The following is a 57,081-nucleotide window of genomic DNA, read 5'->3' on the forward strand; positions in this document are numbered from 1 at the left end:
CTGATGCGCTATGGCATTCCCGACTTCAAGATGGAGAAGGAACACATCGACTTCCGCGTCGGGCAGATGGAAGCCGAGGGCGTGACCTTCCACTATGGCGAGAACATCGGGGTCACCCGTCCGCTGTCCGAACTGCAGGCGCAATATGATGCCGTGCTGCTTTCGGGTGGAGCCGAGAAGCCGCGCGATGTGGATAGCGAGGGCACCGAGCTAAACGGCGTCCATTTCGCCATGCCGTTCCTCGTGCAGCAGAACCGCCGGCTGGGTGGAGAAGACGTCAGTGAACAGGTGCAACTGACCGCTGCAGGCAAGCATGTCGTCGTGGTCGGTGGTGGCGACACCGCATCGGACTGCGTCGGCACTAGCTTCCGCCAGGGTGCAATTGCCGTGACCCAACTGGACGTGCGGCCAATGCCGCCGGAGCTGGAAAACAAGCTGACCAACTGGCCCAACTGGGCGGTCAAGATGCGGACTTCCTCCTCGCAGGCCGAGGGCGCCATCCGCGAATTCGCCGCCGGCACGATGAAGATCATCGGCAATGCCAAGGGCCATGTCACGGGTGTCGAATGTGCTCGTGTCGACCGCAAGCGCCAGCCGATTCCGGGCACCGAGTTCGTCATCAAGGCCGACCTGGTGCTGCTGGCCATCGGCTTTGCCTCGCCGGTGCATGAAGGCATGTTGACCGAACTGGGGGCGCAGCTGGACAAGCGCGGCAATCTCTTTGCCGATACGCTCAGCTACAAGACCACCGTGCCCAAGGTCTATGCGGCCGGCGACATGCGCCGGGGCCAGTCGCTCGTCGTCTGGGCTATCCGCGAGGGCCGCCAGGCGGCTCGCTCGATCGACTTCGATCTGATGGGCAAGACTGATTTGCCGCGATAGTCGCGTGTTGCTGCGACAAACACGGTGCGAATGGCGAGGGGTCCTCGGGTCAAGCCCGAGGACAGCCCGGTGGCCGGTGTGATGAGTTGCCGCCCAACGGCAAACTGGCTAGAAAGCCTTGCACCAACACGCGAAATCTCATGACCAAACCCTATTTCGTTGAAGAACTGATCTCCGCCAAGGCCATCGCCGCCCGTGTGGAGTCCCTCGCCAAGGAAATCTCGGCGCACTACTCGGACACCGACAAGCTTGTCGTGGTCGGGCTGTTGCGCGGCTCTTTTATCTTCATCGCCGATCTGGTGCGCGAGATTGATCTGCCGGTGGAAGTCGACTTCCTGGAAGCCTCATCCTATGGCAACTCCACGGAATCGAGCCGCGAAGTGCGCATCCTCAAGGATCTGCGCGGGGAAATCGCGGGCCGCGACGTGCTGGTGGTCGAGGACATCGTGGACACCGGCTACACCCTCAAGCATGTGCTGGAAATCCTCGAAACGCGCCACCCGCGCCGTATCGAAGTATGTGCCCTGCTGAACAAGCCGTCCCGGCGCGAGACGGACGTGCAGGCCAAATGGGTCGGCTTCGATATCCCCGACGAGTTCGTCGTCGGCTACGGCATCGACTACGCCCAGCGCAACCGCAACCTGCCCCATATCGGGGCCGTGCGGTTTACGGATAACTAGCTACAGCACTCGGCGTCATTCCCGCGAAAGCGGGAACCTCACTTTGCGCTGAAGTGGGATTCCCGCCTTCGCGGGAATGACGCTGTGGGTCGGGAATGATGTAGTGGTAAGACGCCGGCTAGCGCGCGCCGTTGCGGGCTGCGGCGGCGTTGGGATCAATCCCGACACCGAAGGCGTCGACGCGGCCGATCGGCGCGGCGACCAGTTGTTCCAGCGTGAATGGCGGCGCAGGCGGCTGGACATTTCTGGCGCTCAACAGTTCACCCGCGCGCGGCGGCGTGCGGCTCAGGGGCACGACGGCTCCGGCAACTTCGAGCAGCCTGATCTGACCAAGCCCCTGATAGGGCGGCCGCAACATCGCCGCTGCGTCAGTGCCGGAAAGCGGGTCGGCGACGGCGATCGAAACGCCGCCACCACCGCGATAGAAGGTGCTGATGGATTGGCTGAGATAGAACGCCAGCTTGTCGGCCCCGGCAGAGGTAAAATGAATGCCATCATCCTTGCGCACCTGCGCGTTCTGCCCGTTCAGGTCTGGCCCGTATGACGAGTACTTGCCATCCTGCCCGAGGAACCGTTCATAGATATCGAGGAATTCGGCACCGCCGGAAAAACTCGCCAACCGCTGGATATTGCTGATCTGGCTTATCGCTGCCGAATACTGGCTCTTGGCCATGGGCGGCAGGCCAAGCCAGATGACCGGCTTTCGCGCCGCTCGCAGCTTGCTGAGAAATTCGGCGATGCGCGCCTGGTAGGCGGCATTCCACTGATCGGTCAGCGGTTCAAGGGTTTGTCCATCGACCGATAGTTCCTGCCGGTCATTGATGCCGATGATGACGACCGCCAGATCGAAGCTGTTCGCGGCGATTTGCTCGTCGACGGCGTTGCCCCAGTCGAAGAAGTCTTCGCGCACGAACCCCGAGGAACTGACGGCCTCGTTGAGTACGACCAGATTGGGATCTTCCGCATAGAAGCGTTCGAGCGCCTTGCTCAGATCATTGGCCAGCGAGTCCCCGAACACGGCCAGCCGGGTGGCATCCTCGGCCTTTTCGATCTCGGGCTTGGGCGGCGGTGTTGGAGCCGGCGCCGCTTGTTGGCGCGGTTGGGTGCGCCGGGGCTGGCGTTGTTGCTGCTGGGCGGGTGGCGGTTGCCGCGCGGCCTCTTCCTCACCAAACAGGATATCGAACAGCGTGCGGCGCCTCTGCTGCTGGGCCAGATGGATGCGCTCATCGGGCTGGGCAAAGGCCGGCGCCACGTCCACCAGGACGAGCAGGGCGACCAGAACTGTCAGAACCCAACGCCTCACCGCAGCCTCACCTATTTATCGCCTGTCTTTTAGCAAGAGCTACAAGGCAACGCCAATCGCGTCGCCGCAAGTTTACCGCGCCGCCGCGAGTGCCTCATAGGCAGCGCGTGTTACGAAGCCATCGGCCACTTCGCCGCGGGCCGCCTGGAACCTGGCATAGGCCTCCTGCGTGATCGGGCCCAGCCGCCCATCGACCGCTCCCTGATAAAGCCCCAGCCGGATCAGTGCCTCCTGGATGCCCTTGCGCTGCGCCAAATTGGGGAAGGCCGTGTTGCGCGGCCAGTCATCGACGAAGCCACCGCCACCCTTGAGGCGATCCGCCATATGGGCAACGCTCATCGCGTAGCTGTCGGAGAAATTGTAACCCTTGAGCACCAGATAATTCTGGGTCATCAGGAATTTCGGGCCGTCCTTCCCCGCCGGCACATAAAGAAACACCGGCAGGTTTGGATCGGCAAACTGCCGGCCGGCGACACGAGTAATGCCGCGCTCGGCAAAGAACGACACCGGCCGCATCTGCGTTCGGCTTGCCAGCAGATAATCGAAACCCTGCGGCACAACCACTTCCATGCCCCAATCGACGCCGGGCTGATAGCCCAGCGCCCGCAGGAAGCGGGCACTGGTCGCCAGGGCATCTGCCAGCGAATGGTGCAAATCGACGCGGCCGTCCCCGTCACCATCGGTGCCATGGGCGACCACATTGGAAGGATTGACCTGCAAATGCCCGATCGCGCCGGCCCATGAGCCGACCAGCGACTGCGCGTCGAGTGGACCGCGCTGCACCAGTTGCAGCGCTCCGATCAGGTCTGCCTCGTCTTCCACAAGGCGCGTGCGGCGCTGGTGCACCAGGGTTGCCAGGGAGCGCACGATTGGCCGGATCAACTCCGCATTGCCAAGCACCGCGCCATAGTCGGTTTCCATGCCCCAGATGGCGCCAAGAATATAGGGATCGACGCCATAGGCTTGGCCCACCGAGGCAAACAACTGGCTGTTGCGCGCCATCGCCGCCTTGCCCCGCTCGATGCGGCCACCTGTCACGCGCCCTTCGATATAGTCCCACATGGTCGTGGTGAACTCGGGCTGGCTGGACACCAGATTGGGCACGCGAGGATCAGGCGTGATCCCCGCCATGGCCGCGTCGTAGGTTTGGGCGCTGACGCCTGCCGCCAGAGCCTTGCTGCGGAAATTGGCGATGAAACTGCCAAAGTCTTCAACCGGCTGCGCCCATGCAGGCGTCGTCATCAACAGCAGGAGCAAGGCGAGACAGCGCATCATCCTGCCCCTCCGATCAGCGGTTGCGGGTCATCAAATGCCGTTCCCAGGCATAGGCGGATTCCACGATCTCGTTGAGGTTGTCGTGCTGGGGAACCCAGCCGAGCAGTTCGCGCGCCTTTTGTCCCGTTGCGGTCACGGAAGCCGGATCACCGGGGCGGCGTGGGCCCTCATCGACGCGGAAGGGAATGCCCGAAACCTTGCGCACCGTCTCGACCACCTGGCGCACGGAATAGCCCTGCCCATAAGCGCAGTTGATAGTCGTGCTTTCTCCGCCCGCCCGCAAGTGCTTGAGCAGCAGCGCATGGGCGGCGATCAGGTCGGTGACGTGGATATAGTCCCGCACGCAGGTGCCGTCGGGGGTTTCATAGTCGGTGCCGAAGATATCCATCTTTTCGCGCTGGCCCAGTGCCGTCTGGCAGGCGACCTTGATCAGGTGCGTGGCAAAGGGCGTGGATTGGCCACTGCGCTTGGCCGGATCGGCACCGGCCACATTGAAATAACGCAGCACGCCAAAGGTCAGCGGATGGGCGGCCGCAACATCGGCCAGCATCATTTCGGTCATCAGCTTGGAGCGCCCATAGGGCGACATCGGGCTGAGCGGCGTGGTTTCGACCACCGGATCAAGACCGGTCATGCCGTAGACCGCAGCTGTCGAGGAAAAGATGAAGCTCTTGACGCCGCCCAGCACTGCGGCCTCGATCAAATTGCGCGAAGTGGCGGTGTTGTTGCCGTAGTATTTGAGCGGATTGGAGACCGACTCGGGCACCACGATGGACCCGGCGAAATGGATGATCTCGGTGATGCCGTGCTTGTCGATTAGGCCGCGCACGAAATCAATGTCGCCGGCATTGCCCTGTTCGAAAATCGCGCGGCCATCGATTGCCCAATCGAAGCCGGTCGACAGATTGTCCAGGACGACTACGGTTTCGCCCGCATCTGTCAGGTTAAGCACCATATGGCTGCCGATATAGCCCGCGCCGCCGGTAACCAGTACTGCCATCCATTAACCCCTAATGTGCAAACGCTATTTTGCCGTGATGTTATCGCAGAGAAGTTGCGATAGCTTTACGCCCAAATCGAGATGGAGTGCTTACATTGCCTAAACGCGTCAGAACAGCCGTCTTTCCCGTGGCTGGCCTTGGGACACGGTTTCTCCCAGCCACCAAGGCACTGCCCAAGGAAATGCTGACGGTCGTCGATCGCCCGCTGATCCAATACGCGGTGGAGGAAGCGCGCGAAGCCGGCATCGAGCACTTCGTGTTTGTGACCGGGCGCAACAAGGGCGTGATCGAAGACCATTTCGACCGGCAGTTCGAGCTGGAAACCACGCTGGAAGTGCGCGGCAAGACCGCAGCATTGAACGAGTTGCGCAAGGACCTGCCCTCCGCCGGACGGACCAGCTTTACCCGCCAGCAGGAGCCGCTGGGTCTCGGCCACGCGGTCTGGTGCGCACGCGACATCGTCGGCGATAACCCGTTCGCGCTGCTGCTGCCGGACATGCTGTTCAAGGGCGAGCCGGGCGTGCTGCGCCAGATGATGGACGCCTATGAGGAAACCGGCGGCAATGTGATTGCCGTTGAAGAAGTGCCAGAACAGGACGTCTCCGCCTATGGCGTCATCGCGCGTGGCGATGGTCCCGATAGCGGTTTCAAGATTACCGGCATGGTGGAAAAGCCCAAGCGGGAGGACGCGCCGTCCAACCTCATCATCTCGGGCCGCTATATTCTGCAACCGGAAGTCTTCACCCTGCTGGCGGATCAGCCGCGCGGCGCCGGCGGCGAAATCCAGATCACCGACGCCATGCAGACGTTGATGCAGACGCAGAATTTCACCGGCGTGAAGTACCAGGGGCAGAGTTTCGACTGCGGCTCCAAGATCGGCTTCCTGACCGCCAATGTCGTTTATGCGCTGGACCGCGACGATATCCGCGATGGCTTCGTCAAGGAATTGCGCAAGCTCGATCTGGGCGACCAGCTCTAGGTTGCGTGGACCTTTTCAATTTCGCCGCGTCATTCCCGCGAAGGCGGGAATTCCACTTCCCTTCGGCACAAAAGTGGGATTCCCGCGTTCGCGGGAATGACGACGTGGGGATTCATGCCTGCTGTTAGCAAAATCGCTAGATTGCCCACACGCTCTAGCGCGAAACGGTGACGCCCATGGTGACCCTGTGGGCGTCTTCAACGCCATCGACCGAGCTATCTGTGCGGTCATAGCCATAGTCGGCCGTCACGGCGGTATGGGCGTTTACAGCGTAGTCGGCGCCCACGCCCCAGCCATAGGCGCGCTCGGTTTCATCGCTTCCGTCGAACCGCGTTGAGCTTATGCCCGCCAGTGCACGCAGCTCCAGCCAGCGATTGACGGTGTAGCCAAGGTCCAGATCCGCCGCATATTCGATCCGGGTGGTGCCGCTGCTATCCGGCTCCGGCGGAGCCACGATCGTGCTGAAGCCGGCGGCAATGCGCCAGGTGGGATCGGGCCGATAGGTGATGCTGACATCATAGAGCTGGGTGGTGAATTCGCCCAGGCTTGCCTCATCGAAGCGGCGCAGATTGAGGCCCGTCGATAGGCTCGCCTCAAGCGTTTCGCCCCATCGTCCGGTGACGCCGCCTTCGATCGTTCCATCCGTGGCGTCGGTCTTGATCAGGAGGGCCGACGAGGGCTGGTCGAACACGTCGCGGCCCAGGCCTGCCTGCCCGAACACCTCGAAGATCGGCGTCACCTGGAAGCCGACGCGCAAGCCGGTGTCGAGCGACCACACGTCACTGTCGCTATTGTCCTCGGTGCTGCCATCGTTGCGTAGTGTTTCGCCATAGACCGTGCGCTGCGCCGCCCCGGTGAGGCCCACATTGAACTTGCCGAACCGGCGGGTGACGCCCAGATCGAAGCCGCCAGTGCGCGTTTCGGGTGCCACGGCAATATCGCTGCCGACGCCGGGCGTGCCCGCAATATCCTGGGTCAGGGAGAAATTGGCGCCGGCGGAAAGGGATGTGTCACGATCGAGCTCATAACCACCCGATAGATCGAGCCGCAGGTCGGTGACGTCGATATGTTCTTCCTGCGGACGCACGATCTCGGCGCTGGTCGTGATGTTGATCGCCGAACGGCTGCCCTGGTGATCGAAACTGATGGTGGGGACCAGCCGCACATCGAACCGTTCGCCGGCGGTCGCCTTGGTGTAGGTACCACGGAGGGCGGTCGACCAATCGATGTCGAAAAATGGATCATAGGGTTCGCTCAGCTCGTCGCCGCTGGCCAAAACAGGCTCCGCGGGGTAGAGCCCCGGCTGCAGGCGCTCGCTATCTGCCTCGGAGCCGTCGCCACTTGCATGGTCCGGCGCGGCCAACGCGGGCGTGGCAAGGCAGACAGCGCACAGCATGCCCCACCGCCATGTCCAATGCCGCAACGCCAGGGCCAAGGTCTGCTCCGCTAGCCTGAATGAGGAGGATGAGCCTCCATGGCTCGCGCACACCCAAGACAATCGCGGCCGAGGTCACAGTTTCATTGTATGGTTAAGGAACCGTTGCGCAGCGGCTAGCTTTTGGGCTCCACCGCCAACACGCTGCCATTGCTGCCGACGATCCTGACGCGCGTGCCGGCCGGCAGATCATCACCGGAAACCCGCCAGATCGTGTCGCCGAGCACCACCCGACCAAAGCCCTGCTCGATAGGTTCGGCTAGCACCGCCTCCTGCCCGATCAACTGGTCGGCACGGCGGTTGAGGTAGGGGCTGTCGGTTTTTTGTGGCCGATTGCGGCTATAGCGGAGCCAGACTACGATGGAACCCAGCGACAGTACGCCGAAGATCAGCCATTGCAGCGGCCACCCGATCGGCTGAAACAGCAGCATGAGCCCGGTTATGATCCCCGCGACACCCATCCAGACCAGGATGCCGCCGGGCAGGACCAGCTCCAGCGCCAGCAATATCAAGCCGGCGATGATCCAGGACCAGGGGCCGTTGGCTGCGATGAAATCCACGATCTGCATGGCGCCTCGCGTTATTGGCCGGCTGAAGGGGGACGGGCCGATCGCACCGGATTGGGTGCAGCCCCGCCAAAGACTTCCCTGGCGATCTCGGCAATGCCGCCGATCGAGCCGATGACGCTGGCAGCCTCGACGGGCAACATCAGCACCTTCTGGTTGGGCGATGTCGCAATGCTTTCGAGCGCCTTGATGTAATTGTTGGCGACGAAATAGTTGATCGCCTGAACATTGCCGGACGCGATGGCGTCGCTCACCATCTGAGTCGCCTTGGCTTCGGCTTCCGCCGAGCGTTCGCGGGCTTCGGCGTCACGGAACGCGGCCTCGCGCCGGCCTTCGGCTTCCAGTACCTGGGCCTGCTTGGCGCCTTCCGCCTGCAGGATCGCCGACTGACGGCGCCCTTCTGCTTCCAGGATTGCCGCACGCTTTTCGCGCTCGGCCTTCATCTGCCGGCCCATGGATTCGACCAGGTCCTTGGGCGGATCGATGTCCTTGATCTCGATGCGCGTGATCTTGATCCCCCAGGGCGAAACGGCCGTATCCACGACCCGCAGCAGCCGCTCGTTGATTTCGTCGCGGTGGCTGAGCAGTTCGTCGAGATCCATCGATCCCATGACGGTACGGATATTGGTCATGGTGAGGTTCAGGATGGCGTTCTCGAGCCCCGAGATTTCGTAGGCCGCCGCAGCCGCATCGAGGATCTGGTAGAACGTTACGCCATTGGCCGTGATCGAAGCGTTGTCGCGGGTGATGACTTCCTGATGGGGAACGTCGAGTACCTGTTCCATGACGTTGATCTTCTTGCCCACGCCGTCGATGAACGGGACAATGAGATTGAGACCGGGCTTGAGGGTGCGGGTATATTTGCCAAACCGCTCGATGGTATAATTGTAGCCCTGCGGCACCTGCTTGGCCCCTGCGAACAATACGAGCAGCGCCAGAACACCGAGAGCGATCAGGGTTATGCTGAGCCCGTCAAGTGCAAAGCCGTCCAGCAAGTCCATGCCGATTCTCCCTCGGATATTTGTTGCACGACCTTATGGACGGCAAGGTTGCGGCGCAACGGCTTCGCGACGCGGAACAAAGCTGAGGAGAGACTCGTTGGAACGGCAGGATAGTTCCGTGACCAGAGTGTACCATGATGGCCAGCAAAGCTGACACCTTGCTCAAGGAATACCAGGCCAAGCGGGACTTCACCAAGACGCAGGAACCCTCCGGCTCGCGCGAGAGCAGCTCCGGCAAGCAAGGCAATAGCTTCGTCGTGCAGAAACACGACGCGACGCGCCTACATTACGATTTTCGCATCGAGCTGGACGGCGTGCTCAAGAGCTGGGCGGTAACCAAGGGCCCCTCCGACAATCCCACCGACAAACGGCTCGCCGTGAGGGTTGAGGATCACCCGGTGGAGTACGGCAGTTTCGAGGGAACCATCCCCGAGAACGAATATGGCGGGGGCACCGTGATGCTCTGGGACGAGGGCACCTGGGAGCCCATCGGCGATCCGCATGAAGGGCTGGAAAACGGCGACCTCAAGATGCGCATCAATGGGCATCGGATGAAGGGCGAGTGGGTTCTGGTCCACATGAAGGGCCGCGACACCAAGCGCAAATCAGGTCCGGCACGCGAGAACTGGCTGCTGATCAAGCACAAGGACGATCACGCCACCGACGGCAAAATCCTGACGGAGAAGTTCACCACCTCCATTTCCACCGGACGCGATCTGGACGGCATCGCCAAGGGGCTCAAGCCCAAGAAGAAGACCGCCACCAAGCCAGACGCCGTGTGGCACTCCGATGCGGCCAAGGCCGTAGACAATCCCGTGCCGGCCAAGCGCGGCGCAACCGCCAAGCCGTTCCCGAAATATCGCAGCCCGCAATTGGCGACCCTCGCAACAGAGGTGCCCGAGAGCAGCGGCTGGCTGTTCGAGATGAAATATGACGGCTATCGCTGCCTGGCTGCGATTTCCGGCGATCAGGTGAAGCTCTATACCCGCACTGGCAAGGACTGGACCGACAAATTCGCGGCAATCGTGCCGCCCCTGACGCGCATTACCAAGGGAACCGCGCTGATAGACGGCGAACTCTGCGCCTTCGACAGCAAGGGACGCGCGGATTTCTCGACGCTCAAGGACCATCTCTCCAACGGTGGTCCCCTCACCTATTTCGCTTTCGATCTGATCGAGCAGGACGGGGCCGATCTGGTCAGGCTGCCTCTGGTGGAGCGCAAGGCACGGCTCGAAAAATTGCTCGGAAAGATCGAGCAATCCTCGCTGGTGCAATTTTCGGCTCACGTCACCGGCAATGGCCAGAAGGTGTTCGATGCCGTCTGCCGCGAAGGCCATGAGGGCATCATTGCCAAGAACGCCAATGCGCCCTATCGCAACGAGCGAACGCGTGACTGGCTCAAGATCAAATGCGCCAAGCGGCAGGAGTTTGTCATTGCCGGCTGGACGCCGTCGACCAAACGAAAGCACTTTGCTTCCCTGCTGCTGGGTACCTGGGAAGACGGCAAGCTGGTCTATCGCGGCAGGGTCGGCACCGGCTTCAACCAGAAAAGCGCGGAGGACCTGCAGGAGCGGCTGGATGACCTCGCTCGCAAGACCAGTCCTTTTTCAGCGGTACCAAGACCCGTTGCGCGGACCTCCAAATGGGTCTCGCCCGAGCTGGTCGCGGAGATTGGTTTCACTGAATTTACGCCTGATGGTGTGTTGCGACATCCATCCTTTTTGGCGTTGCGTGAGGACAAGCCTGCGCCGGAGGTGAAGCTCGAGGAACCGGTGGCACCTTCGAAAGCATCCCCTGCCCTCAGTTCCGAAGCCGGGATCAATGCGGCCGAGGCCGCCGGCGTCAAGCTGACCAGCCCTGATCGCGTGGTCTATCCCGGCCAGGGCGTCACCAAGGCGCATCTCGTCGCTTATTACGCAGCCGTCGCCGAACGCATGTTGCCCTTTATCGAGAACCGGCCACTCAGCCTGCTACGGTGCCCGCAGGGACGGGCGAAGTACTGCTTTTTCCAGAAGCACGATACGGGCGGGTTTCCAGACGAGATGAAGTCCGTGTTGATTACGGAGAAGGACGGCGCCAAGGAAGATTACTTCTATATCGACGATCTGGGCGGGCTTATTGCCGGAACCCAGATGAATGTTCTGGAATGGCATCTCTGGGGCGCCCGGACCAAAAATGTCGAGCGCCCCGAGCGCATCATCTTCGATATCGACCCCGATGAAGGGCTGGGCTTTGAACATGTGCGCAGCGCCGCAACCGATATTCGCGCGGCACTGGACGATGTGGGCCTGCAGAGCTTTGCCCTTATCAGTGGCGGCAAGGGCATTCACGTCATCGCACCGCTTGAGCCCGGTCTCGAATGGCCGGAGATCAAGGCATTCTGCAAGGCCTTCGCGCAGAACCTGGCCGAGCAATACCCCGACCGTTTCACCGCGAACATGAGCAAGGCCAAGCGCAAGGGCAAGCTGTTCATCGACTATCTGCGCAATGAGCGGGGCTCGACCGCCGTCGCGCCGTGGTCGAGCCGTTCGCGCGAAGGTGCCCCCGCAGCAGTGCCCGTAAGCTGGGACGAACTCAAGACCATCAAGGCCGCGAACCAGTTCAACCTTGCCGCCGCTGCCGAGCGCGCCAAACAGCCCGACCCGTGGAAGGACTATTTCTCCCTCAACCAGACGATCACCAAGACGATGCTGAAAAAAGCCGGGGCAACGTCATAAAAAACTCGGCGTCATTCCCGCGAAAGCGGGAATGACACTGTGGGAGGACACCTAAGGCAGCGGCACGTTCAGGCGCCGGTCGAGAGCGAGGGTCAGTGCGATCACGAGGAACGCGAAGAGGACCATGCCCGCGGCGATCACATGCGCTTCGCCCCATTGCAGGCGTTCGACATAGTCATAGAGCGCGATGGCGATGACCTTGGTCTGGCCCGGAATATTGCCGCCGATCATCAGGACGACGCCGAATTCGCCGATCGTGTGCGCGAAGGTCATCAGCGCTCCGGTGATATAGCCGGAGCGCGCGGAAGGCAGTGCGACGCGCCAGAACCGCTGCCAGTTCGAGGCGCCCAGGCTCGACGCCGCCTCTAGAGGATCGTTGCCGATGGCGAGGAACGCATTGCGCAGCGGCTGCACCATGAAGGGCATGGAGTAGAAGACCGAGCCGATCACCAGCCCGGTGAACGAGAACGCCAGCGTGCGCCCGCCCCAGAGCCCCGCGATCCAGCCACCCGGCCCATTCGGTCCCAAGGCGATCAGCAGGTAAAATCCCAAAACTGTCGGCGGCAGGACCAGGGGCATCGAGACAATGGCCCCGACGATCTCCCGGAAGCGGCTGCCGCTGCGCGCGAGCCACCAGGCGATGGGCGTGCCGATGACCAGAAGGATCAGCGTGTTGATGGCGGCCAGGGCCAGGGTCAGGCCAACTGGGGCCCAGATGTCATCAAGGCTCACCGCGCGACCTCATTCCTCGGCAAGGTATCCGGCAGCTTCTATCACCCCGCGGGCGGCGCTGCCCTTGAGGAAGTCGAGATAGGCCCTGGCGGCAGGATTACCCGCTCCGGTTGTGAGCAGCACGGCATCCTGGCGGATCGATTGATGGTAGTCGCCGGGAACGATCCAGACATTGGACTTGCCGAGCACCTGACTTGCGGCGACGAAGCCTAGCTCAGCATTGCCCGTTTCAATGAATTGCAGGGTCTGCGTGATGTTTTCGCCCATCACCAGCTTTGGGCCGATGGCGTCAACAAGGCCAAACGCCTCGAGAACTTCGAGCGCGGCCGCACCATAGGGGGCGGTCCGCGGATCGGCTATGGCGAGTTTGTCGAATTCACCGTTGGCCAGTGACGCCGCACCGTCGGCGATATCCAGCGAGGTGCTGTAGAGCGCCAGTCTTCCAACGGCATAGGTGAACACGCTGCCTTCAACGCCCAGGCCCTCGGCCACCGCCTTGGCGGGACGCTCATCGTCGGCAGCAAGGAAGATTTCGAACGGCGCGCCCTGGCTGATCTGGGTGAAAAGCTGGCCGGTGGCGCCGAAGCTATAGGTGACCTGATGGCCGCTCGCCGCTTCGAACAGCGGCGCAAGCTCCTCGGCCACTTGGGTGAAATTAGCCGCAACAGCAACATGCACCTTGTCGGCATAAGCGGCTGGTGTCAGCAACAGCCCGGCCAAGAGCGTTCGGCTGAGCGCCCAGATCATCGGAAGCTGCCGGTTGCGTCAGACACGCAGGGCCGACGCTTCGCGGGCGAGCGCTTCGATCCGCGACCAGTCATTGGCGGCGACTGCATCCGCCGGCATGATCCAGCTTCCGCCCACGCAAATGACATTGGGCAGGCCGAGGTAAACCTTGGCCTTGGCCGCATCGATACCGCCGGTAGGGCAGAAGGTGACGTCTGGAATTGGGGATGCAAAGGCCTTGAGCACCGGTGCGCCGCCATTGGCTTCCGCCGGGAAGAATTTGAGGAACGAATAGCCCCGCTCGGCCGCAGTCATGGCCTCGCTCGGCGTTGCAATGCCGGGCAGCAGGGGAATGCCGATATCGTCGGCCGCATCCAGGATGCGTGGCGAGATGCCGGGCGACACCATGAAACGGCACCCTGCATCGACCGATTGCTGCATGTGCAGCGCCGTACGCACGGTGCCCGACCCGACGATGGCGCCTTCTACCTTGCCCATCTCTTCCATCACCTTGAGCGCATTCGGCGTGCGCAGCGTGACTTCCAGAATGGGCAAGCCGCCCGCGACCAGCGCTTCGGCCAAAGGCCGCGCCTGGGACACATCGTCAAGGATGATGACCGGCACCACGGGAGCAAGGGAAAGGATGGAGCGGATGGCAACAGCGTCTTGCGGCATGATCGGCCTCGTTTTTTGGTGTTGAGGAACGGTTAGGAGCTTGGCCGGCTTCCCGCAACCCCGTTGATGGAAACCGCGGCAAAAATCATGTCCTGGTGCTCAGCGGCAAGGCTACCAATTCCCTCTGGGGCGCTATACGTGTTGTTACGTAAGTACAGCCTGGGGACGCCGTGCCGAAGCTGGTTGTCAATGTCGGCCATATGCCGTCCGGCCGTGAACGAGGCCCGCTCGAGGTTGCCTGCAGTTTGCAGGACCGTATCCGCTTCGCTGACCATATCGGAGAGGATGTGTTCGTGGCCGCACGAAGCGGCAGCGGCGATCTTATGATCAAGGCAACAGCCACGCTTGAACGTTTTGCCTCCAGTGGCACCTCCTCCTCCGCTGTCCTCGTCAACATGCGCGCTCTGCCTGTCGAGAAAAAAGTGGCGGAAGGGCCCGAAAAGGCCGTATTCTCATTGTGGGAAGACGCGGAAATGGATTTTACGCAAACCAACGCCAGCTTGCCATACCCACGCCTTGACGAGGCAGCCACCGCTTTTGTCTCTCTCGACATCTATGGCGAGATCGCCCGGCAGGTACGCGAAGACCGCGACAGCCGGTGCAGTTTTTCCGGCGTGGAGGTCTCGATAGGCGAGGGCACGGCCACGCCTATCGTTCCGCTCGATAGCGGCGGCAAGGTTCATGCCCGCAATTTCATCTTCCTCCATGATGAACCAGCGCAATTGTTCACCCAGTTCGGCTGGACCATCGGGCCCGATCTCGAGATCATAGCCGATGCCTGGGCGACGGGAACAAGTGTCCTGTCGACCATCAATCCCACCGGCAAGCTGCTGGTCGGTGAAGACCAGCGCCAATGGCCGGACGAGCGGGCGCTGGCCTGGCACCGCCAGCAATTCCTCGATCGCCTGCGCTGAGACTATTGGTAGCGCGCTTTTTAGCGTCCCAGCACCGCGTCCACTTCGGCGCGGGTGGGCGGCTTGCAGCCTTTGCGGCCGCAGTTGATGCCGGCAACGACTGCACCAAAGCGCAACATATCGCTTAGTGCGCCGCTGCCCAAGGTGGAGAGCTTGCCGGGCTTGAGAAGTCCGCGCTCGTTGAGCCAGGACAAAATCCCCGCCATCAGACTGTCCCCCGCTCCCACCGTGTCGCCGAATTGGGGCGGGGCGTAGATGCTGGCATCGGCGTGCCCTGCAGTCGTGAAGGCACGTGAACCTTTTTCGCCCAGGGTGACTACGACAAGCTCGCAATTGGCGCGCGCCAGCAGATCTGCCGCATGCTGCTCGATGCTCTTGCTGCGGTCGAGCGCTTCAAGGTCTTCTTCGGATACTTTGACCAGATGGGAGAGGTCGAGAAACTGCGACAGGCGCGTCCGATAGCCCTCGAAATCATCGACAAGGCTGGGGCGCACATTGGGGTCAATGGAAATGGTGGCGCCCCGGGCAATCGCTGCCTGCACGATTTCGAGCCAGATAGCAGCCTCGTCCGGCTTGATGGGGCAGAAGCCGCCAATCTGGTAGAGGCTGAGGTCTTTCGGCAAGGCAGCGATGGCCTTGGCAGCATCGATGGCGCCATCGGCCGAGCGGTAGAAGCCATAGCGGGCATTGTGGTTGGCGTCGAAATTAACCACGGCGAGCGTCGTGTATTCCGCCACCCGTTCCGGCAATAGCGTGGTGACGCCCGCTTCGGTGAGCGGCCCCAGCAGGTAGTCGCCAAAAGCATCGGCGGAAATCGGGCACAGGAAGCCTGTAGCATTGCCCAGCTTGGCCAGTGCTATGGCGCAATTATAGGGTGAGCCGCCCTGATGGGCCGTCATCACGATCTGCCCCTCGCCATCACGGCCGATAAGCTTGCCATCGGGCAACGCCACTTCGGCCTTCAGATCGATCAGACTTTCCCCACCGACAACAAACATAGGCTGCTCTCCCCACTATGGCCGCTGCCAGATAGCATTTTTGATGGGCTTGTCACCATCGGCTGCGTGCTTGGTCTTGTTGCCATTTTGGCGCGCTTCGACTGGTTGCAGCGTGTATTTGCGCGGGAAACCCTTGCACAAGTCCGTTGACGGGACGGCTTGATGCTGTTCAATCGCCACCCAAATGCTGGCACTCGGCAACGCTGGGCCCCGGCACAAACAATGGGGGACGGCCATTTGCAATTCTTGGCTCTAATTATTCGCGCGATCAGCGCTCTCAACAGGGCAGTAGGGGAAGTCCTTTCCTGGCTTGCTCTGGTCTGCGTTCTAGTGTGCTTCGCTGTCGTGGTTCAGCGCTACTTCTTCAATGTCAGCACGCTGTGGATGCAGGACCTTTATGTGTGGGTCGGTGGCGCCATGTTTACCGGCGTAGCGGGCTTTGCCTTGCTACGCGATGACCATGTTCGGGTGGATATTTTTTACCGGCCTGCCTCGATCAAGCGCAAAGCCGCAGCGGACCTGTTCGGTGTCCTCGTGTTCCTGCTGCCGTTCATGTATGTCGTGCTTTATTATGGCTGGCCCTCGGTGCGGCGGTCCTGGGGCTTCTACGAAGCCTCCGGCAATATTGGCGGCATGCCGGGCCTGTTCATCCTCAAGAGCTTCATCATTCTGTTCGCCGTCCTTGTGGGGCTGCAGGGCATAGCCATGGCGTTGCGCGCCATCCTTGTCCTGACCGACCGTGAGAGCCTCTTGCCCGACCATCTGCGCTATGGCGCCAACGACGCCAAGGAAGTGCATTGATGGATCCAGTTCTGATCGGAGAAATTCTCGCCGGGCTGATGTTCGTCGGCGTTATCGGCGTGCTCATGCTCGGCTTCCCGGTGGCGTTCTCGCTCGCGGGCACGGCACTGATCTTTGGCCTCGTGGGCTGGTGGCTGGGCGTTTATGACCCCTCCAATTACGGCTCGCTCTTTGGCCGCTATATCGGCCTGATGACCAATGAGGTGCTGGTCGCAGTGCCGCTGTTCGTGTTCATGGGCGTGATGCTGGAACGCTCCGGCATTGCCGAGCAATTGCTGCTGACCATGGGCAAGCTGTTCGGCAATCTGCGCGGCGGACTTGGCTTGTCGGTCATTCTCGTGGGTGCACTGCTCGCTGCGTCCACCGGCGTGGTCGGCGCCACCGTCGTCACCATGGGCCTGATCTCCCTGCCGGCCATGCTGCGGGCTGGATACGATCCCAAGCTCGCAACCGGCGTCATCTGCGCCTCCGGCACGCTGGGGCAGATCATTCCACCCTCGACGGTGCTGATCTTCATGGCGGACATGCTCTCGGGCATCAACGCCCAGGTGCAGATGGAGAAGGGCAATTTCGCGCCCGAGCCGGTTTCGGTGGGCACCCTGTTCGCCGGAGCTATCATTCCCGGCCTGCTTCTGGTGGGACTCTATGCCAGCTGGATGATCTTCAAGGCCATCACCGACCCCAAATCCTGCCCCGCAACCCCGGTTCCCGCTGAAGAGAAGGGTGCCCTGCTGCGTGAAGTCGTCGTGGCCCTTCTCCCACCCTTGCTGCTGATCCTGGCGGTTCTGGGATCGATCCTGGCGGGTATCGCCACCCCGACCGAAGCGGCCTCGGTTGGCTCCGTGGGCGCGATGCTGCTTGCCGCCCTCCGCTGGCGGCTGAGCCTGTCGATCCTGCGCCAGGCGGTGATCTCGACCGCGACCATCACATCGATGGTGTTCATCATCCTCTTCGGTGCGGCGGTGTTTTCCATCGTCTTCCGCATGATGGGCGGCGACAATCTGGTGCACGAGTTCCTGTCGTCCATGCCGGGCGGCGCGATCGGCGCCACGATCATCGTCTTGTTCATCATGTTCCTGCTCGGGTTCATCCTGGACACGTTCGAGATCATCTTCATCGTGATCCCGATCACCGCGCCTGTGCTGCTGGCGCTTGGCGTGGACCCGATCTGGCTGGGCGTGATGGTGGGCGTGAACCTGCAGACCAGCTTCCTGACGCCGCCGTTCGGGTTCGCCCTGTTCTATCTTCGCGGGGTGGCGCCGCCGCGAGTGACCACCGGCATGATCTACAGGGGCGTCGTTCCCTTCGTCATCCTGCAACTGATCGGGCTGGGTATCCTCTTCATCTTCCCCGATCTGATCACCTGGTTGCCCGGGCTGATCTACAACTGAAAGCAAAAGGCCCGGGACGCGTCCCGGGCCTTTCTCTTTTGGACTCTCAGGTCGGACTATTCGAACTTGATGTACTTCTCGCGAGCGACGAGATAGGGCATGTCCGTGCCCTCGGTGCGCTGGCGCAGCAGGTTGAATGCCGACACGAAGCTCTCAACCGTCTCCTTGGTCAGGGCATCGCCGCTCTCGCGGATTTCGGCGATCAATTCCATCGAGGCCTTGGCGCCGGCCTCCACGATATCTTCGGGGAAGCGGCGAACCTGCACGCCATGCTCGGCCACCAGCGCGTTGAGGGCGCGCGGATCGTTGGCGTACATGTCGGAGGCGACCTGGTCATATGACGACTGGGCGCAAACGCGTACGATCTCCTGCAGGTCTTCCGGCAGTTCGGCGAACTTGGCCTTGTCGACCACCAGTTCGGTGGCCAGCCCCGGTTCGACGAAGCTTGGGAAATAGTAGTTCTTGGCAATCTGGTAGAAGCCCAGCGCCAGATCGTTATAGGGGCCGACGAATTCGGCCGCATCCAGGGTACCGGACTGCAACGCCGCGAAGATATCGCCTGCCGCAAGATTGGTCACCGAAGCGCCAAGCTTGGCCCAAACCTGTCCACCCAGGCCCGGCGTGCGGAAGCGCAAGCCCTGCACGTCTGCGACGCCTGTCAGTTCATTGCGGAACCAGCCGCCGGCCTGCGTTCCGGTATCCCCCGACATGAAGCCCTGCACGCCGAACTGGTCGTAGATCTTGTCCCAGATCTCCTGACCGCCGAGGTAACGCACCCAGGCCGTGAGCTCGCGGTTGGTCATGCCGAAGGGCACGCCGGTGAAGAAGCTGAGCGCCTGGCTCTTGTTCTGCCAGTAATAGGGCGTGCCATGGCTCATCTCGGCCGAGCCATCGATCACCGCATCCAGAGCCTGCAGCCCCGGCACCATCTCGCCTGCGGCAAAGACCTGGACGGTCAGCCGGCCACCGGACGCCTTGGTAATCCGGTCTGCCAGCGTCTGGGCGCCGACGCCGAGTCCTGGAAAGTTCTTGGGCCAGGTGGTGACCATGCGCCAGGTGATGTTGCCCTGGGCAATGGCCGGCGCCGCAAGGGTCGTGGCAGCAGCCGCGCCGATCGTAGCGACCGAAGCGGTTCTAAAGAATTCGCGTCTCTTCATTAACGTCCTCCCATGACCGCGCGCCCTGTTGCGCGCGGGACCGATGCCACGCATGCCAGGGCAGCGGATGCATCGATTGCCGCAACAAAAGCAATCTCGCGGCTTTCTGTCCAGTATGTTGTTCGCAATGTTGAGGAATTTACGCTGACAAAAAATACGATGGTGCGGGGATTAAACACGGGCGAGCGGTGTTGACGTTGACGAGGGCCGCAAGAGCATGGCTCTCGCAATCAGGAGGAAATTCCCATGCGACTTCGTTCGATTCTGGCTGGTGCTGCGGCTCTGGCAATGCTTGCGGCGCCATCCCTGGCGGAAGAATATCTGGGTGGCGCGGTCAAGACCGTCGATATCGGCGGCCAGCAGGTGCTGACCGACGCCGACGGCATGACGCTTTATATCTTCGACAAGGACACCGCCGGCGACGGCAAAAGCGTGTGCAATGGCGACTGCGCCGTCAAATGGCCACCGCTGATGGCTGCCGAGGACGCGCAGGACGAGGGCGACTTCACGGTGGTGACTCGCGATGACGGCTCCAAGATGTGGGCTCATGAAGGCATGCCGCTCTACTATTGGTACGAAGACACCGAACCCGGCGACACCAGTGGTGACGGCGTTGGCGGTGTCTGGCATCTTGCAGTGGATTGATCCCCACGGGCATTAATTTTTGAGCGATTTCCTCGACCAGGTCGAAACTTGCGTGCCAGCCCTTCGGCGCTATGCCCGGGCGCTGACGCGCAATGCCGACCTGGCCGATGATCTGGTGCAGGATTGCCTGGAGCGGGCGATATCACGACAGGGATTGTTCAGACCTCGCGGTCCGTTGCGGGCCTGGCTCTTCACCATCCTGCTCAATCTCCACCGCAATGCCCTGCGCTCGTCTCGGCGGCGCGGGCAGGAGGTGGATATCGAAGCAATCGAGGAACCCTCGACGCCAGCGCCACAGCCCGGCCATATCGCCCTGGCCGAAATGGCGCGCGCCATCGAGACCTTGCCGGCTGAGCAGAAGGAAGCGCTGCTGCTGATCGCCCTTGAAGGTCTGTCATATCAGGAGGCCGCTGACATCTTGAAGATTCCACTGGGCACGCTGATGAGCCGGCTGGGCCGGGCCCGCGCCGCCCTGCGAGCGGCGACCGGCACGCCCTCCGAGCCGCATTTGAGGACCGTCAAATGAGCGAGATCAACCGCGACACGCTGATGGCCTATGCCGACGGACAGCTCGACAACGCCGGCCGCCAGCACGTTGACGCCTATCTGACCGCCAACCCCGATACGGCTGCTGAAATTGCGCTGATGCAGCGCCAGTCCGACGCGATCCGCACGCTGTTTGCGCCCGCGGGAGCCGAGCCGGTGCCAGCACGTTTGAAGCCGCGCCGCATAGCGGCCGAGCAATCGCGCCACCGCAGGGGTGCTGTCGGGTGGGCTGCGGCAGCGGTCATCCTGCTCGGCGTGGGTCTTGGTGCCGGCTGGTTCTTGCGGCCGGTGCTGGATAGCCGACCGCCCAGCGCGACGCTGATTGCCGATGCGATCAACGCCCACACCGTCTACGTCGCCGAGAACCGCCATGCGGTGGAAGTTGGCGGCGAGGACAGCGAGCATTTGACGAGCTGGCTGTCCAACCGCCTCGAAACCCAGCTGGGCATGCCGAACCTCGATGCCGAAGGCTTTAGCCTCGTCGGTGGGCGGCTCCTGCCGGGGGAGCCCGAACTGGGCGGAAGGGCAGCGCAGCTGATGTATGAGAGCGCCGACAAGGAACGCGTCACGATCTATGTCACCGCTGCCCTGCCGGACGGACAACCCGCCTATGAATTCACCCGCTATGACGGCGCCGAGGCATTCTATTGGGCCAATGAGCGGATCACCTGCACGGTCGTCGGCACCCTTCCCGAGGAGCGCATGAAGGCGCTGTCGCGGGCCGTTTATACGCAGTTGACCGAGGGCGACGACGGCAGGGAACGCTATCGCAGCTAGCGATTGGTCGCTGGCGCGTTGCGCGGCGGCAGGTCGTTGGAATAGATATTGTGCAGGCCGACATTGAGGATATCCCGCTCGCCGCACAGGGCCATGGTGATGTCGAGTTCCTTGGCGATGATGTCGAGCACGCGGGTGACCCCTGCCTCTCCGCCGGCGCCGAGGCCATAGAGCATCGGCCGGCCGATGAAGGTGCCCTTGGCGCCATAGGCAAGCGCCTTGAGCACGTCCTGGCCGGAGCGGATGCCGCTATCAAGGAAGACTTCGGTGCGGTGGCCGATGGCGTCGATGATCTCGGGCAGTACGCGGATGGTGGACGGCGCGCCGTCGAGCTGGCGGCCGCCGTGATTGGACACGATCACCGCATCGGCGCCGTTGTCGACTGCAGCGATGGCGTCGTCGGGATCGAGCACGCCCTTCACGATCACCGGACCACCGAAGCGCTCCTTGACCCATTTCACGTCGGCCCAGTTCAGGGTCGGATCGAACTGTGAGGCGGTCCATTCCGATAGCGACGCCAGATCGTGCCCACGCCCATCCACATGGCCCACGATATTGCGGAAGCTATGGCGCTTCGTCTGCAGCATTTGCAGGCACCACAGCGGGTGCTGGATCATTTGCCAGACGGAATAGGCGTCGAATTTGGGCGGAGTGGACAGGCCATTGTGAATGTCCTTGTGCCGCTGGCCCAGGATCTGCAGGTCCATGGTCAGCACCAGCGCCGAAACCTTGGCGGCCTTGGCGCGATCGATCAGCCGCTCGATGAAGGCGCGGTCGCGCATGACATAGAGCTGGAACCAGAACGGGGCCGTGGTGTTCTCGGCGATATCCTCGATGGAACAGACGCTCATGGTCGAGAGGGTAAAGGGAATGCCGTATTTTTCGGCGGCCCTGGCGGCCTTGATCTCACCATCGGCGATCTGCATGCCGCCTGTAGCCGCCGGCGCGATGGCAACCGGCATGGTGACCGGCTTGCCCAGCATGGTCGATTTTAGGTTGCGGCCTTCAAGGTTTACCGCGACCTTCTGGCGGAGCTTGATCTTGCCGAAATCGCTCTCGTTCTCGCGATAGGTGCTTTCGGTGTAGCTGCCGGTGTCGGCATATTCGAAGAACATCTTGGGCACGCGGCGGCGGGCAGCCGTCTTCATCTCGTCGACGGTCAGGATCTTGTCGAGTGCGGCCATGCTGATGCTCCGGTTTCGCTTGCCCTAGCAACTAACATGTTAGCCGTCAATCAGCCGCGCCAAAGCGCCGCCCTCGACGCGGTTTCTTGTCAGCGTGCACGTGGCGAGGCCCTGCCTCGGTAAGTTTTAGTGTGTGAGACAGAGCCTCGCCACATGCGATGGGATTTTCTGGCGCGCGCGACTCTGGCTCCGGGCCACCATAGACCCGGTAACACTTCCGCTTGCCTGCAGGGATCACGACATCCCTGCCCCATCTGACAACAACACTAGCCGGTTCGCGCGACCCGCTGGGCGTGAAGTTGGTAGGGGCAGGATAGCGCGTGGGAGATGGAGGGGGAGAAGATGGATAGGTTTGGGGTGGGACAGGTGGGGTGAGTAGGGTGCAGGGAGTGGGGTGTCTGCCCCGGAACTTCCACACCCACCGTTGCTTCCCTCGGGCCTGACCCGAGGGTCTCTCTTCGCTTGTGCCGTGGGGAGAGTGGCCCTCGGGTCGAGCCCGAGGGTGACGATCCGGAGATAATCCAACATTAAGGTTCAGCGGTTGGATATCCCCGTTCTTGGTCTCACGCCCTGCGCCTCACCGAATAAATCCAGCACCCCCTTGCCGCACGCTCTGCCATCGATTCATATGCGGAAAACAGGAGGAACCGGCATGGCTCAGGGTGGCGCGGCGCTGGAAATCATCGATCAGAAGTTCAAGCGGCTGACCATTGGGTCGGCGGTGCTTGAGGTGCTGCATGAGGATTGCCGTTGGGCGGAGGGGCCGGTGTGGTTCGGCGATGGCGGGTATCTGGTGTGGAGCGACATCCCCAATAACCGGCTGCTGCGCTATATTCCGGAGGTGGGGGTTTCCACCTTCCGGGCGCCATCGAACTACATCAACGGCAATACGCGCGACCGCGAGGGGCGGCTGGTGTCGTGCTCGCATGGGGCGCGGGCGGTGTTGCGCACCGAACTCGATGGCACCATCACCACGCTGGTCGACAGCTACAACGGCAAGCGGCTCAATTCGCCCAATGATGTCGTGGTCAAATCCGACGGCACGATCTGGTTCACCGATCCGACCTACGGCATTTTGTCAGACTATGAGGGCTATAAATCCGAGCCCGAGCAGCCCGGATGCCATGTCTACCGCTTCGATCCGGCAGATGGTTCGTTGACCGTGGTGGCCGACGATTTTGCCAAGCCGAACGGGCTGGCTTTTTCGCCCGACGAAAGCATCCTTTATGTGTCTGATACCGGACGCAGCCACGATCCCGATGTGCCCACCCATATCCGCCAGTTCAGTGTGAATGGTGCGAAGCTGGGCAATCCCGGGGTGTTCACCGTGCTCGACAATGGTTCGTCGGACGGCTTCAGGCTCGACACCGATGGCAATATCTGGACCAGCGCCGGGCCGGGGGTGAATGTTTATGATCCGGGCGGGAATTTGCTGGGCCGCATCAAGACGGGGCACGCGACATCCAATGTCGCCTTTGGCGGGGCGCGGCGCAATCGGCTGTTCATCACAGCCAGCCAGCATTTGATGTCGATCTATGTGACGGCGACTGGCCTGCAGCGCCCTTGAGCGATGCTGCCGCGTTCATAAAGGCCAACCTGCGATTGGAGCCGGTGCCGGGACTATCCGGCATTCGGCTTTACACCGCACATTCGGGTAGCCGGCTCTCGCGGTTGGCGGACGACGAGGACGCTCCGCCACCTTATTGGGCGTATCAGTGGGCCGGCGGGCTGGCGTTGGCGCAGCATTTTCGGCGTGAGCCGGGGGTGGTGCGGGGCAAACGCGTGCTGGATCTGGGTGCTGGATCGGGGCTGGTGGCCATTGCGGCGGCGCAGGTGGGCGCGACGGCGTTCGCGGCCGAGATCGATCCGCATGGGCGGGCGGCGATAGGGCTCAATGCGGAGGCCAATGGGGTGGCGGTGGAACTGATCGATGTTGATCTGGCGGGGGAGCCGCCAGGCGGGATCGACGTGATTGCGGCGGGGGACGTGTTTTATAATGCCGAGGTCGCGGTGCAGATGCTGCCGTTTCTGGAGCGATGTGCGAGGGCGGGACTGAGCGTGTTGGTCGGCGACCCGGATCGGCGGGATTTGCCCTTGGACTGGCTAACCGAGATTGCAGCCTATCCGGTCGGCGATGTGGGAGACACGCGGACAAATACGGAGCGGGTCGGACGGGTTTACGCTTTGACCCACCAACAGACCTCATCCTGAGGTTGTCGAACCACGAGGTCTCAAGGCGCAGCTCAGGATGGCCCCCGGCCTGCGCCGGGGTGACATCGAGTGTGTGGTGGACAGGTAGCAGACCCGCCAACCTACATCGTCGCCCCGACCTGCCAGGGCACGAACTCGTTGTCGCCATAGCCCAGATCTTCAGACTTGGTGTGCTTACCCGAGGCGATTTCGATCAGCATGTCGAAGATCTGCTGGCCCTTGTCTTCGATGGAGACGCCTTCGACGATGTCGCCGCAATTGATGTCCATGTCGTCGGTCATGCGGGCATACATGTCCGAATTGGTGGCCAGCTTCATCGATGGCACGGGCTTGCAGCCATAGGCGGAGCCCCGGCCGGTGGTGAAGGCCAGGATATTGGCGCCGCCAGCCACCTGGCCCGTTGCCGAAACCGGATCAAAGCCGGGGGTGTCCATGAAGACGAAGCCCTTTTCGGTCACTGGCTCGGCATATTCGTAGACGGCGGTGAGCGGGGTGGTGCCGCCCTTGGCCGCGGCGCCAAGGGACTTTTCAAGGATTGTCGTCAGCCCGCCCAGCTTGTTGCCGGGTGAGGGATTGTTGTTCATCTCGCCATGGTTGCGCTGGGTGTAATCTTCCCACCAATGGATGCGGGAGATGAGCTTTTCGCCCACTTCGCGGGACACGGCGCGGCGGGTCAGCAGGTGTTCGGCGCCGTAGATTTCGGGTGTTTCCGACAGGATGGCGGTGCCGCCATTGCGCACGAGAATATCGGCGGCATAACCGAGCGCCGGATTGGCGGTGATGCCGGAATAGCCATCGGAGCCACCGCATTGCAGCGCCAGCGTCAGGTGGGACGCGTCAACCGTTTCGCGCCGCGCCGCAGCGGCGATGGGGAGCATCTCCTTGACCTTCTCGACACCCCACTCGATCATCTTGCGCGTGCCGCCACGCTCCTGGATGGTCATTGACTGGAAGGTTTCGCCTTCGGAAATGCCGTAGATTTCCTTCATGCGGCCGATCTGGAACACTTCGCAGCCCAGGCCCACCAAGAGCGCTGCGCCCAGATTGGGGTTGGACGTATAGCCCCATTGGGTGCGCTTGAGGATATCGAAGCCCTCGCCGCGCGATTCCATGCCGCAGCCCGTGCCATGCACGAACGGCACGACGCCATCGATCTCGGGATAGTCGTCGAGAATGCCGGAACGGTTCACCGCGTCGGCAACGAATTTGGCGACGGTGGCCGAGCAGTTCACCGAGGTCAGGATGCCGATATAATTGCGGGTGCCCACCTTGCCATTGGCGCGGCGATAGCCCTGGAAGGTTGCGCGCTGCTCGAGCGGGATCATGTCGGGCGGAATGGCGCCTTCGGTGAAGGCATAGTCGTGCTTGAGCGTGCCGTCGGCGCCACCCATGCCGCAATTGTGCTCATGCACCCAATCGCCCGGCGGAATGGCCTCCGAGGCAAAGCCGATGATCTGCCCGAATTTGAGGATCGCCTCGCCCGGCGTGATCGGGCGGGTGGCAAATTTATGCCCCTTGGGAACGCGGCGAACGATCGCGACGCCTTGCGGCGTTGGCGTGCCGACATCGAGATTGGCGAGGGCCACGGCGATATTATCGGCGCTGTTGAGCACCAATGTGCGGGCCTCGGGGCGGATCATGGTTTCGGACATAGGGCAGCTTTCGGGGGACGGGTCTCAACTTCGCTTTACCCGGTCCGCGATACCGGCCAGATTGCGCGCGGCAATCGGCAGGAAACGTCGTTGTAAAGCACCACGGCTCTAACTAACATGTTAGCATGAGAATGGCAGCAAGTCCCTATTCTTTTCTCCAGCGCCCGGCGGCCCTGACGCGCGGCAATGTCACGGCCGAAGTCACCGCCGTGATCCGCGACGCCATCGTGCGGCTGGACCTTGCCCCGGGCAGCATGATCGACAAGACGCTGATCTGCAACGAGCTGGGCGTCTCGCGCTTTCCGGTGAGCGAAGCGCTGGGGCGGCTGCAGATCGAGGGGCTGGTGGATATCGCGCCGCAGCGCGGCTCGACCGTATCGCTGGTGCGGATCGCCGATGTGCGTGAATACATGCTGATCCGCAAGGGGCTGGAATCGGAAGCCCTGCGCGTCCTGATCGGCAGCCACGATGCCGAACTCACGGCGGCGCTTCATGCCAACATGGCCCTGCAGCGCGAGGCCGCCGAGCGCGACGACGCAGAAAGCTTTCACCAGGTGGATATCGATTTCCACGACATCATCTTCCGCTCGATGCGCTTCACCAAGATCAAGGGGATCATCGATTCAGCGCGGGCAAATCTGGATCGCGCCCGCCGGCTGATCATCACGCCGCGCCGGCTGGCGCTGACCATTGCCGAACACCAGGCGATCTTCGACGGCATTCTGGCGCAAGATCAGGAGCAGGCAATCCGCGCCATTCGCGCCCATATCGACGCGGTGATGGTGGAATTGTTCGCCTTCGCCCGCGAGCATCCTGACCTGTTCGACGACGGCGACACGCTCGACCGCGACTCGTTTCCCTTCGGCTGAGGAGGCCGGCCCAAATGCTCAAGAACATTCCGCCCATCCTTGGACCCGATCTGCTCGCCATTCTGCGCGCCATGGGGCATGGGGACGAAATTGCCATCGTCGATGCCAATTATCCGGCCGATGGCGCGGGGCCGGTGCTGGTGCGGCTCGATGGGGTCAGTGCGACCGATGTGCTCGACGCCATCCTGACGCTGATGCCGCTCGATGATTTCGTCGATGAAGCAGCCATCTGCATGCAGGTGGTGGGCAATGCCAGCCAGCGCGAACCGGTGATGGATGAGTTCGATGCGATCATTACGAAGCATGAGCCCGGCATGAAGCTGGCCTCCCTGGAGCGGTTTGCCTTCTATGAGCGCGTGGCCAAGGGCTACGCCATCGTGCAGTCCGGGGAGCGGCGGCTCTATGGCAATATCCTGCTCAAGAAGGGCGTTATTCGGCCGCAGGGTTGAGGCACCGAACCGATCAGGCCTGTGTCGGCCTCGACACACTGACATGTTAGCGGCTAAGGCTCGGGAAAGATTAAGGGAGTATTGATCGATGAAACTGCTGCGTGTGGGCGCCAAGGGCGCGGAAAAGCCGGCAATCCTGGCCGAAGACGGGTCCATTCGCGACCTGACCGGCATTGTTGGCGATATCGGCGGCCAGACGCTGACGCCCGAAGGGCTGGCGCGCATCCGCGGCACCGATATCGGTGTATTGCCCAAGCTGGACGAGGGACAGCGCATCGGACCCTGCGTCGCCAATGTGGGCAAGTTCATCTGCATCGGGCTCAACTATGCCGACCATGCAGCCGAAACCGGCGCAGCAATCCCGGCCGAGCCGATCATCTTCATGAAGGCCACCAGCGCCATTATCGGCCCCAATGATGATGTGATCATCCCCAAGAATTCGATCAAGCCGGATTGGGAAGTCGAACTTGGCGTCGTGATCGGCACCGAGGCGCGCTATGTCGATGAAGCGGACGCGATGAATTATGTGGCCGGCTATTGCGTGGTCAACGATGTGAGCGAGCGTCACTTCCAGACCGAGCGCGGCGGCACCTGGGACAAGGGCAAGGGCAGCGACACTTTCGGCCCCATCGGGCCATGGCTGGTGACGCGGGACGAAGTTGCCGACCCGCAGAACCTGTCAATGTGGCTCGACGTGGACGGACGCCGCTTCCAGAACGGCTCGACCAAGACCATGATTTTCGGCGTTGCCCATGTGGTGTCCTACGTCAGCCAGTTCATGAGCCTGCAGCCCGGCGACATCATCTCCACCGGCACCCCGCCCGGCGTCGGCATGGGCATCAAGCCGGAGCCGGTGTGGCTCAAGCCCGGCAATGTGATGAAGCTGGGGATCGAAGGCCTGGGCGAGCAGCAGCAGAATGTGAAGGCGTATGGGGCTTAGTCTATCAGTCGACACCCTCCCCCTTGCGGGGAGGGATCAAGGGTGGGGGTGGTTTGGCCGCGATATCGGGGCTCTCATACCCCCACCCTGCTCGATGACCGACTTCGCGAAGGGCTAAGTCCTATCTCGCTTCCCTCCCCGCAAAGGGGGAGGGTGATCGACTGCGACGCCGGTAAGAAAGTCCCTACGGCCTTTTCGCCACCAGATCGATCTCCACTAGCGCTCCAACAGCCAATGCTGTGACCCCAATCGTCGTGCGTGCCGGTAGTTTCCCAGCCTCAAAGAAACTGGGCCACAGCGCATTGAGCGCGGCGTAGTCGCGTTCGAACTGCGTCAGGTAGATCCGCACCATGGTGACGTGTTCGAGACCGAGCCCCGTACCGGCCAGCACCAGTTTGAGGTTTTCCACCACGCGACGCGTCTGTGCCTCGATGCCTTGTGGCAGCGCTGCATCGGGGGCTGCCGGGTCGGTCGGCATTTGTCCGGTCACGAACAACCAGCCATCCGCCTCCACCGCATGCGAAAACGGCGCCACGGGCCGGGGGCCGGATGCGATCATGTGATGAAGAAGCTGGCTCATGTATTCACTCCATTGCGACAAGGACATGAGCCTCGGCCCGGCTGACCGCATAAGTCAATCACCGCGGCATGTTGCCCACACCAAAGGGCATGCGGGGCGCTTTGATGATCGGCCCCGGGACGCCGATCCCAGCCGCATAGCGACCTTGCGGGGCGGCGCAAAAAGGATCAGTCTGGGGCATCATGACTGTCGCAGCGCGCTCCCGGCTGATCTTCGCCCTGCTGTTCGCCATTTCGGGCAGTGCCGGCTTGTTGCCAGTTGCGCAGGCCTAAAGCCAATTTGCCTCGCCTCGCCTCGATGAGGCATTTGTCGCCCTCAAGACAGCGCAGACCGAACAAGCGGCCCAAGCCGCGGCCGACGCCATTTGGATTCTTTGGCTGAACCCGCCGGACCCTGAACTCGCACGGCGGATGGGCGATATTATCGCCTTGCGCCAGACCGGTGATTTTCCGGCAATCCTTGCGCTGCTCGATCAATTGGTGGTGGACTATCCCGGCTATGCCGAGGCCTGGAACCAGCGGGCCACGGTCTATTTTCTGTTGGGCAATTACGAGCAATCGCTGGCCAATATCGCCAAGGTGCTTGAATTCGAGCCGCGCCATTTCGGCGCCCTGGCCGGCCGCGCCGTGATCTACAAGACGCAAGGCAAGCAGGACCTGGCGCTGCAGGACATGATCGCGGCCCTGGCCATCCACCCGTTTCTGGTTGAACGCGCGCTGTTTCCTGAACTCAAGGACATGATCGCAATCTGAGCGGCAAGCCTTGCCGCCGGGCAGTCCGGCGCCCATATCCGGGCATGGACAGTGATGGGACAACACGATGAACGACAACGAAATGACGGTCGAACGTGAAGACGGACCCACCCGTGGGCGCTATTTCATCACCCTGTCACCCGACGCAGAGGCCGAGATGACCTTCCGCAAGGGCGACAACAACACCATAATCATCGATCATACCGGCGTTCCGCCTGCCTTCGAAGGCCGCGGCATCGCGGCCAAGCTCGTCAACAAGGCAATCGAGGATGCGCGGAAGCAGGGCTTCAAGATCAATCCGGTCTGCTCCTATGTCGTCGCCCAGTTTCGCCGCCACCCCGAATGGGCCGATCTGCGCGGCTGATGCTAAAGGCCACTTGAAATCGCTGACTGCATATCGCTCGTAATCCCGCTCAGCCTGTCCCATGCGATGGTTATGGTTGGCGCGCCATAGGCATAGGCGGCGACTTCATACTGGTTGAACTGGATGGTGAGCCCGTAATCATCCGAGAAGCTCCAGCGCGCCGGATCAACCACGATCTCGGCGATATCAGCCACACTTTCCACCTGTAGCCATTCCTGGTGCTCGGCCTGCAACTGCGCCCAGGCCAGGTCTGCGAGGCGCTTTTCCCAATCGGCGCCGGCGAAGATATCGCTGGCGACAAGGCCACGCCCTTCGTCCACCAGATAGTGAAGATAGGTAATCATGGAGCCGCCATGCGCAGCGCCATGAGGAAAATAGTAGCTGGTTTCCATCATGCTGATCCGCTTGTTTCCAACGACCTCCTGGATCTCGACTTTGCCAGTATGGTCGGCCCGCCCGTCGCGCGCGGCTAGATCGCCCTCCTGGTTGGCCTCGGCGCCATCCGCCTGCTCTGTGACGAAGGCGTTGAACTGTTCGGCCAGCGGATCATCGGCATCGAGCAAGGGCCGCACCGATTCATAACTGGCCACTTTCCAGTATGAATCCGGATTGCCCACCTCGTCTGGGTCCGGCATTGCTTCATAGCTGGATGTGATCAGGAAGCGGTGGCCGGTGATCATTCGGCTTTGCTCGAGCGCAGCGACGCGGCCATTGAACTTGTCGAGCAGGCACGCAGCAGCCTCGTCGTCATAGCGACCGGTCGTGAGTGGCTGGGCGTCATCGGTGCAGACGCGGCGGGCATAATTGAGCCAGTCGCGCTGGTCTTGCCGCATCATCGTCACCGATTGCTCCGTCAGCCCGCCGGTGGCGGTTGCGAAAGCCTTGGCGAGGATTTCATCGGCTCGGGATAGCTCAGGCACGTCGCAGATGGCGTGCTCGAACGGCGTTCCCGCCTTGCCGCAATCAAAACTTGCCCCGATGGCCGGGATAGAGCCCAAGGACATGGTAGCAATGGCGGCCAGAACGCGAATGATCGACATGGATTTCTCCTTGAGGCACCTGATGGGCAACAGAAGAACAGGGATACAGCCTCATTTCCACGCGTCAACCGCAGCAGGCGCTCAGCCCTGCAATGGACGCAGGAAGCGTTGGGCTGCCAGAAGCTCTTCCTGCCGCAATTCGTGCCCACCGGCGTGCCATTGCAATTCGGCCGTCGCGCCGTTGTTGGCGAAATAATCGTGCAGGGACTGCGTCGTTTGGGCCGAAGCCATCGGATCGCGCTGGCCCGCCGTGATCAAGACCCGTTTGCCGGTGAAGTCGGCCTGGGGCGGAGTGAACGGGATCAGCGGGTGCATCAGGATGGTCGCGTCGAACAGGTCGGGCGCGGCGAACTGCACCGACGCCAGGATATTGGCGCCGTTGGAATAGCCGAGGCCGACGACGGATCGTCCAGAGGTTTTGTGGCTCTCGACAAAGGCGATCATCTGACTGGTGCGCAGCGCGAGGTCGTCCATGTCATAGACGCCCTCGCCGGTGCGCTTGAAATAGCGCAGCGCCCCGCCCTCGCTGACATCGCCGCGCGGCGCGATGATGTGGGCACCGGGCAGCAATTGGCCGGCCAGATCAAAGAACTGGTTCTCGTCCCCGCCGGTGCCGTGAAAAACAAAGAACAATGGGGCCGTTGGTGAGGCGCCCTGCCCCTCGCGGAATTGATAGTTGGTCATTGCGCCCGGCTCCATTTTGTCCAGGCACAGATATCGCCCCATAGCGCCGGCTCTGCAATCGGCCACCGCGGCACGCACTGTTGCTGATTAAGAAACGGTGGCTGAACGGTGGGGTGGGCTGTGGGGTCTCGTCGGCTACGTATTTTCCTCTAAGCTATTGACCGAATTGCTGCTTTTCGGACGCCATGTCCAACTCCGGAAATGCAGTTCTCCATTTTCCGCGACTTCAGGGTCGAACCACTCCGCTCCCGTACGACGCGCGCGCCAGCCCCGACGGGGTTGAAAGCCCGCGACACGGGAGCAAAAGCTGCCTCCGTGATCGCTCACGACTATTTCGCCATTCGGGGTGGCGGTGAGCGGCTGGTTCTGACGCTGGCCGAGGCGCTTGGGTCCGACGTCATGTTCGGGTATCGAACCGCTGAAAGCTATGATGAAGCGGCCTTTCCGGATGGCCGCACGGATCTGGCACTGCCCGAGGCGCTGCGCCGGCCGGGCCTGCGGGCAGCGACCCTGGCCATGCGCTTTCGCCTGGCGCGTGGCCAATCCCGTAACTATGGCACCCGCATCTATAGCGGCGTGGCGGCGCCGTTTGCCGCGCCGGAGCGTGGAAGCGGCAGGAACATTCTTTATTGCCATACACCGCCGCGCTTCATCTATGACCAGAAGGATCATTTTGCCGAACGCGCCGGGCGCGATCCGGCGCGGCGCCTGGCGCTGGAGCAGTTCCGCCGCGGCTATGAAGCCGCTGTCGAGCGCATGGATGTGATTATTGCCAACTCCCGCACGGTACAGGAGCGGATCACGCGATATCTGGGAAAACCGTCCACGCTGGTCTATCCGCCATGTGATCTTGAGGCGTTCAAGTGGATCGAACAGGGGGACTTTTACCTCTCGACGGCCCGGCTTTCGCCGCTCAAGCGGGTCGACAAGATCGTGTCTGCCTTTTGCGCCATGCCGGACCGCAAGCTGGTGGTCGCCTCCTCCGGCGAGGACCTGCCGCGGCTGAAGGAACTGGCCAAGGACGCGCCGAACATCAGCTTCCTGGGCTGGGTCAGCGATGCGCAACTGACTGAGCTGATCGGCCGGGCAATCGCCACCATCTATGTGCCGGTGGACGAGGATTTCGGCATGTCGCCAGGTGGAATCCATGGCGGCCGGTAAGCCGGTGATCGGGGTGGCGGAAGGCGGATTGCGGGAAACGATCGTGCATGGGCAGACCGGCACGCTGCTGCAGCCGGACTTCTCGGCTGATGACATCGCTCATGCAGTGATGGAACTGGGGCCTGACAAGGCGTTGGCGATGCGTGCGGCCTGCGAGGCACGCGCGGAATTGTTTTCTCGGGCGCGCTTCATCGAGGGGATGAAGGCGGCGATCGGCTAGCCTTGCCGGTCGCGCACCAGGGCGTTGATCATGTTGCTCAAACGGCGGCCGAGGCGGCCGTAGACGTGGCTTTCCCGCCATGCGGCGGCGCGGGCCATAGTTTGCGTCACCACCGGATCGTTGCTCGCCAACTGGCGCAGGACGGTTTGAATACCCTCGGCGATTTGCTGAGGGGAAACGCCCGGCAGCTGGAACACGGCGCCGGCCAGATCCTCGAAAATCGGCCGGGGTGACGTGACCACCGGCAAGCGGCTGGCGAGGCCATAGCGGACGGCGCCGCTCGCAGATTCGGCTGTGTTTTGATAGGGATAGATTACCATCTCGGCAGGTGCGAGGAGGGCAAGGCTCTGCTCGTCGCTGAGGAAATCGGTGTACAGTTCGACGGCGTTTTGCAGGCCCTTTTCGCGGATCAGGCGACGCGACTGAAGGATCATCGAGGCGGAAACTGGGGCCGGAAATTCGGCATTGACCATGCGCAAGCGGCCTTTGAAGCCATCGGCGCGCAGCAGGGCGAAGGCTTCGATCAGCTCGAGCAAGCCCTTGTCGGGGAGGAAAAAGCCATAGCTGGCGATGATGGGTTCTTCGCGGGATGATCGGGTGACGACCAAGGCCGGAGTGTCCAGAACGCCATGGGGAAACAGGGTGATATTATCCAGCAATCCCAAGGCCTTGAGGCGGTTGAGATCGCCGACCGAATGGACCAGCAGGCGGTCGGCGAGCTTGAGCTCGGGGACGAGATCGGCGAGGCGTTTTTCGGGGGCGTGGGCGGGGTCGCGGGTGGAATGGAGCACGACGATCAGGGTGCGCCCGCTGGCGTGAACCGCCTGCAGGAAGCGTTTGAGGGCCGGGAAATCGAAGAAGCCGTAGTTGAATTGCAGGACCACCGCTTGGGCGTGGCTGGAGAGGACGGCCTGGGTAAGCCCTTGTAAATCCTGGCTTCCCTGGCTCCAGCAGCGGCGGAAATTGTAGCCTTCGGCGTCCATGGCGGTCGCATCCTGGGCGGCGAAAATCTCGACCGGGACGGTCATCGTGTCGATCAGGTGCTGGCTGTAGGTGGCAATCCCGCAGCGGGCGGCGAAGGTGCTGACCCAGGCGATTGAGGCCGGTTGAGCGACCGGGGCGGCGGCGATTTTCGCGGCTGCGGCGGCGGTGCGCCGGGCGACTGCCTGCCAAGTGTAATCGCCAAGCTTGCCCTGCAAAGCCTGCAAGCGTGCAGCGCGGTGTGCTTCCGTTTCGCTGCGAGCTTGCTTCATCTTTTCGGCGAGTTGGTGCGCAGATGGCTCGGCCCAGACACTGTCGAACACCGGCAGGTGCGATTTGGCGGTGGCAAAGTCGAAATCGATGAGGCTTTGTGGATCGTCACGGAGGAAATCCAGCTGTCCGCTCCAGCCGGTTGCCAGCACCGGAAGACCCGAGAGGATCGCTTCGGCCAGCGGCAATCCAAAACCTTCGGCGCGGCTGGGTGCGACCAGCACATGGCACTGCTCGTAGAGGCCCTTGAGCTGTTCGGAGGAGAGGTCCTGCTTGATGACGACGATATCGCCGAGATTGGGATGCTCAAGGCGCAGGGTTTCGATCTGCGCGTCGACCGTGTTGTGGGGGTTGTCGAAGGTCTTGATGACGAGCGAAACGTCGTCGTGGCTGGTGAAGGCCTGGGCATAGGCGGCAAGCAGGACGTCGAGCCCCTTGCGAGGGAAGCCCGAGGAGACGTGGAGGAACCGGAAGGGCTTGGCGGCGAGGGGGAATGGCTGCGCCGTGATGCGCTGCCAGTGGTCGACGCCATTGCCGACCACTTCGATGGGTACGGATACGCCGGCGTCGACCAGCACCTTCTTGACGTGCTCGGCGGTGACGGTCAGGCCTTGCAGGTGGTCGTTGAAATCATCGACCCAATCCTGGGGGAAGCCGGTTTCTTCCCATGCGTAGTTGTGGAGGAAGTTGAGGCGGCCGTTACTATCGGCGACGCGGGGCGGATAAAGGTTGCGCGAGACAACGCCGGGCGTGCTGCCGGGGCTTTGGACAAAGTGCAGCGCGAGAGTGGGCTCGCTGGCCAGGAATTCGGCGGGAGCGGGATAGCTGCCGTCGCCTTCGGCGGAGTGGAGGGACACGTGGTGGCCCTCGGCGATCATGGCGCGGGCCAGTTCGCGGTTGACGATGGCGAGGCTGTAGGAGCTGTCGAATGGTCCTTCCAATTGCCAGGTCTGGCGGGCTGGCAGATCGAAGCGCCGCTTGCGGGCGTCGAGCAGTTTGCGGTTGTCGGCGATGGACTGGGCCACATCAGCCAGATCGGCGTCAGTAGCGCCACAGGGGATTGCCCTTAACAGAGTGTTCTCGACACTTTCGGCGTATTGGGGCCAGGCGGACCAGTCTCGCGTGGTTGTGGTGGCTAAGACGCTACGCTCGATCAGATCGATGGTGCGTCGGGCGGAACTTTCCCAGGAGAATTTCGCGGCACGCGCAAGGCCGTGCTGGATCAGGCGTGTCCGGAAGTCAGGGTCGGAAAGCACGCGTTGCAGCAGGTCGCGGATTGCGGCGACGGACAGGGGATCGAACATGGCTTCGTCCAGCCCGATGACTTCGGGCAGGCTGGAGACATTCGAGCCGATGGTGGGCGCGCCCGACTGCATGGCCTCCAAGGCTGGCAAGCCAAAGCCTTCGTGCAGCGAGGGCATGACGAAAACGGCGCAAGTGTTGTAGAGCCGGACCAGATCGCCGTCAGGGACGTAACCGGCGAAAACCAGATCGCCCCGGGCGATACCGTGCTGAGCTGCGGCAAGTTCCAGCGCTGCCCGCTCGCCCTCGCCCATGCGACCGACGACGAGAAGTTGATGCTGGTTGCGCAAGGCTGCGGGTAGTTGCCCGAAGGCTTGCACCAGCCGCTCCAGGTTTTTGCGCGGATCGCCGCCGCCGGCATAAAGCACATAGGGCTTGGTGAGCCCGAATTGCTGCTGTAGCTGCTGGACCTGATCGCCGGAAAGCGACAGCGGGCGGAACAACTCGTCGGCGGCTTCCGATGTGTCGGCGATCCGCTCGCGGTCGAAACCGAGCAGGGTGATGGCCTCTTCGGCAGCCGATTGGGACACGGCGGCGAGGGCTCGCACGGATTTCAGTTCGGCGATCTTGCCGAGGTAGAACGCCTTGAACACCGCGTCATGCTCAAGATAGCGCTCGGCATTGAGGAGCGGGATGAGGTCGTGCAGCGTGGCGATGACCGGTACCGGAAAGAGCCGGCTGGCGCTGACTGTGGCGTCATCGACATAGCCTTCGAAGAAGCCGGGGATGAACACCGCGTCGGCCTCAAGGCCGGCGATGAACGCCTCGCGCAGCAGGGCGCCGGTATCGTGCCGCCACTGGTTTTCAGGACGCTGGCGGCGGCTTTGCGAGAGGCCGTTGAACACCACCAAATTGTCTGGCGGCACCAAGTCCGCAAACTCGGCGCGCAGATATGGGATGGCGTCGGGCAAGGCGGAGTTGAGCAGCAGGATGATTTCGTGCCCGTCCGCTTCGCGGCACATGGCCTTGGCGATGGACAGTGTATAGCGGCCGACGCCGCGGAAGCGGCTTTCGGTCTGCGCTCCTTGCAAGTCGATGACGATGCGCACTATCTGTCCTGCAATTGTTTCAGTTTCTGGTAGATGGCCTGCCCGCGCGGGGTGAGTTGCGAGGGACCGTGCCGGCGCTGCAACCCGGCCTGTGATCGCTGGCGCATGGCCATGATCGAACGCAAGCGGCCCTCCAGCCCCGGCACGGCGCGGACGGAAGCGATGACGGCCTTGCGCAGCGCGGGGCGCTTGTGGACTGCCAGTGCGGCCGAAAGCGCAACCGGCCGGACCCGGTCAACGACCCGCTGGCGCAGTGTTCCGCTGCGCGCCGAGTGCACCAATTGGCCGGCTTTGCGCAGGGGAGCGGTAACCCGCCATGAGGTGCTGTTCTGGATGGCGTCGAGGCGTTCATCGAGTTGATCGCGCAAGCGCTCAACATCGGCCTGCAGCCGCTCGAAATCTGCCCGCCGCGTCATGCCGGCTTCGAAGCGCCCGGAGAGAGTTTCGAGCGTCAAGCCACGATCGGCGGCAAAGGCGCTGTCGAAGTGCGTCATGGCGCTGAGATCGGCGTGCTTTTGCGCGACAACCGCGTAGTCAGGGCTTACCCCCTGGAATACATCGACCAGGGAGGCAGTGGGCGCCGCACGCAGGGCTGCCGACTCCTGGAGGCGCAGCACCTGGGCGCGCTCAAAGCCATAGTGGCGGGCGAGGAACGACAGGAGCCCCGGCGGCAGGGGCTTGTTGTGGGTCGGGTCCATGTGAAAGGTCATGCTGCCGACGCGCAGGTTTTCGGGGTTCGGCGTTTCGAGGATCAGCAGACCCGCTGGCTCCAGCACGCGGAGCGCATGCTCGATCAATTCCTGCAGCACCGGGAATGGCAGGTGTTCGGCGATGTGGAAGCCGGAAACGACGGCAATGCTGTTGTCTGGCTGCGCCTTGAGATAGGCGATGGCATCGCCCTGCTCTGCCGACAGGCCTCGGGAGAAACAGTCCTCCAGCATGCCGGCATCGAGATCGACGCCATGCGCGACATAGCCGAGACTGCCGAGCAGTTCGAGCCATTCGCCCCGGCCGCAGCCCAGGTCTAGCGCCCTGCGGCTGGATGAAATTCCGAGCAGGGGCTTGAGGTAGCCGACATAGACTTCGAGGCGCATGAGGATTTCGGCACGGTCGCCACGAAATGCGGCTTCGAACTCGAGATAAAAGCGATCAACCGGCACGGCTCACCTCCAGCTCTGGCGGTAGCCAGGCAGTTCCGACGAACGGGGAATGGGCTGGATTGACGACGGTGAAGACGTAGGCGAGGTCCCGCCACTCGTAGTTGCCCGCCACATGTTCGTCGCCCTTGTGGAGCGAGATCGCCAGCGAGTAATTGCCGATGCCCAGATTGGCGGGGAAGCTGAAGCTGTATTGGATGCGCTCGCCTTTGTGCGGCGCGAGAATGCGCTGGAGGTGGAAGGTATTGGTGCCAAAGATCGGCTGGCCGAGGCGATCCCTAATCATGTAGCCGACGACCATTTCGGGAAGATCCTGATGGATATCGGCCATGACGCGCAGGGTCACGGGCTCGCCAACGGACACCGTTTCGATCCGCTCCCCGGCCGCGTTCAGCAGTTCCACCGCGGCGATGCTGGCTTCGCCCGTGCCCGACGTGGTCTGGGTGCGGCCGCCCGGCAGGACGACCTGTTTGACCTCATAGCCTTCCTTGCGAGCGATCAGCGCATTGTAGAGATCCATCACATCCTGCGGATGGCCGTCCATCAGCACCTTGCCATCCGAGAGCAGCAATACGCGGTCGCATAGGCTGACGATGGAGGCTCGATCATGCGAGACCAGGAGGAGCGTGGTGCCTTGCTTCTGGAACTCACGGATGCGGCTGAAACTCTTGTGCTGGAAATAGGCGTCGCCGACCGAAAGGGCTTCATCGACGATCAGGATTTCGGGCCGGCGGGCAGTTGCGACGGCGAAGGCGACACGCATCTGCATGCCGCTCGAATAGGTGCGCATGGGCTGCTCGAAATAGGCGTTGATGCCGGCGAATTCTTCGATACCGGGCATGAGCGCGCTGATTTCGTCCGATCCGATACCCATCATGCTGGCGGTGTTGACGACATTTTCGCGGCCGGTCAGATCGCCATTGAAGCCCATGCCGAGTTCGAGAATAGCGGCAACCCGGCCATCGATATGGACGGACCCGGCTGTGGGCTGCAGCGTGCCGGTGATGATCTTGAGGAGGGTCGATTTGCCGGCGCCATTTTCGCCCACGATGCCGACGGCACTGCCGCGCTCGACGGAAAAATCGAGCCCACGCAGCACATGCACTTCCTTGGCCGGCGCGATGTTGAGACCGAACCAACCCGCAATGCGGTGCCATTCATGGCGATAGCTGCGGAAGGACTTGCTGAGACCCTCGACCCTGAGCACGCTCATAGCACGTCCACCATTTCGGCGCTGGCCCGGCGGAACAGGAACATGGCGAGGGGCAAGAGGATGAGCACCAGCACGACGATATAAAGCACGCTGCTCCATTGCAGGGGCTGCGCGTAGACCACCAGGCGGTGGTAGCTATCGACGATGTGGAACATGGGGCTGAGTTCGAGCAGGCTATGGAAGCGCTCGGGGATGATGTTGACCGGGTAGATGATCGGGGTGAACCAGAACACCACCTGCAGCAGGATGGGCACGACCTGTTCGATATCGCGGATGAAGACGTTCAATACGCCCAGGATCATGCCGATGCAGGCGGCAAAGGCCGAAACCAGCAGGGCCGCAGGGACGACCAGCAGGATTGCCGGGGTGATCGGATGACCGAACAGGGCAAACAACACGCACATGACCACTAACAGCGCTGCGTTGTTGATGAGGGCGGTGCCAACGGCGATGACAGGCAGGACGATGCGCGGGAAACGCACCTTCTTGATGACATTGGCGTTGGCGATGAACACCTTCATCAGCCGGTCGACGATTTCGGAGAAGAGGTTCCAGGCGAGGAGGCCGGACAGCAGATAGATGGCGTAGCCAAAGGTGTTGTCGATGCCCGGGATGCGCGACGCCATCAAGCCCGAGAGGATGAAGGCGTAGATGCTGACCTGTGCCAGCGGATTGAGCACGACCCAGGCGAATCCCAGGCGGCTCCGGACGAAGCGCGTCTTGAAATCGGCAAGGATGGAACTCGCGACATAGGCGCGAAAGCTCCACAAGCTGCGTAGTAAACCGAGCATCAATGCCGACCGGCATCGTTAGGGAATTCCGCGTTCATCACGATGCCATTCCCTAGAATCCAATTATTCCTGCGCCAGTGGGCTATGCCTTAGCAGATCAAAACAGGAACAACATTCTAGGGAAACTACGTATACTTACTCGGCGTCATTCCCGCGAACGCGGGAATCTCACTTTTGCGCTGAAGTGAAGTGGGATTCCCGCTTTCGCGGGAATGACGCGGCGGGTGACGGGCGTGACGCTGTGGGTGAGGTGACAAGAACCCGCCGCCTATTCCTCGCGCATGCTCTTGTCGAGCGAGTCGCGGATCGGTTTGACGAGATAGTCGACCATGGTGCGTTCGCCAGTGACGATGATGGCGTCGGCGGGCATGCCGGGCAGGATGCGGCCCTTGATCATCTCGGGCACATTGCCCTCCGGCACGCTGATGCGGGCGAGGTAGTATGCCGGTTCACGGCTGTCTTCGGGGTAGATCAGGTCCGGTGACAGCACATCGACCGTGCCGAAGATGGTGGGGATGTTGCGGCTGGAGAAGGCCGGGAACTTGACTTCCGAGACCTGGCCGGGCGCCAGGCTATCGATATCGAGCGGGCGCACCTGGGCGTTGATGACAAGCGCTTCGTCCTGGGGCACGATTTCCATCATCGTTTCCGCCGGGCGCACGACGCCACCCATGGTGTGGACGCGGATGTTCTGGACGATGCCGCTTTGCGGGGCGCGGATCAGCGTGCGGGAATTGATATCCTCGGCAACCACAAGACGCTCGGTGATCTCGTTGAGTTCGGCCAAGGTGTCCTTGAGTTCGGAGGCGGCGCGCTCCTGGTATTCCTGGTTGGTCTGCACGATCTGCAGTTCGGTTTCGATGATGCTCTGGTAGGCGCGGGCCGATTCGGAAATCAGCTGGCCGAAACTGCCGGTGAGGGCCGCGCTGTCGCGATCCATGGCGGTGATCTGGTTGGTGCGCACCACGCCCGTGCTTTCGCCGCCACGCAGGCGGGCGATTTCGGCGTCGATCGAGGCCTGCTGGCGCTGGATGGAATCACGCTGCACGGTGAGGCCCGCGATCTGCTGGTGGAACTGCTCGATGCGGGATTCGAGGATACTGATCTTGCTGTCGCGGATCGCCTTGCGCTCGTTGAAGAGCTGGCCTTGCCCGGCGATGGCGGTGGCCAGGGCAGCCTTGTCCTCGAGCTCGCCGATGGCGGCGAAATCGGGTTCGGCCAGATTGGCGCGTTCCGCTTCAAGGCGCTTTTCGGTGGCGCGCAGCACGGCGACGCGCTGCTGCAGGATGGACTGGTTGGCCTGCGCCTGGGTGGGCAACAGGCGCACCAGCGCTTGCCCGGCTTCGACGGACTGGCCTTCGGTCACCATGATCTCGGCAACGATGCCACCTTCGAGGTGCTGGATCTGCTTGCGGTTGGATTCCACGGCAACGACGCCCGGCGCGATGACGGCGCTATCGAGCGGGGCCGTGGCGGCCCAGACGCCCATGACGCCAAAGGTGGCGCCGATGGTCACGAAGCCCATCAGGATGAATGGCGTCGGAGAATAGCGGCGGGTCGTGGGTTTGGCTTTTACCATTGGTTTGATCCTTCGCTATGCAGAGATCTGCGCAGCCGCCTGGGGCGGGCGCGGGTCGGCAGCGGCAGCAGCCATGGGTTGCAGGAATTGGCGGGTGGGGACGAACCGCTGCACGCGGCCGTCCTTCATCACCAGCGTCATGTCGGCCTGGCTCAGCAGGTTCATCTTGTGGCTGACGAACACCACGGTGGTGGCGCGCTGCTTGATGCTGGCGAGGGCATGCATCAGGGCGGTTTCGCCTTCGGAGTCGAGATTGGCATTGGGTTCGTCGAGCACGATCAGCGATGGATTGCCGAACAGCGCACGCGCCAGGCCCACGCGCTGGCGCTGACCGCCGGACAGTGAGCGCCCGCCAATACCGATTTCGGTGTCGTAGCCCTGGGGCAATTTCTGGATCATGTCGTGTACGCCGGCCAGCTTGGCGGCGGCCACGATGTCCTTGTCGTCGGCATCGCGGAAGCGGGCGATGTTCTCGGCGATGGTGCCGGCGAAGAGTTCCACTTCCTGGGGGAGATAGCCGACATAGGCGCCCAGTTCGTCGGAATTGTAGTGGCCGATCTCGGTGCCATCGAGGCGCACGGTGCCCGACACGGTCGGCCAGACGCCGACCAGCGTACGCACGAGGCTCGATTTACCGGCGCCGCTGGGGCCGACGACGGCCAGGGTCTGGCCCGGCTCGATGGCGAAGGTGACGCCCTGCAGCACCGGCGTGCGGCTGCCGGGGACGAGCGCCATCAGGCCTTCGACGACAAGGCGGCCGTCGGGGGCGGGCAGAGCGGTGCGCTCGATATCGGCGGGGATCTGGGCGAACATGGATTTGAGCCGGCGATAGGATTGCCGCGCGCCCACGAAATTCTTCCACTGGCCGACCACCTGATCGACGGGGGCCAGGGCGCGCCCCATCATGATGGACGCCGCCACCATGACGCCGGCGGACATTTCGCCCTGCAGCACCAGATAGGCGCCGACGCCCAGGATGGCGACCTGCAGGCCGGCGCGGACGAACTTGGAAATCGAGGAAATCACCCCTGCCCGGTCGCTGGCCGAGGCCTGCAGATCCATCATCCGATCGTGCCGCTCGAGCCAGCGGTCGCGGAGCTGGCCTTCCATGCCCATGGCGCGGATGACTTCGGCATTCTGCAGCGTCGTGGAGGCGAATTGCTGGGCGGCCTGGTTGACGTTCTGCGCCTCGTCCAGGGTCTTCTTGGTGGTCAATTCGCTGATCAGCGCGAGGACGAACACGATGGTGGCGCCACCCAGGGCGACTGTGCCGATCCAGGGATGGAACAGGAAGCAGACGATAAGAAACAGTGGCACCCAGGGCACGTCGCACATGGCGGTGAGGCCCGAGCCGGTGAGGAATTCGCGCAGGCGGCCGACATCGGACAGCGCGGCTTGCGAATTGCCGCCGGGGTTGGCGAGGCTCGCCTTGAGCACTCGGTGGAACAGCGGAGCCGACAGCGCCTCGTCGAACTGATAGCCGGTGCGGACCAGGACGCGCGAGCGCAGGAACTCCAGCAAGCCATGGACCATCAGCATGGAGCCGGCGATCACGGTCAGCATGACCAGCGTGGTTTCGTTGCGGCTCTGCAGCACGCGATCATAGATCTGCAGCATGTAGAGCGGGCCGACGAACAGCAGGATATTGATCGCGGCGCTGAAGATCAGCGTGCTCCAGATGATCTTCTTGTAAATGCCAAGGGCACGCTGGAATACATCAGGTTGGGACATTTAAAGCGCGTCGCTTTCATGTTGGTCGGTTCGGCACGGCGTGGCGCCGATAGTCAGTCGTTGAACATGCGATCCCAGTCGATGACGTCCTGGTTGCCGCCGCTCGGCTGGAACATGGCGGCCTCTTCGGCACGCCGCTGCTTGATCTGGCGCTCGCGCGCTTGCCTTGCTTCGGCGATGCGCGGCAGGAGCGAAAGGTTCGGCATGGACAGGAGCTGGGCATGGGCGAGTGCCAGGGCGCCGCCACGCAATTCCAGAAAAGCCGCGTCCGGCAGGGCGTTGAGCGCCGCTTCGTTGACGCGCAACAGGCCTTCGAGCTTCTTGCCATCGGGCGTTTGGGCGCCGCGCACATCGATGGGCCAAGGCTCCAGCAGGCCGTGCTTGCGCAACTGACCGGCCAATTGATTGCTGCGCTGCAGTTGGCCGTTGACGGCTTCGAGGAATTTGATGACTTCGGCGGTGGGCCTGGCGATGGCGCCGGATTCATCGAAAAACGGGCGCGTATTGTCGTCGTTGGGGCCGGCAAGACCGCTGGCTTCATCGATGCAGAGCACTTGTTTGCCCTCGCTATTGGCGATGGCGAAGGGGTGGGCGCGCAGCATGGCGGGGACGTAGCGGCCCAGCCAGGTGCCATCGGAGGCGACGAAAAGGCTGGAATTGGGCTCTATTCCGCAAATGGCGACGAGCCCGGCGACGTCGTTTTGCACGACGAAAGCGAGGGCGAATGTGGTGACGGCTTGCGCCAATTCGCTGGTGGCGATGCCGACCAGATGGCGATTTCGCGCGTGGGCATAGTTGCCCAGGGGGCGCCATTGGCGGTTCCGGTGACGCTCGGGAGATACTGCGTGCACGGCACTTGCCATGAAATTTCCTTGAAGACGGACGGTGTATGAACGCAAGAAGTCGTAAACGGCAAAGACGGTGGGGGGCTGTCCCTCCACCGTCAGTTCACATGTCTAAAGACAGATTAGAACGCGAAGTTAGCAGCGTCCAAATCACCCAAAGCCACGCCGACGAGGGTGATCGAACCGTCACCGGTATCGATCACAGCGTTACCGCCAACTTCAGTGGTAGCCGCGTTCACGTCCGCGAAGCTTGCGAAGCCAAGAGCGCCGAGATCGAGGGTGTCGCCACCCACGCCGAACTCGAAGTTGTCGACCGAGATATCACCGTCCAGAGTTTCACCAAAGGTGAGAACGTCAGAGGCAGCACCAGCGGCGTCGAGAACGATGCTAGAGGTGTCATCCAGGTTGCCAACGAGGATATCGATCCCGCCGTCGCTCAGTTCACCCGTCGTGATGAACGTGCCTTCGAAGCCGGACAAGTCCAAGGTCGCCAGTTCGTTTCCTGCATCGACAACAGCAGTCAGAGTAACGTCGCCTTCACCAGAGAAGGTGAGGGTTTCAGTGTCATCAAGCGTCAGCGTCGACACGATGAGGCTGTCATCTTCGTCAGCAACGGAGAACGAAGCAGATGTAACGCCAGTCAAGTTGAGATCCGTTACCGTTTCGTCAACTTCGTAGTCACCCCAGTACTCGGCGGACACCGAAGATATCTCTTCTGCATCGCCTACAACAAACGAGACATTGTCAGTATCGTCAAAGGTGATTGGACCCGCCTGCGTGCCATTGACCGCAAGGTAGACCGTGCCGTCAGTGAAGTTCTCAAGCTCGATAGCCTGACCGACATTGCCACGCAGCGCAACGGAAAGGAAATCGTCCCCGCTGATTTCAAGCGCAGCACCGCCCGCACCATAAACCTGCAGCACTTCGAAACCGGTCACGCCGCCTGCGGCTTCATCGACGTCATCAGCATCGATTGCTAGGCTATCGGCATCACCGGCGCCACCGTCGAGAGTGTCATCGCCGTTGAATTCACCGGCACCGAGTACGATCTGGTCGTCGCCAGCACCGAAAGTTGCCGTAAGGTCTTCGTCGTTGTCAGAGAGGTCGATGTTGACGCCGCCGGATGCCGCAGCAGCAGCAACGGTTGTCAGGTCTTCGAATTCAGTCGCGTTCTCATAGATGTTGACTTCGCCAGCGCCGCTGATGGTCAACGTCTCAAGATCAAGCTCTTCGGCATCAACTTCCTCGACAATAAAGAAGTTGTCGCCTTCAGCAGTGACAGCCAGCGAAGTGACCGTGTCGCCGTCGGTATCGACAGTAAACGTGGAGTAAGAACCGTTATCGCCGAAGCCATCGACACTGAGGTTGATGTTGGCCTCATCGCCACCAAGCACGTCGCCATCAAAGCTAACGCCCACGTCAGCATCGGAGTCAACGACCGAAACATCTACGTTATTCTGCAGATCTACGAACGATACATCACCAAAGCTGTTGATCGACGAAACAGTCTCAACGCCAACAGCATTGGTCATTAGTACGCCAACCGCACCACCGACAGCGTTGACTTCGATGTTTTCTACGTCGGTCGAACGAACGGTTGCACCGCCGGTGAGGAACAGTTCAAGCGTGTCAACGCCACCATTGCCATCGATCACGTCGCCGGGGTTGAAGGTCGTGCTATCACCGATGAAGGTGTCGTCAAGTTCAGAACCTTCGGTATCAACGCCGGGGCCAGAGGTGCCGGGAGCATCGATATTGTCCGAAAGGGTGATCGTCAGGCCTTCGTCTTCATCAATGCCATCGATAAACGCGTCCGTTTCAGCCTTGCCAGCCTCTACCGATGCTTCAGTCTCATCAACGCCGTCGATAACGCCGATTGCCGCGCTGGCAGCGGCATCGTCATAGACAAAGCCTTCTTCATTGGCAGCTGACAAAGCAAAGTCGGCACCGACTTCGACCTTGTTGGCGACGATGGTGGCATCGGGCTCGGTCACAGCGCCCGAGATCACGTTGAGGATGAAATCACCAACGTCGGCACCGTTTTCCAGCTCGGCGGTCCAGTAGGCGAGGCCTTCTGCGTCGGGAACGCGGTTGAACAGGTTCATGTAAACCTGGGTGATGAACGCCTGTGGCGAAGCGATGTTCGGGTTGGCCAAATAGGGGTACTTGGTCGTGGATTCCGACTGCACCGAGAAGGACTCGGCAGCTTCGGCCAGCGTATAGCCTTCGGCCAGGCGGCCGACCCAGTAATTCAGACCCTCGGGATCGGGAGCACGGCCGAAATAGCCGATGTAGAGCGATGTAATCTGTTCAACAGGCGTCATGTCTCATTCCTTTGTTGACGTACCCTCACCGACGCCAAACAGCGCCGCACGGCTTTGCCTGCGCCCGGCCATCATGAATGACCAACAGGGGCAGACGAGGGATGCTTGAAAAACCTGGCCCGGACTTTGACGCCCGGATCTGCAGACTTCCCATCACGCCGGTCGCTGGACCGGCGAGAAAGAAAGTCACCTTATGCCATAATTTACAGTTACTTCTCCCATACGTAGTTTGCCGTAAGTACATAATCCAAGTATTATCTACGTAGTTTTCGCAGTATTACTGTTTATACGACTCGTTATCGGCGCGTTATTTGATAAGCGCAGGAAATTATATTGGCAAGGGGGTGTACAGTAAATTTCATACCCGCTAGGGTTCTGTGGATTTTCAGCACCACATTCAAGCAGGACGGTCTAGACCTGCCATGGGCGCGGTAAAATACAGGAGAGCGGGCGCGGCAGCCGTGTTGACGCTCTCTTCACCTAACTATAGTTGAACTATAAACGGCCGCCGCGTTTTCGGGCGCAACCGATGAAGGACGAGACCATGCTCTCGAAAAGCAAGATTGCCGGGGCAGACGCCAACCCGCTCCGGCTCGACGCCGGCGCCTGGCTGAAGCAGCTGCGCGAGGAGGCAGGCCTGTCCCAGCGCGACCTCGCCAATATTCTGAGCCTCGATTATTACACCTTCATCTCCCAGCTCGAGAACGGGCGGGGCAAGATCCCGTCCAACCGCTATCGGGAATGGGCCGGCGCGCTGCAGATCGACGAGAAGATCTTCGTCAAGAAAATGCTGATGTATTACGACCCGCACAGCTACGAGATCCTGTTCGGGGAAGAGGCGGCGTAAGACGCCGTAGTAAAACTGTTTCCGCAGGGAGGACCGGCGGCACGTGGCCATGATTTTCAGCTTCACCAAGCCCGGCAGCGCTCAGGCGCGCACGACCGCCGCCCGCCCCCAGCCGCAGGACTGGACCAACCAGGAACTGAGCGACATTTATCGCGCGGTCGCCTGCCTGGGGCAGGCCGGCATTCTGGTGAATTTGGATCGCGGGGTGACCGACGAGGGCGACCCATGGATGGTGCTGTGCCGGCTGGATGGGGACGTGTTCATCCATTTCTGCCGGCTCGATGGCCGCTATTTGCTGGATAGCCCGGCGCTGCAGCGCCCGTTGCGCGGCGCCAGCTTTGCCGAACTGATCGATCTGTTCATCGCGCAGGCCGCGCGCGCGGCGGCGCCCAATGTGGTGGCATTCCGCGCGTCCAAAGTGTTCCTCCATCCGGCGGCGCTGCTGACTATTCTGGTGTGGTCGCTCTATGTGTGGTCGAGCGATGCGACGCAGGCGGGGGAACTGGACGAGGGTGACTTAAGCGCAGGGGTTTCGGCCCATGCGCTGCTGGCGGCGCAACAATTGGCGGATGAGACGGACGGGGCTGCTGATGCGCCAATTGCCAGCAAGGCGGGCGTGGTGGTCGACGGCGTGCCGGCGGAAAAACTCGTCAGCCGGTTGATGCAGGCCATGGACCAGGCCAGCGGTTTTGCGGGTGGCAACAGCATCGCGGCCATGCAGATGCTGGCGGTGATGGGCACGCTGGTGCTGACCACGATGAGCACCGGTGCGCCTGATGCCCAGCCCGATAGCGCCATCGCGACGCTGGACCTGTTGCCGGAGCCGGCGAGCGATCCGCGGCCGGATTTTGTCGACTTCCGCGAGGCACTGGCGCAATCGAGCTGGGATGGCTCGGACGCTGCCAAGGCGCTGATCGCCAAGGCCGAACAGATCATTGAAACCACCCTGCCCCTCATGCAGGCGGACGAGGGGCACGCCATTGTAGCGCAGGCCGAACTGGCGCTGGCAGCAATGGATGGCGAAGCGCTCGCGCGTGACGCGGCCGGGCGCGTGCTTTCCGATGCGGCGCCGCTGAGCCTTGCGCCCGCGCCGGTGGTCGATGCGCCGGCTGACGCCGTGCAAGTGCAGACCGCTGCGCTGGCGCAGGAGTTTGCCGTGTTGCTGAGCAATCCGGTTTCGCTGGCACAGTACAATTTGGGCGGGGTGAGCCTGATGGCGAGCTTTGATCCATCGGCGCTGCAGGGGTTGCAGATTGCGCCCGGCACGACACAGGGCGGGCTGGTCGATTTGGTGTTCGACGCGCCGCAACTGGAGGAGCCACCCATCGCAACGGCCGCCGAGGGCCTTTATGGGGAAGCGGCGCGCGCCTTCATCAACTCGTTTCTCGCGCAATCGGACGATATCCAGATCGTCGCCAGCGCCAATGAACTGGTTTTGATTGATTTAACCGCGTTCGACGATACAATGGACCGCGCCTACAGCTATAGCTGGGCACTGGACGACGGCGGGATCATCTCCACCCTCGGCCATTTCGATTTTTTCGCCAGCTATGCCCTTGTCTAGCGCAGTTTGCGGCCACAGCACGGATCAACACCGCGTCCATGCGTGTTCTGCATTTTTTCAAGACCTACCTGCCTGACAGCTTCACCGGCGTCGAACGCGTCATCCACCAGATTGCCGAAGCCACCGCGCCGCTGGGGATCAGCAGCGATGTGCTGTCGCTGAGCCCAAGGCCGAGCGCTGAGTCGATTGCTGTGGGGCAGCATTTTTCGCATCAGGCGAAGCAGGATTTATATGTCGCCTCGACGGGGCTGTCCCTGTCGGTGTTCGGGGCCTTTCGGCGGCTCGCGGCAGAGGCCGATATCGTGCACTACCACTTCCCCTGGCCGATGATGGACCTGGTGCATGTGCTGAGCCGGACGGGCAAGCCGGCGGTGGTGACCTACCACTCCGATATCGTCAAGCAGGAGCGGCTGCTGCGGCTCTACCGGCCGTTGATGGATCGGTTTCTGGGCTCGGTGGATGCGATCGTGGCGACATCGCCGAACTACGTCGCGAGCAGTCCGGTGCTGTCGCGCTATCGCGACAAGCTATCGGTGATCCCGATCGGGATCGGCGATGAAGCGGCCGTCAACGTTAACACAATGACAACATATGAGACGCGTCTGGGGCGCGGATTCTTCCTGTTTCTGGGTGCGTTGCGCTACTACAAGGGCCTGCCGTTTCTACTCGATGCCGCGCGGCTGACGGGCTTGCCGGTGGTTATAGCCGGGTCGGGCGACACCGCCGCCATCGAGCGGATGGGGCTGGGCAACGTCACCGTCCTTGGGGAGGTCAGCGAGGCGGAAAAGCTGGCGCTGACAAAGCTTTGCAGGGCGTTCGTGTTTCCCTCGCACCTGCGGTCCGAGGCGTTCGGGGTGGCCCTGCTGGAGGCCGCAAGGGCCGGCAAGCCGATGATTTCGTGCGAAATCGGCACGGGGACGAGCTTCGTGAATGAGCACGGGGTGACGGGGCTGACCATCGCGCCGGCCGATCCGGTGGCGCTGGCGGAGGCGATGGTTTCGCTGGCAAAGAATGCCGAACGCTGCCGGCAGATGGGCCTCGCGGCCCGCGCGCGGTATGAAAACCTGTTCACCGCAAGGCAGATGGGGCAGGCTTATGCCGCGCTCTACCACAAGCTCGGTGCCGCATGAAAATCCTGGTAACCGGCGCAAGCGGATTTGTTGGTCGCGCGACGGTGCGTGCGCTGCGCGCGGGCGGGCATGAGGTTGTCACGGCGGGGTTTTCGAGCAGTGCGGTGGATTTTCGCATCGGGCTGGGGGCGGATGCGGATTGGTCGGCGGCGGTGGCCGGGTGTGATGCGGTAGTGCATGCCGGCGGGCTGGCGCATGTGCTGGATCGCGCAGCGGCAGCGGCGGCCGAGACGTTCGAGGATATCAATGTGGGCGGCACGCTGACGCTGGCGCGCGCGGCGGCGGACGCGGGTGTTGGGCATCTCGTGTTCATCAGCTCCATCGCGGCGGTTGGCGAGCCTGATGGGGGGGCGTTGCGGGAGAGCGATGCGCCACGGCCCGCCACGCCTTATGGGCAGTCCAAGCTGGCGGCTGAGCGGGGGCTGGCGGCGATTGCGGCAGAGACGGGGTTGACGGTCACGAGCCTCCGGCCGCCGCTGGTTTATGGACCCGATGCCGGTGGCCGGTTCCGGCAGATGCTGCGCTGGTGTGCGCTGGGCCTGCCGCTGCCCTTTGGCGGGATCGAGAACCAGCGCAGTTACCTGGCGGTGGATAATCTGGCGGATGCGGTGCTGGTTTGCCTGTCGCGGCGGGACGCGGCGGCTGGAGTATTTCATCTGGCGGATGAGGGGGTGCTGTCGACGCCGGAGCTGCTGCGGCTGATCGGCGAGGGGCTGGGCAGGCCGGCGCGGCTGTTCGCGGTGCCTTCGGTGATGTTGCGGGCGATGCGAAGGGTTGGGCTGGCGCAGCCGATCGACAAGCTGTCGCAAACGCTGGTGGTGGATGGCTCGGCGTTTCGGCAGAGGCTTGGCTGGGTGCCGCCGGTCAAGCTGCGCGATGGGATCGTGGATGCAGCGCGGCGCTATCGGGGGTTGGACGCGTGAGCCTGGGGGTTCTCTGCCTTGTGGCGGCGCTGCTGAGCTGGTGCCTGACGATAGCGCTGGAAAAACGCGCAGAGCGGATGGGGCTGGTGCAACAGCCCAATCACCGGTCCTCGCATGTGGTGCCTACGCCGAGCGGTGGCGGGGTGGCGATTGCCGTGGCGACGTTGGTGGCGGGGAGCGTACTGGGATTGCCGCTGGTGCTGGTGGCGGCGGCGCTGATTGCGACGCTGGGGTTTGTCGATGATCTGCGCGATCTGCCGGCGGCGCTGCGGTTTCCGGTTCAGGGCGTGATTTTTGGCGGGCTGCTGTGGGTAGTGGGGCCGCTGCCGCCGATCGGGATCGTGGGAGGGGTGGTGCTGGCCGTCGTCGTGCTGCTGGCGGGGCTGTGGTGGCTGAACCTCTTCAATTTCATGGACGGGATCGATGGGCTGGCGGGGAGCCAGGCGGTGTTGATCCTGTGCGGGTTCTGCCTCGTGTGGTGGACGGCGGATGCCGATGCGGTGAGTGCGCCGGCGTTCTGGTTGGCGCTGGTGACGGCAGCGGCGACGTTGGGCTTCCTGCTGCGCAATTGGCCGCCGGCACGGATCTTCATGGGCGATGCAGGATCGAACGCGCTGGCGCTGATCGTGTTCGCTATCGCTCTGCTGACCATTGCCGATGGCGGAATGCGATACGAGGCCTGGCTGATCCTGCCCGCGGTGTTTGTTTCGGACGCGACGGTGACCTTGCTGAGGCGCGTCGCGCGGGGTGAGCGGCCCTGGCATGCCCATCGCCGACATGCCTATCAGCAGTTGGCGCGGCAATGGGGGCACCGCCCCGTGACGCTGCTTTATGGGGCGCTGACGATTGCGTGGGCGCTGCCGCTGGCGTTTTTGGCCCAGCATGCTGCCGGCTGGGGCTGGCCGCTGGTGGTGCTGGCCTATGCGCCGCTGGCGGGCTGCGCCGTTTGGGCCAAGGCTGGTGCGGCGGGCGAGATGTCTGCCTGAGGGGCAGATTCGGCGACGAAATCGAAGAGGATCGCGCGGGCGGCGGTTTCGTCGCGGGCAGCAAGGGCCTGCTCGAGCTTGTCCAGCGCATACTGCAGGTCGTTGATCTCGCCGCGTCCAAGGGCACGCAGGATCTTGGGGTGGCGGGTCGGCTGCGCACTGGCCGGGTCGTAGAATAGTTCCTCGAACATTTTTTCGCCCGGCCGGCTGCCGACGGTGACGATCTCGACGCTGCCGCCGGGGTTGGCGGCGTCGCGCACGGTTTCCCCTGCCAGCTGGATCATGTTGCGGGCGAGATCGGAGATTTTGACCGGCTCGCCCATTTCGAGGAGGAACGTATCCCCGCCCTCGGCCAGCGCGCCCGCCTGCACGATCAGTTCAGCCGCTTCGTGGATGGACATGAAATAGCGCGTCATGTCGGGATGGGTGAGCGTGACAGGCCCGCCATTGGCGATCTGTTCTTCGAACAGGGGCACGACCGAGCCGTTCGACCCCAGCACATTGCCGAACCGCACCGCGCTGAACCGCTGACCCGTGCCACTGGCACTGGCCTTGCCGGCAAAGTGGCGCATGATGAGTTCGGCCCAGCGCTTGGTGGCACCCATGACATTGGTGGGGCGCACGGCCTTGTCGGACGAGATCAGGACAAAATCGCGCACGCCGGCCTCGAACGCCGCCTGGGTGACGGTGAGCGAGCCGAACACATTGTTACGCATGCCCTCGAGCGCATTGGCCTCCACCAGCGGCACATGCTTGTGCGCCGCTGCATGGAACAACACCTCGATGTTGTGCTCGGTCAGGACGCGCGACAGCAGGGCCGCGTCGGTGGCCGAACCGAGCACGGGAATAACGGGGAACGATGCCTTTTGGCTCAGCGCGCGATGCGCATTGTAGAGGGCAAATTCGTTCTGCTCGAACAGGACCAGCAACTTCGGAGACCACAGCGTCACCAGCCGGCACAGCTCAGAACCGATCGAGCCGCCAGCGCCGGTAATCATGATCGAGCGGTCGCGGATCATGTCGCGCAGCAGATCGGACTCGGCCGGAACCGAGGAGCGGCCCAGCAGCTCGTCGATGTCGATCTCCTGGATCTGGTTGACCAGGTACTTGCCCGTGAGCAGATCGGCGATATGGGGCAAGGTGCGGATCTTGATCGGGTACTGGGTCAGATTGGAGACGATCTGCTGGCGTCGCTCGGGCGTCATCGAGGGCATGGACAGGATGACTTCTTCCACGCCATAATTATCGATCAGCGTCGGCAGTTCGGATGGCGGATAGACCCGCTGGCCGGCAATGTCGCGGCCATGCAGGCTCTTGTTGTCATCGATAAAGCCAAGGATCAGCCGCCGCCCCTGCGAACGCAGGGCCACGGCCAGTTGCGAGCCTGCCTCGCCGGCGCCGTAGATCACGATCTGGCCGCGCCGGAGTTGTTCCTTTGGCGGGGCCCAGATGAAGGTCTTGGCGGCAAAGCGGCTGCCGGCGATCATCACGCCACCGATCAGCCAGTAAAAGAAGGGTACCGAGCGCGGCACGATGCCATTGCCGGCCATTTCGGACACGAAGGCAACGGCAACCCAGCCCAGCGCAGCCAGGGTCATGGCCTGCAGCATCGTCCATATCGCGCGCTCTGGCAGGTAGCGGATAACCGCACGATACAGCCCCATCCGGATGAAGATGGGAATGGCCACCAGGGGAGCGGCACCGATCATCAGCCATTGCCGTGGCCGGGGCACGAAGAAATCACCATAGCGCAGGGCGTAGCTGCACCAGACGGCGGCCACCAGCACCACGATATCAAAGCATATCAATACGACACGCTTGAGGGGACGCGGCATATCGGCCAGCGCCGTTCTCATGGGTTCGAAGATCGACAAATTCTATCCGACTCTGACACGGCTCGATGCAGCAGGCAGCGCCCGCAGCCAGTACATTTAATTACCTAGTCTGTGGCGGAAATGAAAGTGGCCCATCATTTGCCGCTGCAGCGCAGAGAGCGCCGCCTGCCGACACGCAAGGTTCATCTACCTTCCGGCACCAGCGGAGCATAGCCATGCTTCGCTATGATCCAGAAGAAAACATCTGTCCAGCCAGTTGTAAGGGGGCACTCAAAGAGGCAGTTTGCGTTTCAGAATTCCCGCTCCTGTGAGCTGGTTGAACAAGGAGAACATGGATGAAGCTGCTCAAATTGCTGCCCGCCCTCGTGGCGCTGGCCGTTGCTACCCCCACCCTGGCGCAATCGGCGCTCGACCAGATCAAGGAAGCGGGCGCCCTGCGCATCGGCACCGAGGGCACCTATGCCCCGTTCACCTTTCATGACGACACCGGCGCGCTGGTGGGTTTCGACGTCGAGATCGGCCGTGAAATTGCCGAACGCCTTGGGGTTGAGGCCGAGTTCGTCGAAGGCTCGTGGGACGGTTTGATCGCCGGGATCGACGCCAACCGTTATGACGTCGTCATCAACCAGGTGGGCATTACCGAAGAACGCCAGGCGAAATACGACTTCTCCGAACCCTATATCGCCTCCAAGGCCGCCCTTGTGGTGCGCGGCGACAATACGGACATCACCAGCTTCGAAACCCTGTCAGGCAAGAAATCGGCCCAGACCCTGACCAGCAATTACGGCAAGCTGGCCCAGCAATATGGCGCTGAAGTCGTGCCCACCGAAGGGTTCGACCAGTCCATCGCGCTGGTGCTGCAGGGCCGCGCCGACGCTACCATCAATGACAGCCTCTCCTATTTCGACTTCAAGACGCAGCAGCCCGATGCCGACGTGAAGATCGTTGCCACCGAAGCGGACGCCGATTTCTCGGGCGTGCTGCTGGCCAAGGGCAAGCCGGAACTGGTCGATGCGATCAACGTGGCGCTGGCGGAGATCAAGGAAGACGGCACCTATGCCGAGATTTCTGAAAAGTACTTCGGCGAGGACGTCTCGCAGTAACGCCCAAGGCGTAGTATCGGTAGGGATCGGCCAGGCTGCTGGCCGGTCCCTTTTTCATGACGTGACGGACCCCGCGATGCCGCATTGGCTTTCCCTGATGATCGACTCGCTGCCATCGCTGCTGCTGGCATGCGTGATGTTCACCATACCGCTCACACTGCTCTCGTTCGTGCTGGGGCTCGGCGTTGGTTTTATTGCCGCCATTACGCGGCTGTTTGCGCCGGCGCCGTTTGCGGCCATCGTGCGCTTTTATGTCTGGATCATCCGGGGCACGCCGCTGCTGGTGCAGCTGTTTCTGATCTTTTATGGCCTGCCCAGTGTCGGCATCGTGCTCGACGCCTTTCCGGCGGCCCTGATCGGCTTCACGCTCAATGTGGGCGCCTATACTTCCGAGATCATCCGTGCCGTGCTGGTGTCGGTACCCAAGGGGCAATGGGAAGCGGCCTATTCCATCGGCATGACCTGGGGTCAGGCCATGCGCCGGACCATCCTGCCGCAGGCAACACGCATTGCCGTCCCGCCGCTGTCCAACACCTTTATTTCGCTGGTCAAGGATACATCCCTGGCCGCGGCCATCACCGTGCCCGAGCTGTTCCGCGCCGGGCAGCGCATCGTCGCCACGAGCTATGAACCGCTGATCCTTTATATCGAAGTCGCGCTCATCTACCTCGTCGTGAGCTCGGTGCTGTCGAACCTGCAGGCGCGCGTGGAAAAGCGCTTCTCCCGCTATGGCGGCTTTATTGAGGCAGCATCATGATCGCGCTGACCGATATCCATAAGCATTTCGGCGAGCTGCACGTGCTCAAGGGCACCAGCATTATCGTGCCCGAAGGTGGCGTCACCGCACTGATCGGGCCTTCGGGAAGCGGCAAGAGCACGCTGCTGCGCTGCGTCAATTTGCTGGAAATGCCGCAATCGGGGCGCGTGGCGATTGATGATGCCGTGATCGATTTTGTGCCCGGCGGCAAGGTGCCGCGCGAGGCGGTGCTGCGCTTGCGGCGCAAGACCGGCATGGTGTTCCAGAATTTTCAGCTGTTCCCGCATTTGAGTGCCGTCGAGAATGTCATGGAAGGGCTGGTGACAGTGCTGAAATGGCCGCGCGACAAGGCTCGCGGCCGTGCCCTGGAACTGCTGGAAAAGGTGGGCATGACCGCCAAGGCGGATGCCTGGCCCGCCAATCTGTCGGGTGGGCAGCAGCAGCGCGTGGCGATTGCCCGGGCGCTGGCCCCTGCTCCCAAGGTGCTGCTGTGTGACGAGCCGACCTCGGCGCTCGATCCGCAACTGGCGGGCGAAGTGGTGGAAGTGCTGGCGCAATTGGCGCGCGACGGAACCACCATGCTGATGGCCACCCATGATCTGCGGCTCGCCGCGACGATTGCCAGCAATGTGGTGTTTCTGGATGCCGGGGAAATCGTGGAGGCGGGGTCCGCGCGGCAGGTGTTCAGCGCGCCAGTGGATGAGCGGACGAAGCGGTTTATTTCGACGCTGACGGCGCAGGTTTCGTTGGGTTGAGCGGGGGTGGCGCGGAGACCTCATGGTGAGCTTGTCGAACCATGAGAGCGGGCGAGTGGAGCGCTTGGGTGCCACGACCTCGTGGTTCGACAGGCTCACCATGAGGTCTACTGGGTCGATGCTGACTTGCAGGAAATTCTCTAGCGCCGCCCTCTGGGCCTTCGTCTGCCAAATGCTCTAATCGACAAACCATTCCGCATGGGCGATGGCGAGTTTCGGCAGCGAGGTCAGGATTTCGCTGAGGTGTTGGTGCATGCCGGCTTCGACGGCGTCGGGATCATGCCTGCGGATGGCGTTGGCGATGACGGCGTGCTGCTCGATCAAGGTTTCGATGGGGGTGGCGTCGGATAGCGAGAGGTAGCGCACGCGGTCCATCTGCGCCTTGAGGTTTTCTAATAGGCGCCAGGCATGGTCGCAATCCGCCGCCTGGGCGATGGCCTGGTGGAAGGCCTCATCGAGCCGCAGGAAATCGGCGTGGTCCCCCGCGGCATTGGCGGCGCGCTGCCGCTCGATCAGCCGGTCCAGAATATCATGATGGCTGCTGGCGGCTTCGGTCGCGGCTTTGCGCGCCACCGCAACTTCGATGGCCTCGCGGATGAAGCGGGCGTTCTCGACTTCGCGCCGGGAAATCA

Annotated in this window: 53 protein-coding genes (2 of these 53 running past the window's edge); 27 read left to right on the top strand and 26 right to left on the bottom strand. The window is 62.4% G+C overall.

Going from position 1 to position 57,081, the window contains the following annotated elements; genetic code table 11:
- On the top strand, positions 1 to 882 hold the 3' portion of the coding sequence (locus C8264_RS10005) for a glutamate synthase subunit beta (RefSeq protein ID WP_108460851.1). The gene continues 546 nt to the left of window position 1, outside the view; 882 of the gene's 1,428 nt are visible here — the last part of the coding sequence; its start codon lies beyond the left edge, outside the window; it ends in the stop codon at positions 880 to 882.
- A gap of 140 nt (positions 883 to 1,022) precedes the next feature.
- Positions 1,023 to 1,562: a hypoxanthine phosphoribosyltransferase gene (gene hpt, locus C8264_RS10010; RefSeq protein ID WP_108460852.1), complete on the top strand. Its 540-nt coding sequence runs from the start codon at positions 1,023 to 1,025 to the stop codon at positions 1,560 to 1,562.
- 118 nt (positions 1,563 to 1,680) lie between these two features.
- Here hpt and C8264_RS10015 read toward each other — a convergent pair whose 3' ends face one another.
- From C8264_RS10015 to galE, 3 genes are all read right to left on the bottom strand, one after another.
- Complete coding sequence (locus C8264_RS10015; RefSeq protein ID WP_162783559.1) at positions 1,681 to 2,865, bottom strand: SGNH/GDSL hydrolase family protein; 1,185 nt, start codon at positions 2,863 to 2,865, stop codon at positions 1,681 to 1,683.
- A gap of 72 nt (positions 2,866 to 2,937) precedes the next feature.
- Positions 2,938 to 4,140 carry a lytic murein transglycosylase gene (locus C8264_RS10020; RefSeq protein ID WP_108460854.1) on the bottom strand — a complete coding sequence of 401 codons (1,203 nt, stop codon included), beginning with the start codon at positions 4,138 to 4,140 and terminating at the stop codon, positions 2,938 to 2,940.
- 13 nt (positions 4,141 to 4,153) lie between these two features.
- On the bottom strand, positions 4,154 to 5,140 hold the full coding sequence (gene galE, locus C8264_RS10025) for a UDP-glucose 4-epimerase GalE (RefSeq protein WP_108460855.1): 987 nt from the start codon (positions 5,138 to 5,140) through the stop codon (positions 4,154 to 4,156).
- 95 nt (positions 5,141 to 5,235) lie between these two features.
- Here galE and galU point away from each other — a divergent pair, with 95 nt between their 5' ends.
- On the top strand, positions 5,236 to 6,120 hold the full coding sequence (gene galU / locus C8264_RS10030) for a UTP--glucose-1-phosphate uridylyltransferase GalU (protein WP_108460856.1): 885 nt from the start codon (positions 5,236 to 5,238) through the stop codon (positions 6,118 to 6,120).
- Between the two features lie 154 nt (positions 6,121 to 6,274).
- Here galU and C8264_RS10035 read toward each other — a convergent pair whose 3' ends face one another.
- The 3 genes from C8264_RS10035 to C8264_RS10045 all read right to left on the bottom strand — a co-directional run bounded on the left by C8264_RS10035 (position 6,275) and on the right by C8264_RS10045 (position 9,122).
- Positions 6,275 to 7,555, bottom strand: coding sequence for an outer membrane beta-barrel protein (locus C8264_RS10035; RefSeq protein WP_162783560.1), 1,281 nt, complete (start codon positions 7,553 to 7,555; stop codon positions 6,275 to 6,277).
- Between the two features lie 116 nt (positions 7,556 to 7,671).
- Complete coding sequence (locus C8264_RS10040) at positions 7,672 to 8,124, bottom strand: NfeD family protein (protein ID WP_108460858.1); 453 nt, start codon at positions 8,122 to 8,124, stop codon at positions 7,672 to 7,674.
- A gap of 11 nt (positions 8,125 to 8,135) precedes the next feature.
- Positions 8,136 to 9,122, bottom strand: coding sequence for an SPFH domain-containing protein (locus C8264_RS10045; RefSeq protein ID WP_108460859.1), 987 nt, complete (start codon positions 9,120 to 9,122; stop codon positions 8,136 to 8,138).
- Between the two features lie 137 nt (positions 9,123 to 9,259).
- Here C8264_RS10045 and ligD point away from each other — a divergent pair, with 137 nt between their 5' ends.
- Entirely contained in the window at positions 9,260 to 11,839 is a 2,580-nt protein-coding gene (ligD, locus tag C8264_RS10050) for a DNA ligase D (protein ID WP_108460953.1), read from the top strand.
- Positions 11,840 to 11,890: 51 nt separating this feature from the next.
- On the opposite strand, the gene modB is transcribed toward ligD, so the two are convergent.
- From modB to eda, 3 genes are read right to left on the bottom strand one after another with little or no spacing between them, the layout of a single operon-like run.
- Positions 11,891 to 12,571, bottom strand: coding sequence for a molybdate ABC transporter permease subunit (gene modB, locus C8264_RS10055; protein ID WP_108460860.1), 681 nt, complete (start codon positions 12,569 to 12,571; stop codon positions 11,891 to 11,893).
- A 9-nt stretch (positions 12,572 to 12,580) separates the two neighbouring features.
- Positions 12,581 to 13,318: a molybdate ABC transporter substrate-binding protein gene (modA, locus tag C8264_RS10060; RefSeq protein WP_108460861.1), complete on the bottom strand. Its 738-nt coding sequence runs from the start codon at positions 13,316 to 13,318 to the stop codon at positions 12,581 to 12,583.
- Between the two features lie 18 nt (positions 13,319 to 13,336).
- Positions 13,337 to 13,972 carry a bifunctional 4-hydroxy-2-oxoglutarate aldolase/2-dehydro-3-deoxy-phosphogluconate aldolase gene (gene eda, locus C8264_RS10065; RefSeq protein ID WP_205245658.1) on the bottom strand — a complete coding sequence of 212 codons (636 nt, stop codon included), beginning with the start codon at positions 13,970 to 13,972 and terminating at the stop codon, positions 13,337 to 13,339.
- Positions 13,973 to 14,142: 170 nt separating this feature from the next.
- Here eda and C8264_RS10075 point away from each other — a divergent pair, with 170 nt between their 5' ends.
- Entirely contained in the window at positions 14,143 to 14,886 is a 744-nt protein-coding gene (locus tag C8264_RS10075; RefSeq protein WP_162783561.1) for a hypothetical protein, read from the top strand.
- Positions 14,887 to 14,906: 20 nt separating this feature from the next.
- Here C8264_RS10075 and C8264_RS10080 read toward each other — a convergent pair whose 3' ends face one another.
- Positions 14,907 to 15,884, bottom strand: coding sequence for a PfkB family carbohydrate kinase (locus tag C8264_RS10080; protein ID WP_108460865.1), 978 nt, complete (start codon positions 15,882 to 15,884; stop codon positions 14,907 to 14,909).
- A 237-nt stretch (positions 15,885 to 16,121) separates the two neighbouring features.
- Between C8264_RS10080 and C8264_RS10085 the strand changes: the two genes are divergently transcribed.
- Complete coding sequence (locus C8264_RS10085) at positions 16,122 to 16,685, top strand: TRAP transporter small permease subunit (protein WP_108460954.1); 564 nt, start codon at positions 16,122 to 16,124, stop codon at positions 16,683 to 16,685.
- Complete coding sequence (locus C8264_RS10090) at positions 16,685 to 18,076, top strand: TRAP transporter large permease (RefSeq protein WP_108460866.1); 1,392 nt, start codon at positions 16,685 to 16,687, stop codon at positions 18,074 to 18,076. Before C8264_RS10085 ends, C8264_RS10090 begins: the two co-directional genes overlap by 1 nt.
- 56 nt (positions 18,077 to 18,132) lie before the next feature.
- On the opposite strand, the gene C8264_RS10095 is transcribed toward C8264_RS10090, so the two are convergent.
- Positions 18,133 to 19,233 (bottom strand): TRAP transporter substrate-binding protein, encoded by a 1,101-nt coding sequence (locus C8264_RS10095; protein ID WP_108460867.1) that lies wholly within the window; start codon positions 19,231 to 19,233, stop codon positions 18,133 to 18,135.
- Between the two features lie 246 nt (positions 19,234 to 19,479).
- Between C8264_RS10095 and C8264_RS10100 the strand changes: the two genes are divergently transcribed.
- From C8264_RS10100 to C8264_RS10110, 3 genes are read left to right on the top strand one after another with little or no spacing between them, the layout of a single operon-like run.
- Positions 19,480 to 19,878 carry a COG4315 family predicted lipoprotein gene (locus C8264_RS10100; RefSeq protein WP_108460868.1) on the top strand — a complete coding sequence of 133 codons (399 nt, stop codon included), beginning with the start codon at positions 19,480 to 19,482 and terminating at the stop codon, positions 19,876 to 19,878.
- A 19-nt stretch (positions 19,879 to 19,897) separates the two neighbouring features.
- Complete coding sequence (locus tag C8264_RS10105; protein WP_108460869.1) at positions 19,898 to 20,404, top strand: sigma-70 family RNA polymerase sigma factor; 507 nt, start codon at positions 19,898 to 19,900, stop codon at positions 20,402 to 20,404.
- Entirely contained in the window at positions 20,401 to 21,201 is an 801-nt protein-coding gene (locus tag C8264_RS10110; protein WP_108460870.1) for an anti-sigma factor family protein, read from the top strand. Before C8264_RS10105 ends, C8264_RS10110 begins: the two co-directional genes overlap by 4 nt.
- Here the strand turns inward: C8264_RS10110 and C8264_RS10115 are convergent.
- Complete coding sequence (locus C8264_RS10115) at positions 21,198 to 22,385, bottom strand: alpha-hydroxy acid oxidase (protein ID WP_108460871.1); 1,188 nt, start codon at positions 22,383 to 22,385, stop codon at positions 21,198 to 21,200. The two genes, C8264_RS10110 and C8264_RS10115, sit on opposite strands and share 4 nt — an antisense overlap.
- A 652-nt stretch (positions 22,386 to 23,037) precedes the next feature.
- Here C8264_RS10115 and C8264_RS10120 point away from each other — a divergent pair.
- Positions 23,038 to 23,952, top strand: a complete 915-nt coding sequence (locus C8264_RS10120; protein ID WP_108460872.1) for an SMP-30/gluconolactonase/LRE family protein — start codon at positions 23,038 to 23,040, stop codon at positions 23,950 to 23,952.
- Positions 23,949 to 24,596, top strand: coding sequence for a class I SAM-dependent methyltransferase (locus tag C8264_RS10125; protein WP_108460873.1), 648 nt, complete (start codon positions 23,949 to 23,951; stop codon positions 24,594 to 24,596). Before C8264_RS10120 ends, C8264_RS10125 begins: the two co-directional genes overlap by 4 nt.
- A 101-nt stretch (positions 24,597 to 24,697) precedes the next feature.
- Here C8264_RS10125 and C8264_RS10130 read toward each other — a convergent pair whose 3' ends face one another.
- Entirely contained in the window at positions 24,698 to 26,248 is a 1,551-nt protein-coding gene (locus C8264_RS10130) for a UxaA family hydrolase (protein ID WP_245893048.1), read from the bottom strand.
- A gap of 131 nt (positions 26,249 to 26,379) precedes the next feature.
- Here C8264_RS10130 and C8264_RS10135 point away from each other — a divergent pair, with 131 nt between their 5' ends.
- The 3 genes from C8264_RS10135 (at position 26,380) to C8264_RS10145 (ending at position 28,506) form a co-directional block, all read left to right on the top strand.
- Positions 26,380 to 27,117: a GntR family transcriptional regulator gene (locus C8264_RS10135; RefSeq protein ID WP_162783562.1), complete on the top strand. Its 738-nt coding sequence runs from the start codon at positions 26,380 to 26,382 to the stop codon at positions 27,115 to 27,117.
- 14 nt (positions 27,118 to 27,131) lie between these two features.
- Positions 27,132 to 27,566 carry an RbsD/FucU family protein gene (locus C8264_RS10140; protein WP_108460875.1) on the top strand — a complete coding sequence of 145 codons (435 nt, stop codon included), beginning with the start codon at positions 27,132 to 27,134 and terminating at the stop codon, positions 27,564 to 27,566.
- Between the two features lie 88 nt (positions 27,567 to 27,654).
- A complete protein-coding gene (locus C8264_RS10145) occupies positions 27,655 to 28,506 on the top strand; it encodes a fumarylacetoacetate hydrolase family protein (RefSeq protein WP_108460876.1) in 852 nt (283 codons plus the stop codon).
- Between the two features lie 184 nt (positions 28,507 to 28,690).
- On the opposite strand, the gene C8264_RS10150 is transcribed toward C8264_RS10145, so the two are convergent.
- Positions 28,691 to 29,065: a RidA family protein gene (locus C8264_RS10150; protein ID WP_108460956.1), complete on the bottom strand. Its 375-nt coding sequence runs from the start codon at positions 29,063 to 29,065 to the stop codon at positions 28,691 to 28,693.
- Positions 29,066 to 29,496: 431 nt separating this feature from the next.
- On the opposite strand from C8264_RS10150, the gene C8264_RS10155 reads away from it, so the two are divergent.
- Both C8264_RS10155 and C8264_RS10160 read left to right on the top strand, forming a co-directional pair.
- Entirely contained in the window at positions 29,497 to 29,838 is a 342-nt protein-coding gene (locus C8264_RS10155; RefSeq protein ID WP_108460877.1) for a tetratricopeptide repeat protein, read from the top strand.
- A 67-nt stretch (positions 29,839 to 29,905) separates the two neighbouring features.
- Positions 29,906 to 30,202 carry a GNAT family N-acetyltransferase gene (locus tag C8264_RS10160; protein ID WP_108460878.1) on the top strand — a complete coding sequence of 99 codons (297 nt, stop codon included), beginning with the start codon at positions 29,906 to 29,908 and terminating at the stop codon, positions 30,200 to 30,202.
- Positions 30,203 to 30,204: 2 nt separating this feature from the next.
- Here C8264_RS10160 and C8264_RS10165 read toward each other — a convergent pair whose 3' ends face one another.
- Positions 30,205 to 31,242, bottom strand: a complete 1,038-nt coding sequence (locus C8264_RS10165; RefSeq protein ID WP_108460879.1) for a DUF3298 domain-containing protein — start codon at positions 31,240 to 31,242, stop codon at positions 30,205 to 30,207.
- Positions 31,243 to 31,323: 81 nt separating this feature from the next.
- Positions 31,324 to 31,926 (bottom strand): alpha/beta hydrolase, encoded by a 603-nt coding sequence (locus tag C8264_RS10170; protein WP_205245659.1) that lies wholly within the window; start codon positions 31,924 to 31,926, stop codon positions 31,324 to 31,326.
- Positions 31,927 to 32,241: 315 nt separating this feature from the next.
- Between C8264_RS10170 and C8264_RS10175 the strand changes: the two genes are divergently transcribed.
- Positions 32,242 to 33,087, top strand: a complete 846-nt coding sequence (locus C8264_RS10175) for a glycosyltransferase (RefSeq protein ID WP_205245660.1) — start codon at positions 32,242 to 32,244, stop codon at positions 33,085 to 33,087.
- Positions 33,074 to 33,307, top strand: a complete 234-nt coding sequence (locus C8264_RS22715) for a glycosyltransferase (RefSeq protein WP_205245661.1) — start codon at positions 33,074 to 33,076, stop codon at positions 33,305 to 33,307. Before C8264_RS10175 ends, C8264_RS22715 begins: the two co-directional genes overlap by 14 nt.
- Here the strand turns inward: C8264_RS22715 and C8264_RS10180 are convergent.
- From C8264_RS10180 to C8264_RS10215, 8 genes are all read right to left on the bottom strand, one after another.
- Positions 33,304 to 36,909: a glycosyltransferase gene (locus C8264_RS10180; protein WP_108460880.1), complete on the bottom strand. Its 3,606-nt coding sequence runs from the start codon at positions 36,907 to 36,909 to the stop codon at positions 33,304 to 33,306. The two genes, C8264_RS22715 and C8264_RS10180, sit on opposite strands and share 4 nt — an antisense overlap.
- Entirely contained in the window at positions 36,909 to 38,069 is a 1,161-nt protein-coding gene (locus tag C8264_RS10185) for a class I SAM-dependent methyltransferase (protein ID WP_108460881.1), read from the bottom strand. Before C8264_RS10185 ends, C8264_RS10180 begins: the two co-directional genes overlap by 1 nt.
- Complete coding sequence (locus tag C8264_RS10190) at positions 38,059 to 39,279, bottom strand: ABC transporter ATP-binding protein (RefSeq protein ID WP_108460882.1); 1,221 nt, start codon at positions 39,277 to 39,279, stop codon at positions 38,059 to 38,061. Before C8264_RS10190 ends, C8264_RS10185 begins: the two co-directional genes overlap by 11 nt.
- The gene (locus C8264_RS10195) at positions 39,276 to 40,070 is read right to left on the bottom strand and encodes an ABC transporter permease (protein WP_108460883.1); all 795 of its coding nucleotides are present in this window, start codon (positions 40,068 to 40,070) and stop codon (positions 39,276 to 39,278) included. The genes C8264_RS10190 and C8264_RS10195 overlap by 4 nt, the downstream gene beginning before the upstream one ends.
- Before the next feature lie 268 nt (positions 40,071 to 40,338).
- Entirely contained in the window at positions 40,339 to 41,649 is a 1,311-nt protein-coding gene (locus C8264_RS10200; protein ID WP_108460884.1) for an HlyD family type I secretion periplasmic adaptor subunit, read from the bottom strand.
- Between the two features lie 15 nt (positions 41,650 to 41,664).
- Positions 41,665 to 43,380, bottom strand: coding sequence for a type I secretion system permease/ATPase (locus tag C8264_RS10205; RefSeq protein ID WP_108460885.1), 1,716 nt, complete (start codon positions 43,378 to 43,380; stop codon positions 41,665 to 41,667).
- 53 nt (positions 43,381 to 43,433) lie between these two features.
- Entirely contained in the window at positions 43,434 to 44,243 is an 810-nt protein-coding gene (locus tag C8264_RS10210) for a SapC family protein (RefSeq protein ID WP_108460886.1), read from the bottom strand.
- A 104-nt stretch (positions 44,244 to 44,347) separates the two neighbouring features.
- The gene (locus C8264_RS10215; RefSeq protein ID WP_108460887.1) at positions 44,348 to 46,549 is read right to left on the bottom strand and encodes a DUF4214 domain-containing protein; all 2,202 of its coding nucleotides are present in this window, start codon (positions 46,547 to 46,549) and stop codon (positions 44,348 to 44,350) included.
- A 544-nt stretch (positions 46,550 to 47,093) separates the two neighbouring features.
- On the opposite strand from C8264_RS10215, the gene C8264_RS10220 reads away from it, so the two are divergent.
- Genes C8264_RS10220 through C8264_RS10240 form a run of 5 tightly spaced genes read left to right on the top strand, consistent with a single transcriptional unit; the run spans position 47,094 to position 51,999 of the window.
- A complete protein-coding gene (locus C8264_RS10220; protein ID WP_108460958.1) occupies positions 47,094 to 47,396 on the top strand; it encodes a helix-turn-helix domain-containing protein in 303 nt (100 codons plus the stop codon).
- 43 nt (positions 47,397 to 47,439) lie between these two features.
- The gene (locus C8264_RS10225) at positions 47,440 to 48,960 is read left to right on the top strand and encodes a hypothetical protein (RefSeq protein ID WP_162783563.1); all 1,521 of its coding nucleotides are present in this window, start codon (positions 47,440 to 47,442) and stop codon (positions 48,958 to 48,960) included.
- Positions 48,961 to 48,998: 38 nt separating this feature from the next.
- On the top strand, positions 48,999 to 50,090 hold the full coding sequence (locus C8264_RS10230) for a glycosyltransferase (RefSeq protein ID WP_108460889.1): 1,092 nt from the start codon (positions 48,999 to 49,001) through the stop codon (positions 50,088 to 50,090).
- A complete protein-coding gene (locus C8264_RS10235; protein WP_108460890.1) occupies positions 50,087 to 51,013 on the top strand; it encodes an NAD-dependent epimerase/dehydratase family protein in 927 nt (308 codons plus the stop codon). Before C8264_RS10230 ends, C8264_RS10235 begins: the two co-directional genes overlap by 4 nt.
- Complete coding sequence (locus C8264_RS10240; RefSeq protein WP_205245662.1) at positions 51,010 to 51,999, top strand: MraY family glycosyltransferase; 990 nt, start codon at positions 51,010 to 51,012, stop codon at positions 51,997 to 51,999. The genes C8264_RS10235 and C8264_RS10240 overlap by 4 nt, the downstream gene beginning before the upstream one ends.
- On the opposite strand, the gene C8264_RS10245 is transcribed toward C8264_RS10240, so the two are convergent.
- Positions 51,933 to 53,873 carry a polysaccharide biosynthesis protein gene (locus tag C8264_RS10245; RefSeq protein WP_108460892.1) on the bottom strand — a complete coding sequence of 647 codons (1,941 nt, stop codon included), beginning with the start codon at positions 53,871 to 53,873 and terminating at the stop codon, positions 51,933 to 51,935. The genes C8264_RS10240 and C8264_RS10245 overlap by 67 nt on opposite strands.
- 296 nt (positions 53,874 to 54,169) lie before the next feature.
- On the opposite strand from C8264_RS10245, the gene C8264_RS10250 reads away from it, so the two are divergent.
- The 3 genes from C8264_RS10250 (at position 54,170) to C8264_RS10260 (ending at position 56,449) form a co-directional block, all read left to right on the top strand.
- Positions 54,170 to 54,937, top strand: coding sequence for an amino acid ABC transporter substrate-binding protein (locus tag C8264_RS10250; RefSeq protein ID WP_108460893.1), 768 nt, complete (start codon positions 54,170 to 54,172; stop codon positions 54,935 to 54,937).
- Between the two features lie 76 nt (positions 54,938 to 55,013).
- Positions 55,014 to 55,694: an amino acid ABC transporter permease gene (locus tag C8264_RS10255; RefSeq protein WP_108460894.1), complete on the top strand. Its 681-nt coding sequence runs from the start codon at positions 55,014 to 55,016 to the stop codon at positions 55,692 to 55,694.
- On the top strand, positions 55,691 to 56,449 hold the full coding sequence (locus C8264_RS10260; RefSeq protein ID WP_108460895.1) for an amino acid ABC transporter ATP-binding protein: 759 nt from the start codon (positions 55,691 to 55,693) through the stop codon (positions 56,447 to 56,449). The genes C8264_RS10255 and C8264_RS10260 overlap by 4 nt, the downstream gene beginning before the upstream one ends.
- 177 nt (positions 56,450 to 56,626) lie before the next feature.
- On the opposite strand, the gene C8264_RS10265 is transcribed toward C8264_RS10260, so the two are convergent.
- Positions 56,627 to 57,081, bottom strand: partial view of a GntR family transcriptional regulator gene (locus C8264_RS10265; RefSeq protein WP_108460896.1) — the 3' portion only. It continues 244 nt past the right edge of the window; 455 of the gene's 699 nt are visible here — the last part of the coding sequence; its start codon lies off the right edge, out of view; the stop codon is at positions 56,627 to 56,629.

The organism is Devosia naphthalenivorans, assembly GCF_003056355.1.
Taxonomy (GTDB): Bacteria; Pseudomonadota; Alphaproteobacteria; order Rhizobiales; family Devosiaceae; genus Devosia; species Devosia naphthalenivorans.

Excerpts from the sequence above, each read along its gene's own strand:
- hpt (WP_108460852.1), top strand. The coding sequence starts at position 1,023 with ATGACCAAACCCTATTTCGTTGAAGAACTGATCTCCGCCAAGGCCATC.
- C8264_RS10020 (WP_108460854.1), bottom strand. The coding sequence starts at position 4,140 with ATGATGCGCTGTCTCGCCTTGCTCCTGCTGTTGATGACGACGCCTGCA.
- galE (WP_108460855.1), bottom strand. The coding sequence starts at position 5,140 with ATGGCAGTACTGGTTACCGGCGGCGCGGGCTATATCGGCAGCCATATG.
- C8264_RS10040 (WP_108460858.1), bottom strand. The coding sequence starts at position 8,124 with ATGCAGATCGTGGATTTCATCGCAGCCAACGGCCCCTGGTCCTGGATC.
- C8264_RS10045 (WP_108460859.1), bottom strand. The coding sequence starts at position 9,122 with ATGGACTTGCTGGACGGCTTTGCACTTGACGGGCTCAGCATAACCCTG.
- ligD (WP_108460953.1), top strand. The coding sequence starts at position 9,260 with ATGGCCAGCAAAGCTGACACCTTGCTCAAGGAATACCAGGCCAAGCGG.
- modA (WP_108460861.1), bottom strand. The coding sequence starts at position 13,318 with ATGATCTGGGCGCTCAGCCGAACGCTCTTGGCCGGGCTGTTGCTGACA.
- eda (WP_205245658.1), bottom strand. The coding sequence starts at position 13,972 with ATGCCGCAAGACGCTGTTGCCATCCGCTCCATCCTTTCCCTTGCTCCC.
- C8264_RS10080 (WP_108460865.1), bottom strand. The coding sequence starts at position 15,884 with ATGTTTGTTGTCGGTGGGGAAAGTCTGATCGATCTGAAGGCCGAAGTG.
- C8264_RS10090 (WP_108460866.1), top strand. The coding sequence starts at position 16,685 with ATGGATCCAGTTCTGATCGGAGAAATTCTCGCCGGGCTGATGTTCGTC.
- C8264_RS10095 (WP_108460867.1), bottom strand. The coding sequence starts at position 19,233 with ATGAAGAGACGCGAATTCTTTAGAACCGCTTCGGTCGCTACGATCGGC.
- C8264_RS10100 (WP_108460868.1), top strand. The coding sequence starts at position 19,480 with ATGCGACTTCGTTCGATTCTGGCTGGTGCTGCGGCTCTGGCAATGCTT.
- C8264_RS10110 (WP_108460870.1), top strand. The coding sequence starts at position 20,401 with ATGAGCGAGATCAACCGCGACACGCTGATGGCCTATGCCGACGGACAG.
- C8264_RS10115 (WP_108460871.1), bottom strand. The coding sequence starts at position 22,385 with ATGGCCGCACTCGACAAGATCCTGACCGTCGACGAGATGAAGACGGCT.
- C8264_RS10120 (WP_108460872.1), top strand. The coding sequence starts at position 23,038 with ATGGCTCAGGGTGGCGCGGCGCTGGAAATCATCGATCAGAAGTTCAAG.
- C8264_RS10130 (WP_245893048.1), bottom strand. The coding sequence starts at position 26,248 with ATGTCCGAAACCATGATCCGCCCCGAGGCCCGCACATTGGTGCTCAAC.
- C8264_RS10135 (WP_162783562.1), top strand. The coding sequence starts at position 26,380 with ATGGCAGCAAGTCCCTATTCTTTTCTCCAGCGCCCGGCGGCCCTGACG.
- C8264_RS10140 (WP_108460875.1), top strand. The coding sequence starts at position 27,132 with ATGCTCAAGAACATTCCGCCCATCCTTGGACCCGATCTGCTCGCCATT.
- C8264_RS10145 (WP_108460876.1), top strand. The coding sequence starts at position 27,655 with ATGAAACTGCTGCGTGTGGGCGCCAAGGGCGCGGAAAAGCCGGCAATC.
- C8264_RS10150 (WP_108460956.1), bottom strand. The coding sequence starts at position 29,065 with ATGATCGCATCCGGCCCCCGGCCCGTGGCGCCGTTTTCGCATGCGGTG.
- C8264_RS10155 (WP_108460877.1), top strand. The coding sequence starts at position 29,497 with ATGGGCGATATTATCGCCTTGCGCCAGACCGGTGATTTTCCGGCAATC.
- C8264_RS10160 (WP_108460878.1), top strand. The coding sequence starts at position 29,906 with ATGAACGACAACGAAATGACGGTCGAACGTGAAGACGGACCCACCCGT.
- C8264_RS10165 (WP_108460879.1), bottom strand. The coding sequence starts at position 31,242 with ATGTCGATCATTCGCGTTCTGGCCGCCATTGCTACCATGTCCTTGGGC.
- C8264_RS10170 (WP_205245659.1), bottom strand. The coding sequence starts at position 31,926 with ATGACCAACTATCAATTCCGCGAGGGGCAGGGCGCCTCACCAACGGCC.
- C8264_RS22715 (WP_205245661.1), top strand. The coding sequence starts at position 33,074 with ATGGCGGCCGGTAAGCCGGTGATCGGGGTGGCGGAAGGCGGATTGCGG.
- C8264_RS10190 (WP_108460882.1), bottom strand. The coding sequence starts at position 39,279 with ATGAGCGTGCTCAGGGTCGAGGGTCTCAGCAAGTCCTTCCGCAGCTAT.
- C8264_RS10195 (WP_108460883.1), bottom strand. The coding sequence starts at position 40,070 with ATGCTCGGTTTACTACGCAGCTTGTGGAGCTTTCGCGCCTATGTCGCG.
- C8264_RS10200 (WP_108460884.1), bottom strand. The coding sequence starts at position 41,649 with ATGGTAAAAGCCAAACCCACGACCCGCCGCTATTCTCCGACGCCATTC.
- C8264_RS10205 (WP_108460885.1), bottom strand. The coding sequence starts at position 43,380 with ATGTCCCAACCTGATGTATTCCAGCGTGCCCTTGGCATTTACAAGAAG.
- C8264_RS10210 (WP_108460886.1), bottom strand. The coding sequence starts at position 44,243 with ATGGCAAGTGCCGTGCACGCAGTATCTCCCGAGCGTCACCGGAACCGC.
- C8264_RS10215 (WP_108460887.1), bottom strand. The coding sequence starts at position 46,549 with ATGACGCCTGTTGAACAGATTACATCGCTCTACATCGGCTATTTCGGC.
- C8264_RS10220 (WP_108460958.1), top strand. The coding sequence starts at position 47,094 with ATGCTCTCGAAAAGCAAGATTGCCGGGGCAGACGCCAACCCGCTCCGG.
- C8264_RS10230 (WP_108460889.1), top strand. The coding sequence starts at position 48,999 with ATGCGTGTTCTGCATTTTTTCAAGACCTACCTGCCTGACAGCTTCACC.
- C8264_RS10235 (WP_108460890.1), top strand. The coding sequence starts at position 50,087 with ATGAAAATCCTGGTAACCGGCGCAAGCGGATTTGTTGGTCGCGCGACG.
- C8264_RS10250 (WP_108460893.1), top strand. The coding sequence starts at position 54,170 with ATGAAGCTGCTCAAATTGCTGCCCGCCCTCGTGGCGCTGGCCGTTGCT.
- C8264_RS10255 (WP_108460894.1), top strand. The coding sequence starts at position 55,014 with ATGCCGCATTGGCTTTCCCTGATGATCGACTCGCTGCCATCGCTGCTG.
- C8264_RS10260 (WP_108460895.1), top strand. The coding sequence starts at position 55,691 with ATGATCGCGCTGACCGATATCCATAAGCATTTCGGCGAGCTGCACGTG.